Annotated in this window: 56 protein-coding genes and 1 riboswitch (2 of these 57 cut by a window edge); of the genes, 29 read left to right on the top strand and 27 right to left on the bottom strand. The window is 63.9% G+C overall.

Features of this window, described 5'->3' with window-relative positions:
- The 3 genes in view from cobS to AC3EMP_RS00580 are tightly spaced (at most 11 nt apart) and all read left to right on the top strand, a layout consistent with a single transcriptional unit that may run on beyond the window.
- On the top strand, positions 1-684 hold the 3' portion of the coding sequence (cobS, locus tag AC3EMP_RS00590; protein WP_023670677.1) for a cobaltochelatase subunit CobS. The gene continues 303 nt to the left of window position 1, outside the view; 684 of the gene's 987 nt are visible here — the last part of the coding sequence; the start codon falls outside the window, past its left edge; the stop codon is at positions 682-684.
- A gap of 11 nt (positions 685-695) precedes the next feature.
- Positions 696-2594 carry a cobaltochelatase subunit CobT gene (gene cobT, locus AC3EMP_RS00585; RefSeq protein WP_023706318.1) on the top strand — a complete coding sequence of 633 codons (1899 nt, stop codon included), beginning with the start codon at positions 696-698 and terminating at the stop codon, positions 2592-2594.
- On the top strand, positions 2591-3616 hold the full coding sequence (locus tag AC3EMP_RS00580) for an esterase-like activity of phytase family protein (RefSeq protein ID WP_352713613.1): 1026 nt from the start codon (positions 2591-2593) through the stop codon (positions 3614-3616). Before cobT ends, AC3EMP_RS00580 begins: the two co-directional genes overlap by 4 nt.
- Before the next feature lie 5 nt (positions 3617-3621).
- Here the strand turns inward: AC3EMP_RS00580 and AC3EMP_RS00575 are convergent, their stop codons facing one another.
- From AC3EMP_RS00575 to rpmB, 3 genes are all read right to left on the bottom strand, one after another.
- Positions 3622-4293 (bottom strand): polyamine aminopropyltransferase, encoded by a 672-nt coding sequence (locus AC3EMP_RS00575; protein WP_023686729.1) that lies wholly within the window; start codon positions 4291-4293, stop codon positions 3622-3624.
- A gap of 3 nt (positions 4294-4296) precedes the next feature.
- The gene (locus AC3EMP_RS00570) at positions 4297-4977 is read right to left on the bottom strand and encodes a queuosine precursor transporter (protein ID WP_352713616.1); all 681 of its coding nucleotides are present in this window, start codon (positions 4975-4977) and stop codon (positions 4297-4299) included.
- A gap of 162 nt (positions 4978-5139) precedes the next feature.
- On the bottom strand, positions 5140-5436 hold the full coding sequence (rpmB, locus tag AC3EMP_RS00565) for a 50S ribosomal protein L28 (RefSeq protein WP_023670682.1): 297 nt from the start codon (positions 5434-5436) through the stop codon (positions 5140-5142).
- Between the two features lie 259 nt (positions 5437-5695).
- Between rpmB and AC3EMP_RS00560 the strand changes: the two genes are divergently transcribed.
- The 3 genes from AC3EMP_RS00560 to AC3EMP_RS00550 are packed head-to-tail and all read left to right on the top strand — an operon-like array spanning position 5696 to position 8100.
- Positions 5696-6496 (top strand): DUF3108 domain-containing protein, encoded by an 801-nt coding sequence (locus AC3EMP_RS00560; RefSeq protein WP_023711708.1) that lies wholly within the window; start codon positions 5696-5698, stop codon positions 6494-6496.
- A 45-nt stretch (positions 6497-6541) separates the two neighbouring features.
- Complete coding sequence (yddG, locus tag AC3EMP_RS00555; RefSeq protein WP_023670684.1) at positions 6542-7429, top strand: aromatic amino acid exporter YddG; 888 nt, start codon at positions 6542-6544, stop codon at positions 7427-7429.
- Positions 7426-8100 carry a lysoplasmalogenase family protein gene (locus AC3EMP_RS00550; RefSeq protein WP_023711709.1) on the top strand — a complete coding sequence of 225 codons (675 nt, stop codon included), beginning with the start codon at positions 7426-7428 and terminating at the stop codon, positions 8098-8100. Before yddG ends, AC3EMP_RS00550 begins: the two co-directional genes overlap by 4 nt.
- Here the strand turns inward: AC3EMP_RS00550 and AC3EMP_RS00545 are convergent.
- A complete protein-coding gene (locus AC3EMP_RS00545; RefSeq protein WP_023706325.1) occupies positions 8097-8522 on the bottom strand; it encodes a cupin domain-containing protein in 426 nt (141 codons plus the stop codon). The genes AC3EMP_RS00550 and AC3EMP_RS00545 overlap by 4 nt on opposite strands.
- A 20-nt stretch (positions 8523-8542) precedes the next feature.
- Positions 8543-9310, bottom strand: a complete 768-nt coding sequence (gene gloB / locus AC3EMP_RS00540; protein ID WP_023706326.1) for a hydroxyacylglutathione hydrolase — start codon at positions 9308-9310, stop codon at positions 8543-8545.
- A 117-nt stretch (positions 9311-9427) separates the two neighbouring features.
- On the opposite strand from gloB, the gene AC3EMP_RS00535 reads away from it, so the two are divergent.
- From AC3EMP_RS00535 to AC3EMP_RS00525, 3 genes are all read left to right on the top strand, one after another.
- Positions 9428-10210 carry a class I SAM-dependent methyltransferase gene (locus AC3EMP_RS00535; protein ID WP_023670688.1) on the top strand — a complete coding sequence of 261 codons (783 nt, stop codon included), beginning with the start codon at positions 9428-9430 and terminating at the stop codon, positions 10208-10210.
- 137 nt (positions 10211-10347) lie between these two features.
- Positions 10348-12168: an ABC transporter ATP-binding protein/permease gene (locus AC3EMP_RS00530; protein ID WP_023832499.1), complete on the top strand. Its 1821-nt coding sequence runs from the start codon at positions 10348-10350 to the stop codon at positions 12166-12168.
- A gap of 63 nt (positions 12169-12231) precedes the next feature.
- Complete coding sequence (locus AC3EMP_RS00525) at positions 12232-13020, top strand: DUF1194 domain-containing protein (protein WP_023822501.1); 789 nt, start codon at positions 12232-12234, stop codon at positions 13018-13020.
- A 51-nt stretch (positions 13021-13071) separates the two neighbouring features.
- Here AC3EMP_RS00525 and AC3EMP_RS00520 read toward each other — a convergent pair whose 3' ends face one another.
- Complete coding sequence (locus AC3EMP_RS00520) at positions 13072-14007, bottom strand: glycosyltransferase family 2 protein (protein WP_023673297.1); 936 nt, start codon at positions 14005-14007, stop codon at positions 13072-13074.
- 248 nt (positions 14008-14255) lie between these two features.
- Between AC3EMP_RS00520 and AC3EMP_RS00515 the strand changes: the two genes are divergently transcribed.
- Entirely contained in the window at positions 14256-14576 is a 321-nt protein-coding gene (locus AC3EMP_RS00515) for a DUF1330 domain-containing protein (RefSeq protein WP_023694041.1), read from the top strand.
- Between the two features lie 7 nt (positions 14577-14583).
- On the opposite strand, the gene metW is transcribed toward AC3EMP_RS00515, so the two are convergent.
- Together metW and metX are read right to left on the bottom strand one after the other, a co-directional pair.
- Complete coding sequence (metW, locus tag AC3EMP_RS00510) at positions 14584-15198, bottom strand: methionine biosynthesis protein MetW (protein WP_023685353.1); 615 nt, start codon at positions 15196-15198, stop codon at positions 14584-14586.
- Positions 15195-16364: a homoserine O-acetyltransferase MetX gene (gene metX, locus AC3EMP_RS00505; protein WP_023685352.1), complete on the bottom strand. Its 1170-nt coding sequence runs from the start codon at positions 16362-16364 to the stop codon at positions 15195-15197. The genes metW and metX overlap by 4 nt, the downstream gene beginning before the upstream one ends.
- Positions 16365-16424: 60 nt before the next feature.
- Positions 16425-16502, bottom strand: a riboswitch (SAM riboswitch).
- Between the two features lie 126 nt (positions 16503-16628).
- Between metX and hisC the strand changes: the two genes are divergently transcribed.
- Positions 16629-17738 carry a histidinol-phosphate transaminase gene (gene hisC, locus AC3EMP_RS00500; RefSeq protein WP_352713350.1) on the top strand — a complete coding sequence of 370 codons (1110 nt, stop codon included), beginning with the start codon at positions 16629-16631 and terminating at the stop codon, positions 17736-17738.
- 4 nt (positions 17739-17742) lie between these two features.
- Positions 17743-18678 carry a prephenate/arogenate dehydrogenase family protein gene (locus tag AC3EMP_RS00495; protein ID WP_023731076.1) on the top strand — a complete coding sequence of 312 codons (936 nt, stop codon included), beginning with the start codon at positions 17743-17745 and terminating at the stop codon, positions 18676-18678.
- 7 nt (positions 18679-18685) lie between these two features.
- On the opposite strand, the gene AC3EMP_RS00490 is transcribed toward AC3EMP_RS00495, so the two are convergent.
- Complete coding sequence (locus AC3EMP_RS00490; protein ID WP_023731075.1) at positions 18686-19609, bottom strand: sugar kinase; 924 nt, start codon at positions 19607-19609, stop codon at positions 18686-18688.
- A gap of 124 nt (positions 19610-19733) precedes the next feature.
- A complete protein-coding gene (locus AC3EMP_RS00485) occupies positions 19734-20732 on the bottom strand; it encodes a DUF2125 domain-containing protein (protein WP_023832505.1) in 999 nt (332 codons plus the stop codon).
- 124 nt (positions 20733-20856) lie between these two features.
- Between AC3EMP_RS00485 and AC3EMP_RS00480 the strand changes: the two genes are divergently transcribed.
- From AC3EMP_RS00480 to AC3EMP_RS00470, 3 genes are all read left to right on the top strand, one after another.
- A complete protein-coding gene (locus AC3EMP_RS00480) occupies positions 20857-21390 on the top strand; it encodes a gamma-glutamylcyclotransferase (protein ID WP_023754180.1) in 534 nt (177 codons plus the stop codon).
- 164 nt (positions 21391-21554) lie between these two features.
- The gene (locus AC3EMP_RS00475) at positions 21555-22502 is read left to right on the top strand and encodes an aldo/keto reductase (protein WP_023731073.1); all 948 of its coding nucleotides are present in this window, start codon (positions 21555-21557) and stop codon (positions 22500-22502) included.
- 83 nt (positions 22503-22585) lie between these two features.
- A complete protein-coding gene (locus AC3EMP_RS00470) occupies positions 22586-23212 on the top strand; it encodes a LysE family translocator (RefSeq protein ID WP_023698717.1) in 627 nt (208 codons plus the stop codon).
- 69 nt (positions 23213-23281) lie between these two features.
- On the opposite strand, the gene AC3EMP_RS00465 is transcribed toward AC3EMP_RS00470, so the two are convergent.
- Together AC3EMP_RS00465 and AC3EMP_RS00460 are read right to left on the bottom strand one after the other, a co-directional pair.
- Entirely contained in the window at positions 23282-24091 is an 810-nt protein-coding gene (locus AC3EMP_RS00465) for a lysophospholipid acyltransferase family protein (RefSeq protein ID WP_352597621.1), read from the bottom strand.
- 115 nt (positions 24092-24206) lie between these two features.
- Complete coding sequence (locus AC3EMP_RS00460; RefSeq protein ID WP_352597620.1) at positions 24207-25112, bottom strand: LysR family transcriptional regulator; 906 nt, start codon at positions 25110-25112, stop codon at positions 24207-24209.
- Positions 25113-25226: 114 nt separating this feature from the next.
- Between AC3EMP_RS00460 and AC3EMP_RS00455 the strand changes: the two genes are divergently transcribed.
- Positions 25227-25859 carry a pyridoxamine 5'-phosphate oxidase family protein gene (locus AC3EMP_RS00455; RefSeq protein WP_352597619.1) on the top strand — a complete coding sequence of 211 codons (633 nt, stop codon included), beginning with the start codon at positions 25227-25229 and terminating at the stop codon, positions 25857-25859.
- A gap of 98 nt (positions 25860-25957) precedes the next feature.
- Here AC3EMP_RS00455 and AC3EMP_RS00450 read toward each other — a convergent pair whose 3' ends face one another.
- The 3 genes from AC3EMP_RS00450 to ftsE form a co-directional block, all read right to left on the bottom strand.
- Positions 25958-26677, bottom strand: coding sequence for a YdcF family protein (locus tag AC3EMP_RS00450; protein WP_023737444.1), 720 nt, complete (start codon positions 26675-26677; stop codon positions 25958-25960).
- Between the two features lie 130 nt (positions 26678-26807).
- A complete protein-coding gene (locus tag AC3EMP_RS00445) occupies positions 26808-27797 on the bottom strand; it encodes a cell division protein FtsX (RefSeq protein ID WP_023701396.1) in 990 nt (329 codons plus the stop codon).
- Complete coding sequence (ftsE, locus tag AC3EMP_RS00440; protein WP_023685344.1) at positions 27790-28449, bottom strand: cell division ATP-binding protein FtsE; 660 nt, start codon at positions 28447-28449, stop codon at positions 27790-27792. Before ftsE ends, AC3EMP_RS00445 begins: the two co-directional genes overlap by 8 nt.
- 174 nt (positions 28450-28623) lie before the next feature.
- Here ftsE and AC3EMP_RS00435 point away from each other — a divergent pair, with 174 nt between their 5' ends.
- From AC3EMP_RS00435 to AC3EMP_RS00425, 3 genes are all read left to right on the top strand, one after another.
- Complete coding sequence (locus AC3EMP_RS00435; protein ID WP_352597618.1) at positions 28624-29259, top strand: hypothetical protein; 636 nt, start codon at positions 28624-28626, stop codon at positions 29257-29259.
- 24 nt (positions 29260-29283) lie between these two features.
- Positions 29284-29826 carry a hypoxanthine phosphoribosyltransferase gene (gene hpt, locus AC3EMP_RS00430; RefSeq protein ID WP_023673315.1) on the top strand — a complete coding sequence of 181 codons (543 nt, stop codon included), beginning with the start codon at positions 29284-29286 and terminating at the stop codon, positions 29824-29826.
- 64 nt (positions 29827-29890) lie between these two features.
- Positions 29891-30262: a response regulator gene (locus AC3EMP_RS00425; protein ID WP_023698715.1), complete on the top strand. Its 372-nt coding sequence runs from the start codon at positions 29891-29893 to the stop codon at positions 30260-30262.
- Positions 30263-30268: 6 nt separating this feature from the next.
- On the opposite strand, the gene AC3EMP_RS00420 is transcribed toward AC3EMP_RS00425, so the two are convergent.
- Complete coding sequence (locus tag AC3EMP_RS00420; protein ID WP_023804532.1) at positions 30269-31219, bottom strand: DMT family transporter; 951 nt, start codon at positions 31217-31219, stop codon at positions 30269-30271.
- Positions 31220-31440: 221 nt separating this feature from the next.
- Here AC3EMP_RS00420 and AC3EMP_RS00415 point away from each other — a divergent pair, with 221 nt between their 5' ends.
- Complete coding sequence (locus AC3EMP_RS00415) at positions 31441-32304, top strand: LysR family transcriptional regulator (RefSeq protein WP_023701399.1); 864 nt, start codon at positions 31441-31443, stop codon at positions 32302-32304.
- On the opposite strand, the gene AC3EMP_RS00410 is transcribed toward AC3EMP_RS00415, so the two are convergent.
- The 3 genes from AC3EMP_RS00410 to AC3EMP_RS00400 all read right to left on the bottom strand — a co-directional run bounded on the left by AC3EMP_RS00410 (position 32301) and on the right by AC3EMP_RS00400 (position 36381).
- Positions 32301-32672 (bottom strand): glyoxalase superfamily protein, encoded by a 372-nt coding sequence (locus AC3EMP_RS00410; protein ID WP_023685340.1) that lies wholly within the window; start codon positions 32670-32672, stop codon positions 32301-32303. The genes AC3EMP_RS00415 and AC3EMP_RS00410 overlap by 4 nt on opposite strands.
- Before the next feature lie 41 nt (positions 32673-32713).
- Positions 32714-35302: a TIGR02302 family protein gene (locus AC3EMP_RS00405; RefSeq protein ID WP_352713344.1), complete on the bottom strand. Its 2589-nt coding sequence runs from the start codon at positions 35300-35302 to the stop codon at positions 32714-32716.
- 137 nt (positions 35303-35439) lie between these two features.
- Positions 35440-36381 carry a threonine/serine dehydratase gene (locus tag AC3EMP_RS00400; protein WP_352713342.1) on the bottom strand — a complete coding sequence of 314 codons (942 nt, stop codon included), beginning with the start codon at positions 36379-36381 and terminating at the stop codon, positions 35440-35442.
- A 50-nt stretch (positions 36382-36431) separates the two neighbouring features.
- Between AC3EMP_RS00400 and AC3EMP_RS00395 the strand changes: the two genes are divergently transcribed.
- Entirely contained in the window at positions 36432-36734 is a 303-nt protein-coding gene (locus AC3EMP_RS00395) for an ArsR/SmtB family transcription factor (RefSeq protein ID WP_023694025.1), read from the top strand.
- A gap of 20 nt (positions 36735-36754) precedes the next feature.
- Here the strand turns inward: AC3EMP_RS00395 and lysA are convergent, their stop codons facing one another.
- From lysA to argH, 3 genes are all read right to left on the bottom strand, one after another.
- On the bottom strand, positions 36755-38023 hold the full coding sequence (gene lysA / locus AC3EMP_RS00390; RefSeq protein ID WP_023750542.1) for a diaminopimelate decarboxylase: 1269 nt from the start codon (positions 38021-38023) through the stop codon (positions 36755-36757).
- Positions 38024-38103: 80 nt separating this feature from the next.
- Positions 38104-38310 (bottom strand): hypothetical protein, encoded by a 207-nt coding sequence (locus AC3EMP_RS00385; protein ID WP_023673325.1) that lies wholly within the window; start codon positions 38308-38310, stop codon positions 38104-38106.
- A gap of 68 nt (positions 38311-38378) precedes the next feature.
- Entirely contained in the window at positions 38379-39779 is a 1401-nt protein-coding gene (gene argH, locus AC3EMP_RS00380) for an argininosuccinate lyase (RefSeq protein ID WP_352713340.1), read from the bottom strand.
- Between the two features lie 34 nt (positions 39780-39813).
- Here argH and tlpA point away from each other — a divergent pair, with 34 nt between their 5' ends.
- Positions 39814-40506 (top strand): thiol:disulfide interchange protein TlpA, encoded by a 693-nt coding sequence (tlpA, locus tag AC3EMP_RS00375; RefSeq protein WP_023804537.1) that lies wholly within the window; start codon positions 39814-39816, stop codon positions 40504-40506.
- Positions 40507-40605: 99 nt separating this feature from the next.
- Here the strand turns inward: tlpA and AC3EMP_RS00370 are convergent, their stop codons facing one another.
- Positions 40606-43053: a bifunctional diguanylate cyclase/phosphodiesterase gene (locus AC3EMP_RS00370; RefSeq protein WP_352713338.1), complete on the bottom strand. Its 2448-nt coding sequence runs from the start codon at positions 43051-43053 to the stop codon at positions 40606-40608.
- A 474-nt stretch (positions 43054-43527) separates the two neighbouring features.
- Between AC3EMP_RS00370 and ugpB the strand changes: the two genes are divergently transcribed.
- From ugpB to AC3EMP_RS00350, 4 genes are all read left to right on the top strand, one after another.
- On the top strand, positions 43528-44838 hold the full coding sequence (ugpB, locus tag AC3EMP_RS00365; RefSeq protein WP_023711727.1) for a sn-glycerol-3-phosphate ABC transporter substrate-binding protein UgpB: 1311 nt from the start codon (positions 43528-43530) through the stop codon (positions 44836-44838).
- A gap of 71 nt (positions 44839-44909) precedes the next feature.
- Positions 44910-45794, top strand: a complete 885-nt coding sequence (ugpA, locus tag AC3EMP_RS00360; RefSeq protein WP_023694019.1) for a sn-glycerol-3-phosphate ABC transporter permease UgpA — start codon at positions 44910-44912, stop codon at positions 45792-45794.
- 9 nt (positions 45795-45803) lie between these two features.
- The gene (gene ugpE / locus AC3EMP_RS00355) at positions 45804-46652 is read left to right on the top strand and encodes a sn-glycerol-3-phosphate ABC transporter permease UgpE (RefSeq protein ID WP_023694018.1); all 849 of its coding nucleotides are present in this window, start codon (positions 45804-45806) and stop codon (positions 46650-46652) included.
- Positions 46653-46659: 7 nt separating this feature from the next.
- On the top strand, positions 46660-47721 hold the full coding sequence (locus AC3EMP_RS00350) for a sn-glycerol-3-phosphate import ATP-binding protein UgpC (RefSeq protein WP_023744000.1): 1062 nt from the start codon (positions 46660-46662) through the stop codon (positions 47719-47721).
- Between the two features lie 35 nt (positions 47722-47756).
- On the opposite strand, the gene AC3EMP_RS00345 is transcribed toward AC3EMP_RS00350, so the two are convergent.
- The 3 genes from AC3EMP_RS00345 to AC3EMP_RS00335 all read right to left on the bottom strand — a co-directional run bounded on the left by AC3EMP_RS00345 (position 47757) and on the right by AC3EMP_RS00335 (position 51569).
- Complete coding sequence (locus tag AC3EMP_RS00345; protein WP_023686694.1) at positions 47757-48839, bottom strand: ABC transporter ATP-binding protein; 1083 nt, start codon at positions 48837-48839, stop codon at positions 47757-47759.
- Complete coding sequence (locus AC3EMP_RS00340; RefSeq protein WP_023694015.1) at positions 48836-50407, bottom strand: ABC transporter permease; 1572 nt, start codon at positions 50405-50407, stop codon at positions 48836-48838. The genes AC3EMP_RS00345 and AC3EMP_RS00340 overlap by 4 nt, the downstream gene beginning before the upstream one ends.
- Positions 50408-50561: 154 nt before the next feature.
- Positions 50562-51569: an iron ABC transporter substrate-binding protein gene (locus AC3EMP_RS00335; protein ID WP_352713333.1), complete on the bottom strand. Its 1008-nt coding sequence runs from the start codon at positions 51567-51569 to the stop codon at positions 50562-50564.
- Positions 51570-51773: 204 nt separating this feature from the next.
- Between AC3EMP_RS00335 and AC3EMP_RS00330 the strand changes: the two genes are divergently transcribed.
- From AC3EMP_RS00330 to AC3EMP_RS00320, 3 genes are all read left to right on the top strand, one after another.
- The gene (locus AC3EMP_RS00330; RefSeq protein WP_023671665.1) at positions 51774-52325 is read left to right on the top strand and encodes a sigma-70 family RNA polymerase sigma factor; all 552 of its coding nucleotides are present in this window, start codon (positions 51774-51776) and stop codon (positions 52323-52325) included.
- Position 52326: 1 nt separating this feature from the next.
- Positions 52327-52965 (top strand): NrsF family protein, encoded by a 639-nt coding sequence (locus tag AC3EMP_RS00325; RefSeq protein ID WP_023671666.1) that lies wholly within the window; start codon positions 52327-52329, stop codon positions 52963-52965.
- Positions 52966-53167: 202 nt separating this feature from the next.
- Positions 53168-55102 (top strand): PAS domain S-box protein, encoded by a 1935-nt coding sequence (locus AC3EMP_RS00320; RefSeq protein ID WP_050587141.1) that lies wholly within the window; start codon positions 53168-53170, stop codon positions 55100-55102.
- 27 nt (positions 55103-55129) lie between these two features.
- Here the strand turns inward: AC3EMP_RS00320 and AC3EMP_RS00315 are convergent, their stop codons facing one another.
- A protein-coding gene (locus AC3EMP_RS00315) for a 3-hydroxybutyryl-CoA dehydrogenase (protein ID WP_023671668.1) crosses the window boundary here: on the bottom strand, positions 55130-55152 show its 3' portion. Its footprint extends 856 nt past the window's final position; the window shows 23 of its 879 coding nt (coding positions 857-879); its start codon lies beyond the right edge, outside the window — the gene reads right to left on this strand; it ends in the stop codon at positions 55130-55132.

Raw genomic sequence — 55152 nt, 5'->3', positions numbered from 1 at the left:
AGCCGTATCGACCTCGTCGGCAAGGACGCCATCGTCGTCAAGGATGGCCTGCAGATCACCGAATTCCGCGACGGCATCCTGCCCTGGGCCTACCAGCACAATGTCGCGCTCTGCTTCGACGAGTACGATGCAGGCCGTCCGGACGTGATGTTCGTCATCCAGCGCGTGCTGGAATCGTCGGGCCGCCTGACGCTGCTCGACCAGAGCCGGGTCATCCGCCCGCATCCGGCGTTCCGGCTGTTTTCGACCGCCAACACGGTCGGCCTCGGCGACACTACCGGCCTCTATCACGGCACGCAGCAGATCAACCAGGCGCAGATGGATCGCTGGTCGATCGTCACCACGCTGAACTACCTGCCGCACGACAATGAGGTGAACATAGTGCTGGCCAAGGCCAAGCACTATCGCGACGGCAAGGGCAAGGACATCGTCAACAAGATGGTGCGGGTCGCCGACATGACGCGCTCGGCCTTCATCAATGGCGATCTGTCGACCGTGATGAGCCCGCGTACCGTCATCACCTGGGCCGAAAATGCCGAGATCTTCGGCAATATCGGCATGGCGTTCCGGCTGACCTTCCTCAACAAGTGCGACGAGCTGGAGCGTTCGGTGGTGGCCGAGTTCTACCAGCGCGCCTTCGGCGAGGACCTGCCCGAGAGCGCCGCCAACGTGGTACTGGGCTGAGCAGAGCCTCGATGGCGGGTCCGGGCGACAACACGCGCAACAAGTCGAAGACGGGGTCTGAAGCCGACAGCTTCAAGCGTGCCGTCACCGTCTGCATGCGCGCCATCGCCGGCGACAAGGAGCTCGAAGTCGGTTTCGCCAAGGACCGCCCGGCGCTCGCCGGCAGCCGCGCCCGACTGCCCGAACTGCCGAAGAAAGCGTCCAAGACAGACATCGCGATTACTCGTGGCCTGGGTGATTCCATGGCGCTGAAGCGCGCCTGCCACGATCAGCGCATCCACACCAAACTGGCGCCGGAAGGCAAGCTGGCGCGCTCGATCTATGACGCCGTGGAACAGGCCCGCGTCGAGGCGATCGGCAGCCGCGCCATGCAAGGCGTCGCCGACAATATCGGCTCGATGCTGGAGGACAAATACGCCAAGGCCAACCTTGTAGACGTCAAGGACAAGGCCGACGCGCCGATCGAGGAGGCGCTGGCGCTGATGGTGCGCGAAAAGCTGACCGGACGGCCGATCCCGAAGAGCGGCGAACGGCTGGTCGACCTCTGGCGGCCCTGGGTCGAGGAAAAAGCCAAGGCCGATCTCGACGGACTGTCGGCCAAGCTTGGCGACCAGCAGGCCTTCGCCCGGGTCGTGCGTGAGATGCTTGCGTCCATGGAGATGGCCGAGGAACTCGGCGACGATCAGGAGACCGAAGACTCCGAGGACAATGACGACAACCAGCCGCAAGGCGAGGAGCAGAGCGAGGAGGGCGGTGAAGACGATTCCGGCTCCGAGCAGTCGCAGTCCGAGGATGCCGAGGCCTCGGCTGATGACGAACAGTCGTCCGAGACGGAGGCGTCCGACGCCACCGCCGACGATCTTTCCGACGATGACGATGCGGACGCCGAGACGCCGGGCGAAGCCCGCCGCAACGACAACCCCTTCGCCAATCTGCCGAAAGAGATCGACTACAAGGTTTTCACCACCGCCTTCGACGAAACGGTCGGTGCGGAAGAGCTGTGCGAGGAGGAAGAACTCGACCGGCTGCGCGCCTTCCTCGACAAGCAGTTGGCCAATCTCTCCGGCGTCGTCGGCCGGCTCGCCAACCGGCTGCAGCGCCGCCTGATGGCGCAGCAGAACCGTTCCTGGGATTTCGACCTCGAAGAGGGTTATCTCGATCCGGCACGCCTGGTTCGTGTCGTCATCGACCCGATGCAGCCGTTGTCGTTCAAGCAGGAGCGCGACACCAAATTCCGCGACACGGTGGTGACGCTGGTGCTCGACAATTCGGGCTCGATGCGCGGCCGGCCGATCACGGTTGCCGCCACCTGTGCCGACATTCTGGCGCGCACGCTGGAGCGCTGCGGCGTCTCGGTCGAGATCCTCGGCTTCACCACGCGGGCGTGGAAGGGCGGACAGGCGCGCGAGAAGTGGCTGAAGGACGGCAAGCCGCCGAACCCCGGCCGGCTCAACGATCTGCGCCACATCATCTACAAATCCGCCGATCATCCGTGGCGCCGCGCCCGGCGCAATCTCGGCCTGATGATGCGCGAGGGCCTGCTCAAGGAAAACATCGACGGCGAGGCGTTGTTATGGGCGCACAACCGGCTGATCGCCCGGCCCGAACAGCGCAAGATCCTGATGATGATCTCGGACGGCGCGCCGGTCGACGATTCGACGCTGTCGGTCAATCCTGGCAACTATCTCGAGCGGCACCTGCGCGCCGTCATCGAGCTGATCGAGACGCGCTCGCCGGTCGAGCTTCTGGCCATCGGCATCGGCCACGACGTCACCCGCTATTACAGGCGCGCCGTCACCATCGTCGATGCCGAGGAACTGGCCGGCGCCATGACCGAGCAGCTGGCCTCGCTGTTCGCCGAGGAAAACGTGCGCGATACACGCCGCGGCGGCTACCGGCGCGCCGGATGATTTTTTTGCGCGGCGGGTTTCGGCAGATGCTCTTCGCGGTCACTGCCTTGTTCGGCATGGCGTTTGCGCCGGCCATCGCCGCCGGCCCAAGCGCGGTCGAGCCGGTCGAAGTCTCGGCGCGGCCGATCACCACCTTCCATATCGGCAGCGCCGACAAGCAGTTTGGGCCGCTGGAATTCGTCGGCGGTCTTGAGATGAACTCGACGACGCGCGATTTCGGCGCGCTGTCGGCATTTCGGTTCGTCAAACCCGGCAGCGATTTCATCGGCGTCGCCGATACGGGCTTCTGGTTCTTCGGCTCTATCACCCATGATGCCGACAAGCGGCCGTCCGGCATCCAGAATTTCCGCATGCAGCAGATGGTCGATGAGAAGGGCCGGCCGATCGACAAGAAATGGGAAGTCGATGCCGAGGGCCTTGCAGTCAAGGACGGCATCGCCACCGTCGGCTTCGAGCGCGATCACCGCGTCGCCCAGTTCAAGATCGACCCCAGCAACATGACGGCGCCGTTCAAGCAACTGAACTTTCTGGTTCCAGCCCGCGAACTGCGACAGAACCGCGGTTTCGAGACCGTCACCCACGCCAATCCCAACGGCCAGCACGAGGGCGGCCTCGTCGTGGTCTCGGAAAAGAGCTTGGACAAGGCTGGCAACATCTATGCCGCCATCATCGGAGGGCCGCACAAGGGCGTCTTCACGGTCAAGCGCAACGGTGATTTCGACATCACTGACGGCGCCTTCCTGCCGGATGGCGACCTGCTGCTTTTGGAGCGCAGTTTCTCGATGGCCGGCGGTGTCAGGATGCGGCTAAGGCGCATCTATGGCGAAAGCGTCGAGAAGGGCGCGGTTGCCGACGGGCCGGTGCTGATGGAAGCCGACATGGGCTACCAGATCGACAATATGGAAGGACTCGACGTCTGGACCCGCGATGACAGAGCGCTGATGGTGTCGCTGATCTCGGACGACAACCATTCGATCCTGCAGCGCAACCTCTATCTGGAATTCATCCTGCACCAGGATTGAGAGCCCTAAGGCTTGGTGGCGATCCAGATGACGTGGCGCGCACCGCGCTTGCCATTGGCGCGCGTCTTCACCTCGTCCACGACAAAGCCCGCCTGCTTGAGCCTAAGTGTGAAGCCGGCATCGGGGCCTTGCGACCAAACAGCCAGCACGCCCCCGGGCCTGAGCGCTGCACGCGCCGCGCCGAGGCCGGCAGCGCCATAGAGGGCGTCGTTGCCCTTGTAGACGATGCCTTCGGGGCCATTGTCGACATCGAGCAGGATGGCGTCCCAGGCTGCCTTGTCGGATCTTATGATGTGCCCGGCGTCGGCTTCGCGAACCGTCACACGGGGATCGTCGAGACAGCCGGCGAAGACCGCCTCCATGGGGCCGCGCGCCCAGGCGATGACGGCGGGGACAAGCTCGGCAACGGTGATGCCTGCGTCGGCGCCCATTTGGGCAAGCGCAGCGCGCAGCGTAAAACCCATGCCGAGGCCGCCGATCAGGATTTTCGGTTGGGCGCGGCCGCCGATCTTTTCACAGGAGAGCTTGGCCAGCGCTTCCTCGGAGCCGCTGAGGCGGCTGTTCATCAGCTCATTGGTGCCGAGCATGATCGAGAATTCGCTGCCGCGCTGCTTGAGGCGCAGTTCCTGTCCGCCGTCAGGCGTTTTGGCCGAGCCGAGCTGGACCCAGGGAATCACGGCCTAGACAGCCACGGCCGGCTGGCTCCAGTGGGCGGCGAGCAGCCGGTAGGGGATCACGGCCACAACAGCGATGATCAGCTTCACCGACAGGTCGCCCAGCGCCCAGGAGACCCAGCGCATGGTCTCGACCGGCAGCACGCCCATCAGCGGCGCCGTCTCCAGCGCAAAACTGTCGTTCGGGCCGGCAAAAGCGAAGGCGGCCGAAAAGGCGATGCTGAAGAACACCAGGGTGTCGAACACCGAGCCGACCAGCGTGCCGACGATCGGCGCGCGCCACCAGCTCTGCCGGCGCAACCGGTTGAACACGGTGACGTCGAGCAATTGCGCGCAAAGGAAGGCCGCGCCGGAAGCTGCGGCGATGCGCACCAGCCGGTCGGCTGATGTCTCGAACTCGATCAGGCCGTGGCGAAACAGGAAGGGCGGGACGAGAATCGAGCAGACCACCGCGGTCATGAAGCCGACAAAGACGATGCGGCGCGCCACCGTCGGGCCGTAGCGGCGGTTGGCAAGGTCGGTGACCAGGAAGGAGAAGGGATAGGTGAAGGCGCCCCAGGTCAGGATGTCGGCCAGCGACAGACCGCCGGCCTGACCCTGCATCGGGAACTGCACGAGGATGTTCGATACCACGACGACAAGCGCCATGGCGGCCACAAAGGGCAGATATCGCGAGAAGGAAGTCATTTTTTTATCCTGGGTAATGGAACCAGCCAGGCGCTAGCCGAAATCCGGATCGCGCTGCCTTGCAAGTTTTGAGCATCGGATTGCTCCGATGCTGCTGCCTTAGAAGTTTTGAGCATCGGATTGCTCCGATGCTCAGGGCGGTCGTCCCCCGCCTTGATATCGTTAAGCGGCGGGCTGGTCGGCCAGCTTCTTGGCGATCTGCTTCTTCAGCAGCCGCGCGCGCTGCGACAATTCCTTGGCGTCGGCCTTGGCCAGGAAGGCGTCGAGGCCGCCGCGATGCTCGACCGAACGCAGCGCGTTGGCCGAAATGCGCAGGCGCACATTCTGGTTCAGCGCTTCCGAAATCAGCGTCACATTGACGAGGTTCGGCAGGAAGCGGCGCTTGGTCTTGTTGTTGGCGTGGCTCACATTGTTGCCGGTCTGGACTGCCTTGGCAGTGAGTTCGCAGGTGCGGGACATGGTTCTAACCTTCAGTTCTGTCTAGCCTGCCAAACCTTGTTCGCCCGCGCCGGGTGGCGCGCGGTTTCAGTCAGGCGGCCTTATGGAAAAGTTGGCGTTCCATAGTTGCATTTCGCCAATGCGTCAAGCTCCGGCTTGCCCACGACTGTGACGAGCGTTTCACATAAAGGCCGGAATTCAGCCTATAAGCGGTCGGACAGGGACATCTCAAGCCGGAGTCGCCCGCCTCCGGTTAAAAAAATCAAGGACCGAGCCCGCCATGCTTCGCCCGTCACATGCCGTTGTCGCCATACTTGTCGCCGCCTTGCCAACATCAACCCTTGCCGCCGCGCCCGCAGCCACCGCACAGTCCTTCAAGGGCGAATACACGGTGTCGTTCCTCGGCCTTTCCGTGGCCAAGGCGACATTTTCCAGCCACTACGAAGGCGATAGCTATTCCATAGACGGCACCGTCTCCAGCGCGGGTCTCGCCACCTTGTTCGACGACACGAGCGGCACGATCTCGTCAAAGGGCAAGATTCTGGGCAAGCAGATGCAGCCGCAGGTATTTCGCGCCGATTATAAGTCCGGTAAGAAGGCTTCCATGGTCGATATCCGCTTTGCCAATGGCGCGGTGACCGCCACCCAGGTCATTCCCGAACCGAAAAAGCGCAATCCCAAAAACTGGATACCGCTGGGCAGCAACGATCTGGCATCTGTGCTCGATCCCATGGCGGCTACCGTTATCCATGCCGACAGCCTCGACCAGGTCTGCGGGCGCAAGGTGAAATTCTATGACGGCGAGATGCGCGCCGACCTGACGCTGACCTACGCCTCGAAAGGATCGATCTCGGTCAAGGGCTACAAGGGCGACACCGTTACCTGCAAGATGAGCTTCGAGCCGGTGGCAGGCTACCGCAAGGGCCGCAAGGCGCTGAATTACCTGAAGAAGAAGAGCCAGATGATGGTGACGTTTGCACCGCTCGGCCAAACCGGCATATATGCGCCGATCCACGCCACGGTCGGGACGCAGATCGGCACCTTGACTGTCAGCGCGGGGCGGTTCGAAGCTACTGAATAGACGCGCCCACCCGAATAGAAATGGGGCGAGTCGCCGGAGACGGGCATGGGGCGCGCAACACTGATCGGTTTCTCGGCGGTCGCCATGTGGGCGCTGCTGGCGTTGCTCACCGATGCGTCGGGCGCCGTGCCGCCATTCTTGCTCTCGGCCATCACCTTCACCATCGGCACCGCGGTCGGGCTGGTTGCCCGGCTGTTCATGCCGGCGACCGATAAAAGCCTGAAGATCCCACGCCAGGTCTGGGTGATCGGCATTGCCGGACTGTTCGGCTACCATTTCTTCTATTTCACCGCGCTGCGCAACGCGCCGGCGGTGGAGGCAAGCCTGATCGCCTATCTGTGGCCGCTGCTGATCGTGCTGGGATCAGCGCTGATGCCGGGCGAGAAGCTGGCCTGGAACCATGTCGTCGGCGCGCTGCTCGGGCTCGCCGGGACCGTGCTGATCGTCACCAAGGGTGGCGGCCTCGCCTTCGATGCTCGCTACACCTTCGGCTATGCGATGGCGGCCGTCTGTGCGCTGCTGTGGTCGTCCTATTCGCTGCTGTCGCGGCGCTTTCCGGCGGTGCCGACCTCAATCGTCACCTGGTTCTGCGCCGCCACGGCAGCCCTGTCCCTCATCTGCCATCTTCTGCTGGAAAAGACGGTGCTGCCCGATGGCCCCGGCCAGTGGCTGGCGGTGGTTGGTTTGGGGTTGATGCCGGTGGGTGCCGCCTTCTACGCCTGGGATATCGGCGTCAAACGAGGCAACATCCAGGTGCTCGGCGCGGCAAGCTATGCGGCGCCACTGCTGTCGACATTGGTGCTGATCGCGGCGGGCGTTGCCGAGCCGTCGCTGCGTATCCTGGCGGCCTGCGTACTGATCACCGGCGGCGCGGCGCTGGCGGCGAAATCGTTGTTCCTGCGCAAGGCGGCAACTGGCGGGGCAAGCGCATGACGATGCCGTTTGCCGGCGGCATCGACGCCAACGCAAATGCAACATTGATTTTTTCGCTGGTGGCGGCGGTGATCTACGCCTTCACCCTGGACATGCGGCCGACGCTGGCCCACTCGGCGGCAAAGACGCTGGCCGTGGCCATGCTTGCGGCGCTGGCCTTCATGCAAGGTGGGCCGCTGTTGCTCGTCTCTGCGCTGGCGCTCAGCGCCGTCGGCGATGCCTTCCTGTCGCGTGACGGCGAAAAGGCCTTCCTCGGCGGGCTGGCCAGCTTCCTTGCGGCGCATGTCCTCTATGTGCCGCTCTTCCTGCTCGGCGGCGGCGGGCTGGATGTGCTCAGCACCGAGACATGGCGCGGCGCCATCGCGCTTGCCATGGCGGCCTTCGCAGTCGTCATGCTGGCGGCGCTCTGGCGCCGTGTCAGTCCCGGCCTGCGGGTGCCGATCGCCATCTATATCGCGGCCATTCTGGCGATGGGCATCTCGGCGTTGACGCTCGCCAATCCGTGGGTCATCGGCGGCGCTGTTATGTTCATGGCATCGGACGGGCTGCTTGCCACGGAGAAATTCCTGGTTCCGGCAATAGCACCCTATCGCGCCGGCATCCGTTATGCGGTCTGGGTGCTCTACTATGCCGCCCAGCTCTGCATAACTCTTGGTTTTCTTCTGGCCTAAGGCTGCCAGCCCGGCTCGGCCATTTCAAACGCGGCGAAGTCGAAGCCCGGCGCCACGGTGCAGCCGACCAACGTCCATTCGCCGAGGCTGCGCGCCGATTGCCACCAGCCGGCCGGCACGACGATCTGCGGCCGCTCGCCCGCCGCAAGCTCAATGCCGAGCACCTGCTCGATCACCTGGTTAAGCATTGGACTACCTTCCTCGCACATCGACAGCGCCAGCGGCGCTCCGGCATGGAAGTGCCAGACCTCGGCCGCGTCCTTGACCCGGTGCCAGGCCGAAATCTGGTCCTGTTCAAGGAGGAAATAGATCGCCGTCGAATGGCCGCGCCCGGCGCCGTCGCGAAAGGTCTCGGCATACCAGCCGCCTTCCGGATGTGGCTTGAGGCCGAGCGTGGCGATGATTTCAGCGGCGCTGGTCATGGCTGATCCCGGAATGATGCTCAGAAATTGTCCTTGCGCTTGCGGATTTCCGCGAACACTTCGGCGTCGGAGGCCGCCTCCATACCGAGATGCTTGCGGATCGCCGGGTCGTGCCAGCGCAGGAACGGATTGGTCGACAATTCCTCGCCGATCGTGGTCGGCAGCGTCGCCTTGTTGTCGGCGCGCAGGGTCTCGATCTTGGCGGCGCGTTCTTTCAGCGCCGAATTGGTCGGGTCGACGGTCAACGCAAAGCGGGCGTTCGAAAGCGTATACTCATGGCCGCAATAGATGACCGTGTCGGCCGGGAGTGCGGCGAGCTTCTTCAGCGACTCATACATCACCGGCGGCTTGCATTCGAACAGCCGGCCGCAGCCGAGCGCGAACAAAGTGTCGGCGGTGAACGCCACTTTCGAGGCCGGAAAATGATAGGAAACATGGCCCGCAGTGTGGCCGGGCGTGGCGATGACATCGATCCGCTCACCGCCGAGATGGACGACCGAGCCTTGCCCGACGGTCTCGTCGATGCCGGGGATCTTTTCCTTTTCCGCCTCCGGTCCGACGATGCGCAGCTTGAAGCGCTCCTTCAGCGCCAGATTGGCCTCGACATGGTCGACATGGTGGTGGGTGGTCAGGATCATTGTCGGCTTCCAGCCGGTACGCTCGATAGCGGCAATGATCGGCGCTTCTTCGGGTGCGTCGATAATGGCGGTCTCGCCGCTTTTCGGGTCATGCACCAGCACGCCGAAATTGTCGCTGCGGCACATGAACTGTTCGATTTCGACGGGCATTGGCATCTCTCCATCTGTTGGCGCAGACATAGGGCGCTTGGCCGCTGATGTCATCTAGCTTTGCAGAACGTGCCGGCTTTGTTGAACTTGGGCGGCATCGCAGCTACCGTCCCGCGCATGCATTCCGATATCGTCGATCTCCGCTCCTTCTATTCGACCACGCTCGGCCGCCTGGCTGAACGCTCGATCACCATGGCGCTGTCCTCAATATGGGCAACAGTGCCCAATGAGCGGCTGGTCGGGCTCGGCTATACCTTGCCGTGGCTGGAGCGGTTCGGCACCGATGCCGAGCGGGTGTTTGCCTTCATGCCTGCTACGCAAGGCGCCGTCGTCTGGCCGGCGAACGGGCCGACGGCTACGGCGCTGGTCTTCGACGAGGAATTGCCGCTGGTCGATTCCTGCATCGACCGCATGCTGCTCGTGCATTCGCTCGAACATGTCGAAAACCCGCGCGAGACGCTGAACGAGATCTGGCGGGTGCTGTCGCCGGCAGGGCGCGTCGTCATCGTCGTGCCCAACCGGCGCGGTGTCTGGGCGCGGTTCGAGCACACGCCGTTCGGCAATGGCCGGCCGTTCTCGCGCGGCCAGCTGACAGAATTGCTGCGCGAGGCGAATTTCACGCCGGCTTCCTGGTCCGACGCGCTGTTCTTCCCGCCATCGCCGCGGCGCTTCATGATGCGGTTCCACAATGTGCTGGAGCGCGCCGGCCGGCGGTTCTGGCCGATCTTTTCCGGCGTCATCGTGGTCGAGGCGCAGAAGCGGCTCTATCAGGGCGTGCCGGTCGCGCAGCGCGCTTCGCGCCGTGTCTTCGTGCCGGTACTGTCACCGCACGGTGCGACGCGGCTTGGCCGCCGGGCGGAAGGGGTGACATCGACGACGCGTCAGGTGACACCTTCGTGATCATCATGAAAACTGGTGTTGCGTGGGTTTTTCCCACCTATCTGTCGCAGATGCATTCGCGGTCCGTTTGAGCGGCGGATGCCTTCAAGTCTCTCCATCTGGTTTCAGCAACGCTTCTGAACGCAAGGACCTCGTGCATGGCTGATCAACCGGACAAGTCCGCCGCCGCTCAGCCGGTAACCGTCGATGCCAGCAGCCTGCGCGATCAGGTGGCGACGATCAAACGGGCGCTGATAGGCTCACCGGTGCGCAAGTGGCTGGTCTGGACGTCGGTCGGCATTATGGCGGTCATCGTCGCGACGTCGATCGGCCAGGTTCTGCTCAACCGCTGGAACCAGCCTTTCTACGATGCGCTGGCGCGTCGCGACATGGCGGCCTTCCTGCATCAGCTGATGATCTTTGCCGTGATTGCCGGCACGCTGCTGCTGCTCAACATCGCTCAGACCTGGCTCAACCAGATGATCCGGCTGAAGCTGCGCGAGGCGCTGACGCTCGACCTGATCGACCAATGGATGCGGCCGGCGCGGGCCTTCCGGCTCGCCAATGCCGGCGCCATCGGCGTCAATCCCGACCAGCGCATGCAGCAGGATGCCGCGCATCTGTCCGATCTGTCGACGGACCTCGGCGTCGGCCTGCTGCAATCCTTCATCCTGCTGGTGTCGTTCGTCGGCGTGCTTTGGCAACTCTCGTCGGGCTTCGTCTTCCACATCAACGGCTGGTCGCTGGCGATACCGGGCTACATGGTCTGGGCCGCGTTCCTCTATGCCGGCATCGCCTCCTGGCTGAGCTGGCTGGTCGGGCGGCCGCTGATCCGCCTCAACAGCGACCGCTACACCCGCGAGGCCGAGCTGCGTTCCGGGATGGTGCGCGTCAACGAGAATGTCGACGCCATCGCGCTCTATCACGGCGAAGCCGATGCCAAGAGACGGCTCGAAATCGACCTTGGCACGGTGCTGGGCGCGATGCGAAACATCTACAAAGCGCAGATCAACCTTTCCTGGGTGACCGATACCTATGGCTGGATCACCGTGGTGGCGCCGATCCTGGTGGCATCGCCGGTCTATTTTTCAGGCGATATCAGCTTTGGCGGGTTGATGATGGCGGTCGGCGCTTTCAACCAGGTGCACTCGTCGCTGCGCTGGTTCATCAACAATATCGGCGGCATCGCAGACTGGCGCGCCACGCTGATGCGCGTTGCCGACTTCCGCATTGCGCTCGATGATACCGATGTGCTGCACGACAAGGAAAAGCGCATCGAATTCGGCGATAACGCCAATGGCAGCCTGACCTTCGAGAAGCTCCAAGTGGCCTCGCCGGAGGGCTGCACCAAACTTTCAGACAGCCATGTCGAGATCCATCCCGGTGAGCGCGTCATGATCACCGGCGATCCAGGCGCCGGCAAGACATTGTTCTTCCGCGCCATTGCCGGCCTTTGGCCCTGGGGCAGCGGGCGGATCGGCTTGCCGGCCGGAGAAACGCCGATTTTCGTGCCGCGTGTTCCGTATTTTCCTGCCGGCACGTTACGCGAAGTGCTGCATCCGAATGGCTCGGCGCCGGCTGGCGATGCTGATTTTGGGGCGGTGCTGGCCGAGGTCGGGCTCGAGCGGCTGTCATCCTCGCTCGACCGTTCCGCACGGTGGGAGCGTGAACTCAACGATGACGAACAACGCTCGCTGGCCTTCGCCAGGCTCGCCTTGCGGCAGCCGAAATGGGTGATCATCGACGAAGCGATGGACGCGTTCGATGGTCCTTCGCTACGAAGGGTGCTGTCCATGTTGGAGAAACGCCTGCCGGAAACCGCGATCCTCAACATCGGGCGCGGACTGCACAATGATCATTTCTTTCCACGCGCATTGAACATCGTGAAGGATACGGGTGCTGCGCCACTGAAACCCGCCCGAGTCAGGACCGGCGCCATCGACCCGCCGCCGAAAGCGGCCGTGCGGCGAAAGAAGTAGAAGGGGCTTTATTTCGCCGCGATCGCGGCGAAGATCACGGATCGAAATATCGGTGGTGCGGCCATGCTCGACGCGTTCAGTCTGTTAGCTTGCCTTGCCTGCACCACGCCCGTGGCTGCCCCGGCCGTTGCCGTGGATGTCGAACTGGTGCTGGCCGTCGACATCTCACAGTCGATGGACGAGAGGGAGTTCGCGCTGCAGCGCGCTGGCTATGTCGAGGCCCTCAGGCATCCCGATTTCATCAAGGCCGTGCGCTCGGGAACCACCGGGCGCATCGCGCTTGCCTATTTCGAATGGGCGGGCGTCGTGCGCGAGGATGGCGTCATCGCCTGGCAGGTGATCGACAGCGCAGAGAGCGCCAACGCCTTCGCCGACAGAATAGAAGCGCGGCCGTTCCGCAGCTTTCGCGGCACCTCGATTTCCGGTGCGCTTGCCTTCGGCGCCGGGCTGTTCGAGGGCACGGGGTTCGATGCGCCACGCAGCGTCATCGACATTTCCGGCGACGGTCCCAACAACACCGGGCTGCCCGTCGCCACGACACGCGATGCGGCGGTGGCCAAGGGCATCGTCATCAACGGCCTGCCGATCCTGATCAGCCCGTCGCCGACCTTCAGCCATCTCGACCAGTATTATGACGACTGCGTCACCGGTGGGCCCGGCTCCTTCGTTTTGCCGATCTATGTGGCCTCGGAATTCGCCACCGCCATACGCCGCAAGTTGATCCTGGAGGTGAGCGGCATCGCCGATGCGACCGTGGTCCCGATCGATGCCGCCGCACCCATGGACTGCCTGCAGGGCGAACGCGACCGGCGGCTATATTCCGACCCATATCTGCCGGAACTCGACAAATGAGGTTTGAGGCAGTTCGGAGGGGAAAGCCGCTGCTCGGCTTGTCGGCAAACTTCAGGCCGGCCGTGCACCGTATTTGTCGCGAAATTCGGCATAGAGATCGCGGCGCCAGCGCCGGCCGCCGACATAGCCACGCAACAGCTGCGGCAGCGAATAGCCAAGCGCCTTCGACGACCGGTTGGCCATATAGCCGGAGAACGCCTGCGAAACCCTGCCCTTGAGTGCATCGGCGATGAGCTGCCGGGCGATCATGTAAGGCGGAATGTAGGGGTAGCGGTCGGCGATATAGGGGTGCTTGTCGATCAAGCTCGCATAGGCTTCGACATAGCCGTCCCGGCGACCGGAGATCGAATTCTCCGAGTTGTACTTTTTCCAGTCGATCACTTCGGACAGCTGCGCGCCGCTGCGACGGGCAAAGCGCAGCAACAATTCGCGATCCTGCATGCGCGTGACGTCACTGTCGTAGCCGCCGATGGCCAGCAGCGACTCGCGCCGGGCGGTGATTGCCGACCCGGCAATGAAGATGGTCTGCGCGACAAGGGCCCGCTCCAGCGAGTCGCGGCTCAGCAGCGCCTCGCGGTTGACGCAGTTGGTGCGGCGATTGCCCTTCAGCGACACGAAGGAACTGATCAGCACTTCGAGCGAGGGATTGTTGTCGAACTGCTCCAGCGTCCGCGCCAGGCGATCCGGCAAATAGACGTCGTCGGAATCGAGGAATGTCACCACCGGCGCCTGCGCCCGCTCGATGCCGGCATTGCGGGCGGCATTGGCGCCGCGCCATTTCGAGCCAACATAGATCAGCCGTGGATCGCGGATTTCGGCAAGTGCGGCTGCCGTACCGTCGGTCGAGCCGTCATCGACGACAATGTGTTCGAACCGGGGAAAATTCTGCGCCAGCACGCTCTCCACGGCGCGCACCACCTTGCTGCGGCGATTGTGCGTCGGTGTGATCACCGAGATCAGCGGAGCGAGGTCGGTTGCCTTGGACATGTTGCTTCGATTGTGCCCCGAAATGCCTGGAGGCCGGAGGTTTTGATGGTCGCCGTCCAAGCCTTACCCCGGGATGGCATTCGATTCGACGCTACAAAAAACCAGCGGCAATGTCATCACAAACTGTTGAGCCAGGACGCCGGTAAGCCGGCCGATTACCCCAGACGTAATCGACCGATGGCCATCATGTCTGCAGATTGCGCCAACGAAGCCGGTCGTCGGGCTTCGATCTCACAGGGAGTTCAGCCATGGCCGCCTACGCCGTCGCCCATATGCGTCAAGTCACAATGGGCCCGCAGATTGTCGAGTATCTGCAGAGGATCGACGCCACATTGGAGCCGTTCGGCGGCCGCTTCCTTGTCCACGGCGGCGACATGGACGTGGTCGAAAACGAATGGCCCGGGCATCTGATCGTCATCGAGTTTCCGGACAGGGCGCATGCGTGGGGCTGGTACGATTCATCAGCCTATCGGGAGATTCTGGCCTTGCGCACCGACAACTCCCACGCCGATGTGATCATCGCCGATGGCGTTCAGCACCCGCACAAGGCGACGGACGTGCTGGAATAGGGGCAAACTACCGCTTCAGCAAGAACACCGCTTGCTGGCCGAAGAAATTCCAGAACCACCATGGCATCGACAGGCCGATCTTCTGGCCGTTGCCGTCGAGCGCGGTGGCTTTCTCGACCGAAGCGCCGAGTTCCTCGACCAGATTGACGAAGTCGCGGATGGTGCAGAAATGGATGTTGGGCGTGTCGTACCAGGAATAGGGCAGGTCCGCGGTCACCGGCATCCGGCCCTTGACGAACAGCGACAGCCGCACCCGCCAGTGGCCGAAATTGGGGAAGGAGACGATGGCGCGGTTGCCGATTCGCAGCAGCTCGTCGAGCACCAGCTTCGGGTTGCGGGTCGCCTGCAGCGTCTGTGACAGGACGACGAAGTCAAAACCCTTGTCCGGATAGAATTCGAGGTCGGTGTCGGCATCGCCCTGGATGACCGAGAGGCCGCGCGCAACGCATTCATTGACGCCTCGCTGTGACAGCTCCAGCCCGCGGCCGTCGACCTGCTTGGTCTCCTGCAGGAGTTCGAGCAGCAGGCCGTCGCCGGAGCCGACATCGAGCACCCGCGACTGCGGCGGTATCAGGTTGGCCACGACTTCGAGGTCGACGCGCTGGCTGCCATTGACGCTCATGAGGCGAGCCCCCTTGCGCGGGCCGCCGAGCCGATGAAGCCCTTGATGGCGGCAAACAGTTCGGGTTCATCGAGCAGGAAGGCATCATGGCCGCGGTCGGTGTCGATCTCGACGAAGGAGACGGAGGCGCCGGCGGCGTTGAGCGCATGCACGATCGAGCGGCTCTCCTCGGTCGGGAACAGCCAGTCCGAGGTGAAGGACACCAGGCAGAAGCGGGTCTTGGTCCCGGCAAAGGCATCTGCCAACCGGCCGCCATGGTCGGCGGCGAGGTCGAAATAATCCATCGAACGGGTCATGTAGAGGTAGGAGTTGGCGTCGAAGCGGTCGACGAATGTCATGCCCTGGTGGCGCAGATAGCTTTCGATCTGGAAATCTGCGTCGAAACCGAAGGTCAGCGCTTCGCGGTCCTGCAGATTGCGGCCGAATTTCCGATGCAGGGCGGCTTCCGACAGATAGGTGATGTGGGCGGCCATGCGCGCCACGGCGAGCCCCTTTTCCGGGCGCTTGCCGTGCTCGAAATATTTGCCGCCATGCCAGTCCGGATCAGCCATGACAGCCTGGCGGCCGACCTCGTGGAAGGCGATGTTCTGCGAGGAATGGCGTGCGCCTGTGGCGATCGGCAGGGCCGAGAAGACGCGCTCGGAATAGCATGACGCCCATTCCAGCACCTGCATGCCGCCCATCGAGCCGCCGAGCACGCAAAACAGCTTTTCGATGCCGAAATGGTCGACCAGCATCAGTTGCGCCCGCACCATGTCGCGGATGGTGATGATTGGCAGGTCGAGGCCGTAGGGCTTGCCGGTGGCGGGATTGGTCGAGGCCGGACCGGTGGAGCCGAGGCAGCCGCCGATGACGTTGGAGCAAATGACGAAGAAGCGGTTGGTGTCGATGATCTTGCCGGGACCGATCAGCACTTCCCACCAGCCGGGCTTGCCGGTCACCGGATTGGTGCTGGCGACATGCTGGTCGCCGGTCAGCGCGTGGCAGACCAGGATGGCGTTGGTGCGGGCATCGTTGAGGGCGCCATATGTCTGGTAGGCGATCTGGAACGGCGACAAAAGCGTGCCGGCGTCGAGCTTCAGCGGCTTGTCAGGGCCAAAACGCAACACAGGGCTCGACGGGTTGTCGGCCTCGTTGTTGGTTTTTGTAGCGCGGAGCGCGGCCATGTGACTCTCCTTGCCCGCCGTCAGGCAATAAAAAACCGGCAATGCGATCGCAAAGCCGGTTACGTCACGCAAACGGCCCTTTAGCGAGTTGTTTAACGTGGCTGCAAGCCGACCGGCCAAATCACCACGGAACTGTTGCGTTCTTCTAGAACTCGTGCGGCCCGGCGTCAACGGCCAGCTATTGCCCGCCTCTCGACATTCGCGGCTACGGCTTGTATTTCCGCTGCGGCCTCCGGACGGAGGCATTCTCGATGGATTTGCGACATGGACAAGACAGCGGACAAGGCACGACCGACGCCCCGCGCGGGCATCATGGACATCGACGCCTATGTACCAGGCAAGAGCACGGCACCTGCCGGCGTCGCCAAGATCCATAAATTGTCGTCGAACGAGAACCCGCTCGGCCCGTCGCCGAAGGCGATCGAGGCCGCGCGCGAAGTGGCCAGCAAGCTTGATGTCTATCCCGACGGCACCGCCCGCCGGCTGCGCGAGGCGATCGCCGAGGTGCACGGCCTCAACCCGGCAAACATCATCTGCTCCAACGGTTCCGACGAGATACTTGGCCTGCTGGCGCAGACCTATCTTGCGCCAGGCGATGAGGCGATTTTTACCGAACATGCCTTCATGGTCTACAAGATCTACATTCAGTCGGCGGGGGCCAAGCCGGTTGCTGTGAAGGAAACCGAGGAGCGCGCCGACGTCGACGCGATCCTGGCCGCGGTGACGCCGCGGACCAAAATCATCTTCCTCGCCAATCCCAACAACCCGACCGGCACCTATCTGCCGTTCCAGGAGGTCCGCCGCCTGCATTCCGCGCTCCCGGGCAACGTGCTTCTGGTGCTGGACGCGGCCTATGCCGAGTACGTCAGGCGCAATGACTATGAGGCAGGTATCGAGCTGGCGGGCAGCGCGCAGAATGTGGTCATGACCCGCACCTTCTCCAAGCTCGGCCTTGGCGGCGCGCGCATCGGCTGGATGTATGGCCCACTGCACATCGTCGATGCCATCAACCGTGTTCGCGGCCCTTTCAACGTTAACGCAACAGCGATCGAGGCCGGCATTGCCGCCATCCGCGACCGCGCCCATGTCGAGCGCAGTTCGTTGCACAACGAGACCTGGCTTACCTGGTTGAATGAAGAACTGACGAAGCTTGGGCTGCGCGTGACGCCCAGCGTCGGCAATTTCGTCCTCATCCACTTTCCCGACGACAAGAAGCATTCGGCTGAGGCGGCGGACGACTACCTCACCCAGCGCGGCTATATATTGCGGCGCGTTACCGGCTATGGCTTTCCCAATGCGCTGCGCATGAGCGTCGGCACCGAAGAAGCCAATCGCGGCGTCATCGATGCCCTCACGACATTCCTGAAAAGCTGAAACAATGACTTCACCGATGTTTGAAAAGATCGCGCTGGTCGGCATCGGCCTGATTGGCTCGTCGCTGGCCCGCATCATCCGCCGCGAGGGCCTGGCCCGCCATGTCGCCATCGCGACGCGCAGCCCGACCACGCTGGCACGGGCGAAGGAGCTCGGTCTTGGCGAGAGCTACACCACCGACGCCAGGGAAGCGGTCCGCAATGCCGACCTGATCATCGTCTCGGTGCCAGTGGGATCGTCGGGCGAGGTGGCGCAAGAGATCGCGCCGGCGCTGAAAAAGGGCGCCATCCTCACCGATGTCGGTTCGACCAAGGCCTCGGTCATTGCGCAAATGCAGCCCTATGTACCGGACGGCGTGCACTTTATTCCGGGGCACCCGCTGGCAGGTACGGAGAAATCGGGCCCGGATGCGGGTTTCGCCGAGCTGTTCGAAAACCGCTGGTGCATCTTCACGCCGCTGCCGGGAACCGATCCGGCCGCGCTGGAAAAGCTGTCGGAATTCTGGCGGCGCTGCGGCTCCAACATCGACACGATGGACCCGCAGCATCATGACATGACGCTGGCCATCGTTTCGCATCTTCCGCACATCATTGCCTACAACATCGTCGGCACGGCCGACGATCTGGAATCGGTGACCAAGTCGGAAGTGATCAAATATTCGGCTTCCGGTTTCCGCGACTTCACCCGTCTGGCCGCCTCCGACCCGACCATGTGGCGCGACGTGTGCCTGCACAACAAGGATGCCATCCTGGAAATGCTGGCGCGCTTTTCGGAGGACCTCGCCTCGCTGCAGCGGGCGATCCGCTGGGGCGACGGCGACAAGCTGTTCGACCTGTTCACCCGCACCCGGGCCGTTCGCCGTTCGATCATCGAGGCCGGCCAGGATATCGACGTGCCGGATTTCGGCCGGCAGGCGGTCGAGCACCCGGTGAAAAGTTAAATCTGTTTCAGACGGGCCAGGTCGCCGCGACCATGGCCATTGCCTCGTCCCTGTTTGGCGCCCCCAGCCGGCCGCCGAAGCGCTGGCATTTGAGCGCGGCCGCCGCGCTGGCAAAGCGCAACGCCTGCTCGATCGGCATGGTTTCCGCCAACGCGACAGCAAAGGCGCCGTGGAAAACGTCGCCGGCGGCCAGCGTGTCGACCGCCTTGATCTTCGGCGCCGCGATGTGGCGCACGCATCCGGCGGACCGGTCATGCCACCAGCTTCCCGCGGCGCCGCCGGTCACCGCGACAAAGGCGTCTGTGCGGCTGGCGAGGTCGGCGCAGGCGGTTTCGGGATCCAGCGCGTGGTCGCAGATAATGCGTGCAGCCGTCTCCGAAGCGACGATGTGCGAAGCCAGCGGCAACAGACGCTCCAGCACCTCCAGCGGCGCCGTGTCGGCGTCGAGGATTGCCGGGCAACCGGCGTCGCGCGCGGCGGTCAAGGCAAGAGCGGCGGCGCCCGGCCAGCGCACATCGACCAGCACGGCATCGAAGCCGGAAAGATCGGCGACAGGCACCGCCTCGGGGTCGGCCTGCGCCTTTGGGTCGTAGAAGGGCACGATGATGCGCTCGCCATGAGCGTCAACCAGGATCGCGGCCAGCGCCGAGCGGGCGCCTTCGACGCGGCGGACAAAGCGGCAATCGACGCCCTCGGCCTCGATGCCGGCCAGCAATTGGTCGCCGACGGCATCGTCACCTGCACTTGCCCACAGGAACACCTCGGCGCCGAGACGGCGGGCGGCGCAGGCAGCACTTGTCGCCATGCCCGAGGCGATCTGGATGCCGTCCGAGGCGATGAACTTGCCCTGATGCGTGGGCAGGGTTTCGACGCGCAGGATGGTATCCAGCGTCAGCGCGCCAACGCTCAGCAGTTTCACCGGTCGGTTCATGCGTCGGCTTGCTCGAGCATGATCTCTCCCCAAAAGCCGTTCCCGCTCTTTGCGATCATGCTCTATCTCTTTGTGTTAACGCAATTCCGGACGGAAAACCGCTCACACTTTTCCTGGAATTGCTCTAATCGAGCGGCTTGATCTTGCCCAGCGGAATGAAGCCGAGCGAGACCTTGCCCTTCACCACCTTGAGCGGCATCGACGGTTCGTTGCCGAGCAGCGCCAGACCGGCAAAGCCTTGCTCGATCTGGCTCTTCTGCTCGGGGATTGCGGTGGCGAGAATTGCCGCCACGGCTTTGGGATCCTGCAGCTTGATCGTCAGGTCGGCATTGACCTGGCCGTTGGCGTCGACCGACACCGGGCCGGAGACGGTGATGCGCGCGGTTCGCGACGACAGATCGAGCTTGTGGATGTCGACCGCCTGGCCGCGCAGGCTCCTGGCCTGCGTCTTCATCAGCGCGACGCCGTTCTTCAGCGTCGCGTCGCCGCTGCCGTCGAGCGGCGGCAGCACGCGCCCGCCGATCGCGTCGGCGTCGATCTCAAGATCGGTGAAGCTGCCGACGTAGCCGATGTCCTGGCCGTCGGGTCGCAACTCGCCCGCCGCGGTTCCGGCGCTGAACAGTGAAACCGGATCAGTGTCGTCGGCCGGATCCGTCTGGCCGGACAAGCTCTCCGCCTGCAGCGAAATGCTCCGGGGCAGGGGCCAGGAGAGCTTGGCATTGGCCTGCAGATTGTCCCAGTCGATCCATAGCGGCGCCATCCCCGGCACCGAGGTGCGCAGCGGCCCACGCAACTCGGCGGCAGGCGACAAAGGCCGGATGAGCTCTGCAACGAAGTTGAAGCTGCCTGCCGAGGCGGCAACGTTCCTGGCGTCGTCCTCGTAAGCCAGATTGTCACAGGAGATGGCAAAACTCAGGGGGTAGCCGCTGACGGTGAGGTTGGCGCAGCCGGCCTCGATGCCTTTGTCCTTGAGCGAGGCCACCGCCTTGTCGGCTTCGCTGCTGACGCGACCGGCGACATAGAACCAGACCGCGCTGTAGACGCCGAACAGCATAACGACCAAGGCAGCGAGCCACATCAGCCGGCGGCGAAACTTCGACGGACGCTCGTCACTTGACGTCATGCTGCGGCTTTCATTAACGCGGGCGTGTTGCGGGTGGACTGTGGCTTACGCAACAAGCAAAAAGAACAGAAGAGCACCGATTCCGATGCGGCGGCGTCACTCTCGTGCAATCAGGCTTGGCGATATGGGCGATTTTTGGGTTTTTGGCTACGGCTCGCTGATCTGGCGACCGGGATTCGCGCATGTCGAGACCCGCCGCGCGCGGCTTTACGGCTACCGCCGGTCGCTCTGCGTCTATTCCTTCGTGCATCGCGGCACGCGTCAGCGGCCGGGCCTGGTGCTCGGCCTCGACCGTGGCGGCTCCTGCATCGGGCTGGCGTTTCGCGTGCCCGGCGAGCTGCGCGATGAGGTGCTGACCTATCTGCGCGAGCGCGAATTGGTGACCAGCGTCTACCTCGAGCGTGTGCTCGATATCAGTCTCGACGTGAATGGTGCGGCCGCGGGAGAGAGAGTGAAAGCGGTCGCCTATATCGTCGACCGCCAGCATGAGCAGTATGCCGGCGGGCTCGATGCCGCGCATGCGGCAGGTGTTATCCGTGGCGCCGTCGGCCAGTCCGGAAACAACGAGGACTATGTGCTCAACACGCTGCAGCATCTCGCGGCGCTGGGTATCAGCGACCACTGGCTGGAAGAGGTGGCGAAGCGGATCGCCTCGTGAGCCGGTAGACCACGGCGAGCCTGCAGGCGAAGCGCTCGCGCCTTTGTGAAGCGCTGGCCCGCTGGAAAAATTGGCTGAGGCCTTTGACCTCGGCGCGGCGAGACCTAGCTTAGCTGCGGCCCGAAGCATTCGGGTCGCCCGCCGCCAGCCCACGGAGCCCCGTCTTGCAAAAACGCCGTCTCGGTCAAACCGACCTTTCCATCGCGCCGCTGGTCCTGGGCGGCAATGTCTTCGGCTGGACCGCGGACGAGAAGACCTCCTTCGACCTGCTCGACCGGTTCGGCGACGCCGGCCTCAACGCTATCGATACGGCCGATGCCTATTCGCGCTGGGTGCCGGGCCACGCGGGCGGCGAGTCCGAGACCATCATCGGCAAATGGATGAAAAGCCGCGGCAACCGTGACAAGATCATCGTCATCACCAAAGTCGGCTCGGATATGGGACAAGGCAAGAAGGATCTGTCCGCTGCCCATATCGAAAGGGCGGTCGAGGCGTCGCTTGAGCGGCTGCAGACCGATGTGATCGACCTGTATTTGTCGCACTGGCCGGACCCGACCACGCCTTACGAAGAGACGCTCGGCGCCTACCAGAAGCTGCTCGCTGCCGGCAAGGTCCGCCATATCGGCGCCTCGAATCTTGACGCCGGCCAGCTGCGCGCCGCGCTCGATGTTGCCAGCCTGCGCGGGCTGCCGCGCTACAGCGTGCTGCAGCCGGAATACAATCTCTACGACCGCTCATCCTTCGACGGGCCGCTGCATGATCTGTGCGTGGCCGAGGATATCGGCGTCATCACCTATTTCAGCCTCGCCAAGGGGTTTTTGAGCGGCAAATACCGTAGCGAGGCCGATCTCGGCAAAAGTGAACGCGGCGGCGGCGTGAAGGCTTATCTCAATGCGCGCGGCATGCGCATTCTGGCCGCACTCGACACTGTGGCGGCGCGCCATTCGGCCAAGCAGGCGGAAGTAGCACTCGCCTGGGTGATGGCGCAGCCCGGCATCACCGCGCCGATCGCCAGCGCCACGACGCTGGACCAGGTCGACAGCCTGGTGCGCGCCGCATCGCTGAAGCTCAGCGCGGAGGATCTCGTGGCGCTGGACAAGGCCAGCGCCTAGCCGCGCAGGTTCGGCACGATCGTTCAAGACGACGGCTGTCCGCCTTGCCACACTGTTCTCCATTATTGTGGAGAAGAGGCAGCATGGCCGCAGACATTCTTTCGCAGGCGCAGCCCTGGCAGCAATTGCTGGCGCTGGTGCTGGCGGCAACCGTCGTCATGGGCAGTCCTGGCCCGGCGACGATCAGCGTCACGGCGATAGGGGCCGCCTTCGGCCTGCGCAATTCGCTTCACTACACATCGGGGATCATTTTAGGCACGGTCGCGGTGCTGCTGGTCGTGGCCACCGGCATCAAGGCTATCCTCACCTCGATGCCGGGCGTAGCGCCAGTGCTGGCGGTCGCTTCCGCCGCCTATATTCTCTACCTCGCCTACAGAATAGCGACGGCGCCGCCGCTGGCCGCGCGTGACAGCAGCGCGGTTCTGCCGACCTTCCTCGGCGGCTTCCTGCTCGCCGTTGCCAACCCGAAAGCCTATGTGGCGATTGCTGCGGTCCTTGCTGGCTCCGCGACCGCAGCCGGCGCCGATGCTCTCGGCATCCCGGCCAGGCTGGCGGTTCTCACCCTGATGATCGTCGCCATTCATGTGCTGTGGCTGCTGGCCGGCGCGGCCTTCGCCCGCACCCTGCGCCAGCCGCTGGCGTCGCGGATCATCAATCTGGCCTTCGCGGCGACGCTGGTGCTGACCACGGCGCTGGCGGCGTGGCCTTGAGCCGGCTCGCAGAAGAGATCAAGCTTTGGTCTTTTTTGTTTTGACGCAATTCGGCACGGAAAAAACCGCTCACACTTTTCCTGGAATTGCTTTGGCGGCCGCGGCGAGTTCGGCCAGCCGTTTGACCGCCGTCGGCGGCATTTGCGGCGGGTTAGGAGCCTGCGATGCCTCGATCAGCAGCTGGTCGCAGGCGGCTTCCGTATCGCCGATCAGCCGGTCCATGAATTCGTCCTTGCCGAGCCCGGGCGGAATCGGCGGCAGGAAGCGGGCATTGATGGTGCCGGGAAAGCGCAAGAATTTACGGCGAGGCCAATAGAGGCCGGCGACATGGGCGACCGGTACCACCGGGATGCCAAGCTGCGTATAGAGCTCGACAATGCCGTATTTGTAAGCCGGCTCGTCGCCTGGCGCTCGGCGCGTGCCTTCGGGGTAGATAATCAGCTGGCGCGGATTGCGCCCCATCTCCTGCTTTGTCGATGCAACGACCTGCTTCAACGCCTTGGAGCGGCTGCCGCGGTGAACCGGGATCATCCGCATCTTCAGGATGTACCAGCCGAAGAAGGGGATCCAGGTCAGCTCGCGCTTCAGGATATAAAGCGGATCGTGGAGGAAGGGAAAGAAAGCGATCGCGTCCCAAAACGACTGGTGTTTCGGCGCCAGGATGAAAGAGCCCTCCGGCAGGTTCTCGACGCCGGTGATGTCGCTCCTGGTTCCGGCGATCTTGTCGTAGAGCCACAGGCTGGTGCGCGACCAGAATTTCGGCACGAACCAGGCGCGATGGCGTGGCGAGAGGAAGTAGTAAGGGGTCCAGAGGACCATCTGGACGATCAGATTGACATAGAAGACGAAGTTGAACGCCAGCGAGCGGATATAGAGCATGCGGGGAAGGGCCCGTTGAGGAGGTGTGCGTTGGTTACACCAAGCGCGGGCAAAAAGGAAACGCCGCAATGGCCTGACATAGGCCGGCTCGCCACTGACTCAAGCCAGCCTCAACTCACCACGTCGCCTGCAACAGCCGCTGCTTCAGCCGCGGAGCGGCGAAATCGAGGAACGCCCTGAGTTTCACCGCCAGCAGGCCTTGGCCGGCATGGACGAGGCTCACCGGCCACGGCTGCGGCTCGAAGGGTCGCAAGACCGGGACGAGCACGCCGGAACGTACTGCGTCCGCGATCTGGTAGGAGAGCACCCGCGTCATCCCGGCGCCTGCAATCGCGGCATCGATTGCAGCTTCCGCCGTGTTGACGCGCAGCCGTGAGTGGATCGGCACGATCAGTTCGCCCTTGTCGCCGGCAAAGCTCCAGCTGGCGAGCGCTGCAGGCCCTTCGAAACTGATGCATTCATGCGCGGCCAGATCGTCCGGCGTCCGCGGCATGCCATGCGCGGCGATATAGGCGGGGCTGGCGCACACGACGCGACGGATCGCGCCGACGCGGATGGCAATGAGGCTCGAAGGCGCAAGCTCGCCGATGCGGATGGCAAGGTCGAGATGTTCCTCCGCCAGTTGGGTTATCCGGTCAGCCAGCGTCAGGCGAATGTTGACTTGAGGATAAGCCGCCAGGAATTCGGTGACGACAGGCAGCACGTGCAGGCGACCAAAGACGACTGGCGCGGTGATGAACAGATCGCCGGTCGGCGTGCTGTATTCGCCGGCGGCGGTGCGTTCGGCTTCGCCGACCTCGCCGAGGATGCGGCGGCAGGCGGCGAGATAAGCCTGGCCGGCATCGGTCAACGTGAGCTGCCGGGTCGAACGGTTCAGCAGGCGCGCCTGAAGGTGCTTCTCGAGGTCGGAAACCTTGCGGCTGACTGTTGCTAGTGGAATGCCGAAATGGCGGCCGGCAGCGGAAAGGCTGCCCGCTTCTACCGCGACGACGAACAGCGACATGGCTTCGAGCCGATCCATAGCTTCTTCCGGAAATTGGAAGGATAGCTTACAATTATGCCATCTACATCCAAAACATGAAAGGACTTACATCTCCGCGTACAATGGCCGTGTTTCGGCCTCGCGGAGGCTTCCATGAATGCTCATACTTTCACCAGCGATGTCGCCTTCACGCCGACGGTCAAGGCGATCCAGACCCGCAAAGGTTCACGCAAGGGCTATGCCAGCGCCGAGGAGCGCGGCGGATGGCGCGCCCATATGACGCCCGACCTCGCCGACCTCATCGCGGCGCAGACCAGCGTCTTCCTGTCGACGGCAAATGGCGAGGGTCAGCCCTATATCCAGCATCGCGGCGGGCCAGCCGGCTTCCTCAAGGTGCTGGACGAGAAGACCATCGGCTTTGCCGATTTCTCCGGGAACAGGCAGTTCATCACGCAGGGGAATCTCGCCGACAACAACCAGGCATTCCTGTTCCTGATCGACTATGCGCATCGCCAGCGCGTCAAGATCTGGGGCACGGCGCGCGTCGTCGAGGACGATGCCGAGCTTCTGGCAAGGCTGATGCCGCAGGACTACAAGGCGCGCCCCGAGCAGGTCATCTTGTTCACCGTCTCGGCCTGGGATGCCAATTGCCCGCAACACATTCCGCAGCGATTCGAGGCCGCCGATGTCGCGGCCGCACTCGCCGAACGCGACAAGCGGATTGAAAGCCTCGAACAGGAGATTGCGCGGCTGCGTGGCGCGGAAGACGGCACGGCCAAGGGGTAATCGAGCGCCGTCAGAGTCGTCTGTCTGGACGCAATTCCCAAGGGAAAGCGTACGTGCTTTTCCCGGGAAAACCGCTACACACTTTTCCTGGAATTGCTTTAGTCCTTGGCGGTCGAAACCTCGGCCAGTGCGACGCTGTCGGCAGTCTGGCGGACCGGGACGACGCCGCGCGCAAGCGCCAGCAGGTATTTGCTGTATTCGGTCAGAAGCACGCGTAGTGCTTCCGGCTTGGTCAGCCAGTCGCCATTGTCCAGATTGGTGTTGACCACCGGATAGGGTTCAAGCCTGGCGCCATGCAGCAGGCGGCCCATCTCGAGCAGGCTGCGCGGCATGTGGTAATTGTTGGTGACGAGGATGACGCTGCCATAGGCGTGGCTCTCCACCCATTTAGCGCTTTCCTCGGCATTGCCGATCGTGTCGAGCGCGGCGCGGTCGATGTCGACACAGCAGGAAAACAGCGCCTTGTCGCCGCCGGTAGCAGCCTGCAATTGGCGGCGGCTGGCAGAGGGATGCACGCCTGAGATCAGCAGCCGCTCGCCCTTGCCGGAGGCAAGCAGATCGAGTGCTGCGTCGAGGCGGGCCTGACCGCCGGTCAAGACGATGATCGCATCGGCCTTGGCCGGGTTGGTCGGGGTCGTCATGTGGCTGACCTTGCTGGCGAACCAGCCGAAGCCACCGGCAAACAGGGCCACAAGCAGCAGTAGACAGAGGGAGGCGAGACGCAGGGCGGTGCGCAAACGGCCCAGCCCGGTGCGCACACGCGAACGCACCACTGGCATCTGTCCAGCCGTTCCGGTCGACTCCCGCGCGTTCATCATCCTATGGTTAATCCTGAAATGCCTTTTTGGTAAGGAAAAAAGCGCACATTGCGTTACGTCGGTTTTCGATCCGTGATCCCTTCCATTCCTGTCCTTGCCCCCGAACTGTTTTCGCTTCTGCCCTCACGGGTCACCCCGCATCCGGCTGGCGGACATCGATGTCGCTGAGATAGGCGACGACGGTGGCGTGCGAGGTCGCCGCCGTCAGTCCGCCGATCACCAGCACCATCAGGCCGACGCCGAGATAGCCTGCCGATCCGATGGCGAAATTGCCGAACAAAGCGGTGGCCTGGTCGGCCTGCGGCGTTGCCATGTTGCGCGATGACCACCAAGAAAAGACGATGAAAACCAGGATCGCGGCTGCGCCGCCGGCGGCCGCGCCCTTCATGCCGGTGACCAGGAAATGCCAGCGGAATTCGCGCGCGATGAAGCGCGCCTCGGCGCCGACGAAATGCAGCACTTCGATGATATGGCCGTTACCGGCCATGGCGCCGCGCGTCGCAAACACTACGGTCAGCACCGTCGCCGACAGCATCAGGACCAGCACGGCGATGCCGATGGTGACCGTGGTGCGGGCCATGGCGACCAGCCGGTCGACCCATGTACGGTGATCGTCGAGCGAAGCACTCGGCAGCTTGGGCGTGAGCGCCGCACGGATGGCGCTAAAGTCGGGCGGACTGGTCTCGTCGATGGTGACGATGATCAGGCGCGGCACCGGCAATTCGTCGATATTCAGGCCCGAGCCCAGCCATGGCTCCAACAGACGCGCGGTGGCGTCGCGATCGATGATCCGGGTTTCCTTCACGCCGGGGAATTCGCCGACGATCTGCGAGGCCTGGGCAAGGGCTGCCTCCATGTCGAGGCCGTCGACCGGTTTGATCTGAATCGTCGCCTCGCGCGAGATCTGGTTTTCCCAGACCGAGGCAGTGTCGCGCACCAGCGTGACGGCGCCGAAAGTCAGGCAGGACAGGAAGGTCATGATGGCGATCACCAGCACCAAGGCGCGGCCGGCAATATTCTGCGCCGGCACGATCGGCGCCATGCGGCGCTGGACACGCTGCGTCGTCGTCGCCGGTTCGGCGGCGTCTTCATGCAGCTGTTCGGCCGATACTTCAGTCATAAATATCCAGCCTTCCGCCGGCCAGGATCATGCGGCGCGCGTCGACCTGTTCCATCAGGCCGAGATCGTGAGTGGCGATCACCACCGCGGTGCCGAGCCGGTTGAGCTCGATGAACAGCCTGAGCAGCCGGCGTGCCAGTGGCGGGTCGACATTGCCGGTCGGCTCGTCGGCAAGCAGGATTTCGGGCTGTTCGATCAAGGCCCGGGCGATTGCCGCGCGCTGCTTTTCGCCACCCGAAAGGACCGGCGGCAGCACATGCATGCGCTCGCCCAGGCCAACCCATTTCAAAAGTTCGGTGACGTCGGTGCGGTAGCTCGCTTCCTCGCGGCCGCGCACGCGCAGCGGCAGAGCGACATTCTCATAGGTGGTCATGTGGTCGAGCAGGCGGAAATCCTGGAACACCACGCCGATGCGGCGCCTGAGATGCGGCAGTTCAGCGCGCGAGATGCGCGAGCGGTCCTTGCCGAAGATGGTGATCAGCCCGCGTGTCGGCTTCAGCGACATGAACAGAAGGCGCAGCAGCGTCGTCTTGCCGGCGCCGGAGGGCCCGCTCAGGAACTGGAAGGAGCTCTCCGGAATGTGCAGGGAGATGTCGCGGAGGATTTCCGGACCCATGCCATAGCGGAGGCCGACATTTTCGAAGCGGATCACGTGCGACGACCTGAGGGCGGCGGCGTGCCAGCCCTTTCTGTCCAACGACCATCGGCCGCCATGGTTAACCGTCGGTTAATTTTCGCTGTTTTTGAGTGCGTCACAAGGGTTCCGGTGGGGAAGCGTTAACCATTTCCATTTACGCAAAAGAAACGAAGAGGCAACAGCGGGGCCATGATGGCTGAGCAACGAACCGCGCGCCCGGTTTCCGGCGAAATCATGACCGGGACAAGTGTCGCACCGGAATCGCGTCCTGTGGCGACCGACATCGTCGATGCCGATTATGAGGTGCTGCCGCAGCTGATCCCACTGATAGAAGCCATGCCGACGCCGGCGCGCGACATCGCGACGCCGTCGATCGAAGGCATGGAGATGCTGCGCAAATCAGATGCGTCAGCCGGGCGGCCGGCATCGCGTGGCGGGCCGATCTTCTGGATTGCCGGCATCGGTGCGGCCCTTGCCACCTTCTGGGTCTCGGGTGGCCACGCGCTGGTGCGCCAGACGCCGTTCTGGACAGTCGAACAGCCGGCGGGCGCCGTACTCAGCATTGCCGGCGTCACCTCGCGTGTCGACGCCTCGGGATCCACCCCGGTGCTGTTCGTCGATGGCGAGGCCGTCAATGACGGTTTAAAGGCGGGACAATTGCCGCCGCTGGAGATACGTGTCACCGGCAATGACAGCCGCATCACCCGCTATACTCTGGGGACATCCAACCGTTCTCTGGCGCCCGGCGAAAGATTCGGCTTTTCCAGCCGCCTCGATGTGCCTAGAAACGGCGTCAAGGCCGTGGCGGTCACCTTCGCCGGCTAGTCGGTTTCTCTGGAAAGGTTGTTGATGCCAGTTGTGCGCGGCAAGGACATCGAGGTCCTGTTTTCGGCGTCCGCGATCGCGCGGCGCAATCTCGAACTCGCCAAGGAGATCGCCGAGCACGACTATCACGACCTGCTGGTGATTTCGGTGCTGAAGGGCTCGTTCATCTTCGCCGCCGATTTGATCCGCGCCATGCACGATGTCGGGCTGTCGCCCGAGGTCGAGTTCATCTTCATTTCCAGCTATGGCGCCGGCACCACCAGCGGCGAGGTGAGGGTGCTGCGCGACATCGACAATGAGGTCGCCGGCCGCGACGTGCTGCTGATCGACGATATCCTGGAGTCGGGCAAGACGCTCTCCTTCACCCGCAACCTGATGCTGTCGCGCGGCGCCAAAAGCTGCGCCATCGCGGTGCTGTTGGACAAGCGCATGCGCCGCCAGACCGAGCTGAACGCCGACTATGTCGGCTTCGACTGTCCCGATTACTTCGTCGTCGGCTACGGCATGGACGTCGCTCACGCTTTTCGCGAACTGCCGTTTGTCGGTGTCGTCAAAGGCGATGCCTGAGAAAAGGCCCCCGACGCTTCAAATTTTCAGAAAAAGTCAACTTTTGCCCGCCAAATTCCGGCCCATGGCAAAGCTTCTGATCGTCGAGGACGATGAGTCCGTCCGCACCCTCGCCGCCCGCGCGCTCGAACGCGCCGGGCACTCGATCGATATCGCCGCCGACGGCGCGCAGGGGCTGGCGATGGTCAGTGCTGCAGGCGGCGGTTACGACCTCGTCGTCTCCGATATCCGCATGCCGGAAATGGACGGCATCGAGATGGCGATCGCCGCAGCCAAGCTTTTCCCTGACATGAAGATCCTGCTGATGACCGGCTATGCCGACCAGCGCGAGCGCGCCGAGGAATTGAACGGCGTCATTATCGACGTCGTGCAAAAGCCTTTCACGCTGGCTGAAATCCGCTCGCGGGTCGACCAGGCGCTCGCCTGCTTCGCCTGACACGCTTCAGGCGACATCCTGAGACGCGGCGAGGACAGGCGCAGCGCTCCGGCGCCGTTCGGTGTTGAGCGCCAGCAGACCGGCGCCGATGATCAGCGCCGCACCGATGGCAGTGGTCGAGCGCGGCACCTCGTCGAAGAACAGGAAGCCCCACAACGGCGACCAGATGATGCCGGTGTATTCGAAGGTGGCGACGCGGTTGGCGGGCGCCAGCCTGTAGGCCTGCGACAGCAGAATCATGCCGGCCGAAGCGACGAAGCCGCAGGCCGCCATCTTGAGGAAATCCGGGGTCGTCGGCCAGACCCACGGCCGCACCAAGAATTCGAGGCTGGGGTGGACAGCATGGGTTATGCCGGCAAGCCAGAATGTGCCGGCAACCGCAGCGGCGCCGACCAGATAGGCGCCGTTCTGGTAGAAGGCCATGACGGTGGAGGATTCGGTGTCGCCGATCTTGCGCGCCATCAGCTGTGAAAAGCCGTAGAGCAAAGCCGAGCCCAACGAAAGCAGCGCCGCCCAGTCGAACAGGCCGGCGCCCGGGCGCAGCATCACGACCACGCCCAGCATGCCGGTCAGCACGGTGGCGAGAGCCTGCCAGGAGACGCGCTCGCCGAGATAGGGCCCGGCCATCGCCATGATGAACAGCGGCGCCATGAAATAGAGCGCCACCGCGTCGGCGAGCGGCAAGGCAGCGATGGCCAGATAGTAAACCGTATAGGAGGAGAACTGGATGAAGGCGCGTATCGTCAGCAGGCCGAACCGCTTCGAGGCGATGGCCCGCAGGCCGACGTCGGCGCGAACGAGAAAGATCAGGATCGGCAAAGCGACGATCGAGCGGATCCACATCACCTCGGTCACGGGATAGCCGGCCGACACCGCCTTGACCAGCGGGTCCTGGAGCGAGAACACCAGCACGCCAAGGCACAGGCTGATGATGCCGAGAACGATCCGGTTGCGCATGTCGTCCCGTCGGCCCCTTGCCTGTCCGCAGCCGCCCGGCTGCGGGTAAAAAGAACCCGCCACCGTTTCGGGCAGCGGGTATGAGTGAGGACTCTTTGATTGGTCCGCAGCCGGTTTCGCGGCGGCATATCCAATGGGCGAGCGGACTATGCTGCGGCGTTTGACATGTTGCAAACGAATTGGAATGATACCAGAGATCAAATTTGCTTATGACGGATTCGATGCGGCCAACCCTCGACAGCGATCTCCTGCGCACCTTCGTCGCCATTGCCGAAGCGGGCAATTTCACCCGGGCGGCGGAGCAGGCCGGGCGCACCCAGTCGGCGGTGTCGATGCAGATGAAGAAGCTCGAGGAGCTGGTCGGCGACAGCCTGTTCGAACGCGGCTCGCGCGGCGTGGCGCTGACGCGCCGTGGCGGCGAGCTGATCGTCAATGCCCGCCGCATCGTCTCTCTGCTCGACGAGACGGCGGCATCGATGGCGGCGGCACCGCTTGGCGGGCCTGTGCGCATCGGCATTCCCGAGGAATATGGTCACGCCATCCTGTCGCGCGCGCTCGGCGCCTTCTCGAAGCGTCACACCAAGGTCGAGGTCACCGTGCGCTATGCACATTCGGGCGCCCAGCTGGCAGCGTTGGCGGCCGGTGAACTCGACCTCGCCGTGGTGTTCGAATGGCAGGATCCTTCCGGCGGCGAGGTGCTGATGCACGATCCGACCGTGTGGGTGACATCGAGCCTGCATCACATGCATGAGGAGCGGCCGGTGCCGATCGCGCTCTACAACCGGGCCGGCTGGTGCAAGGACTTTGCCATCAAATCGCTTGAGCAGCGTGGGCTGGCCTACCGTGTCGCCTATACCAGCGACACCACCGGCGGCCTGAAGCTCGCCGTCACCTCTGGCCTGGCGATCGCGCCGATCTCGCACAGCAATATTCCGGATGGCTGTCGTGAACTCACCGCCGCTGACGGGTTCGGCCATATCGATTCCTCGAATGTGGTGATGCACCGCAGCCCAAATGCCTCAGGCGAAGCTATCGACGGCATGCAGGAGGCGATCCGCGAGGCGTTCGTCAACCGGCCGGCTTAGTCTGTTGCATCCTCGTAGAAATGCAGGCGATTGCCGAAGGGGTCGCCGACCGACACTTCACGGGTCTGCCACGACGTGGTTTCGAGGCCCGGCCGGGCGTAGCGGTATCTCTTGCCGATCAGTTCGCGGTGCAATGCCGCGATGTCCTCGACCTTGATGCGCATGGCTATACCCGGCGCGCCGTCGCCATGATGTTCGCTCAGATGCAGGACACAGCCGTCGCGGATTACACCCATGTAGAGCGGCGCATTGTCGTCGAAGCGATGCTCGAACTCGACCTTGAAGCCGAGAAAGTCGACATAGAATTCGCGTGCCTTGGCGATGTCGAAGATGCGCAGGATGGGCGTGACGGCACCGAGTTTCGGCATGGCGCTGATACCATTCAGTTCGACGGATGTTGCCTTGGAGGCTACTTCAGCTCCAGCAGCCGCTCGAGGTAGCTGCGCTCGATGTCGGGGCTGAGCGCGTTGCCGAGCCGCTTGCGAATCGCCTCGAGAATCTGGCGGGCGCGCTGCACGTCGATCTCGTCGGGCACCTTCACCGAATCGCCGAAATCGGGTCCGCGGCTGGCGCGTGGTCGGCCCAGCGGATCGCGGCCGGCGTCCTGTTGGCGGCCGCCTTCCTGGCTGCCGCCCTGGTCGCCCTGCATCGCCTGCAGCTGCTTCATCATCTCCTTGGCGCCCTTGCGCAGCGCTTCCAGCGCGCGACCCTGGTGGCCGACTGCCTGGTCGCCTTCGCCTTCGCCAAGCGACTTTTCGGCATTGCCCATGGATTTGCCAGCGTCGCCAAACCCCTCATTGGGTTGCATGCCCATGCCTTCCAGGCCCTTCTTCAGCTTGTCGAGTTCGCTCTGCAACTGGCCCTGGCCTTCCTGCAGCTGCTTCATCGCATCGGCGAATTCCTGCGGTGTCATCGACTTCGGCCGGGCGAGAGGATCGCGATCCTTGCCGACGCCCGGCTGGTCCGGGTCGTCGCCATTGCCTTCGCCGGGCTGCTGATTATCTCCGCGCTGCATCTGGTCCATGCGGTAGGTGTCGTTCATCATCTCCTGCTGGCGGCGCATGATCTCGCCCAGCTTGTCCATCTGCTGGCGCATCTCGCTGTCCTGCTCGCCGCCCTGCTGCTGACGGCCGGCCTGCAGGTTGTTCATCATGTTTTCCAGCTGCGACAGCAGCTCCTGCGCCTTGTCGCGGTCGCCCGACTTCGCCAGGTTCTCGATCTGGTCCATCATGCGGTCGATATCACTCTGACGCAGCTCGCGACCATTCTGTTGCATCTGCGGCGCGTTCGGGTTCTGCTTGGCGCGCTCGGCGAATTCCTGCAGGAATTCGTTCATCGCCTCGCGCAGTTCCTTCATCGCCTTTTCGATCTCTTCGTCGCTGGCGCCGCGCTTGATGGCGTCCTGCAGCGCCTGCTGGGCTTGGCGGAGCCGCTTTTCGGCGGACGAGAGATTGCCTTCCTCGATGCCGAGCGCGATTTCCCAGAGATAGGCAACCTCGTTGCGCAACTGATCGTCGCTGTCCGACATCTTCAGCCGGCTGCGGGCGCTCATGATGGCGAGGTAATGCGACATGTTGTCGAACGTGTCCTCGGGCCGCAGCGTGATGACGTCCATCAGGTCGAGCACGCGCGGCTTGGCATTGGCGTCGAGCGCCAGTAGGCGGCGCTGCTCGACCACGGCCCGCGCCAGCGGGTTGGCGAAGGGCCGCTCCGGCATCACAATAGTCTTGGTTTCGCTGGTCGCGGTGTGTCCGGCATCGTCGGTGGCGACAAGCGACAGCTTGATGCTGGCGCCGGCCCAGACGTGCTCGGTGAGGTCCTTGGTGGTCTTGGCGGCGTTCGCCTTGCCGCCGCGGCGCGGCAGCGCCAGCGGCAGGTCAGGCGGGCCGTAGAGCGGATGCGCATCGGGCGCCGCCGGATCGGCCAGCGCGAAAACCGCCTTGGCGGTGGCCGCGCCATAGTCGTCGTCGATCTGGTAGTTGAGCTCGAAGGCGCCGTTGACGGCGCGCTTGGGCTCGCCGACGAAGCGGATCGTCGGCGGCTTGTCGGGGATCACCGCGAAGGCCCAGCGACCGAGATCGGCTTCGCCCGACTTCAGCGTCAGCGTGCCGTCGGCGGTCAGCTTGCCGGTGAACTGGCGCAGCTTGGGGGTCGCGGGGTTGACCGCCGCTGCCTTGACGGCCGCCACCTGTGGTCCCGACGGGTCGATGGCGCGAGCATTGCCGCCCTTGTCGGCAAAGCTTAGCGTTTCCTCGCCGGAGCCGCCGGTCACGCGCAGCGAGACGTCGCTGCCTTGCGGCACGGTGAAGGTGGCAACCGCCTGCTTGGCGTTGCCATCGATGACTGGCGCGGTCAAGAAGATGGGCGGCTTGCCGGTATAGGCCGGCGGGGTCACCCAGGCATCGACGCGCGGCGGTACGATGTCGCGCGCCGCATGGGCACTGAAACCATCGGACAGCCTGCCGCCGGACGGTCCGAAGGAGAAGGCAAAAGCGGTGACCAACAGCAGCGCCGCCACGGCACGCAATGCCCACGGATCGCGCTCCGGCACGCGGGTACGCGGCAGGTCGGCGCCAAGGCTGCCGAGCTTGTCGGCCATGCGCTTTTGGTGCTCGCGCCACAACGCCTGGGAAAAGATGCTTTCCTTGCCGCTGGGACGGTCGGTCTGCACCAGCACCGGGCTGTGCTGCAACTGGTTGGCGGCCTCGATACGGCGGTCGATTTCAGCGGCGGATGGAAGCTTGAAGAAACGCAGCGGATAGAGCGCCGCCAGCGTGGAAATACCGAACGCCGTGACCAGGATAATGCGCGCAATGTCAGGCAGCCGGGGGAAAAGGCCGAGCCAGGAGAGGCTGAGAAACAGGCTGGCGACGATGAGCAGCGGCAGAAGCAGCGGCCAGCCGCGCTCGACCGTGATCGAGATCCGTGTCGCCAGCCGGCTCAGGGCAAGCCGCCCGGCCAGGCTGCGATCGCCACTGGAAATGGGGCGTTCCGTCATCGGCCCTTCCTGCCCGGGCAGGATAGCCCGGACTCAACAAGCAGAAGTTTACCAGCAAACACGGCAAAGGCGAGGCGGTTCCGGAAAACTTGAAAAGCTTTGGCGGGTTTGCGTCTGCACTTCAGTCGAAGCAAGGTTTAGAATTTCGCCGGATCGGTATTCGAGCCGCAGACAAGGACGGCGATCCGCTCGCCCGGCGCCGGCGTGTAGCGGCCGGACAGCAGCGCTGCGAAGGCCGCTGCGCCGCCCGGCTCGGCGATGATCCGCACCCGCTCCCACAGCGCCTTTTGCGCGGCGATGATGGCGTCGTCGGTGACCAGGATGGAGCGTTCGACGAAGGCCTCGGCGATCGGGAACATCATCTCGCCGACGCGTTTGGGCGCCAGCGAATCGGCGGCGACGCCTTCGGCCGGCGCATCGACGGGGTGGCCGGCTTCGAAGGCGCGATGCAGCGTCGGCGCGCCTTCGGGCTCGATGGCGATGATCCTGATGCGGCCGGCAAACCAGGCGGCGATGCCGCCGATCAGGCCGCCGCCGCCGACAGCGACCAGCAGCGTGTCGATGTCGGGCAGATCGTTTTCGATTTCGAGGCCGAGCGTGCCTTGGCCGACCAATGTTTCCTCCTGGTTGAAGGCATGGATCTGCAGCGCGCCGGTCTTTTCGGCAAAAGCCTCGCTGGCGGCCAGCGCCTCGGCATAGCGGGCGCCGCCGACGATCAGTTCGGCGCCGTAGCCGCGGATGCGCTGCAGCTTGGCCGCCGGGCTGACTTCGGGAACGAAGATCGTCGCCTTGTGGCCAAGCCGCATGGCGGCATAGGCGACCGCGGCGCCATGATTGCCGCCCGAAGCCGCAACCACGCCGGCCGCAGGCACCGGCCGTTCGAGCAGATTGGTGAAGGCGCCGCGCGCTTTGAACGAACCGGAATGCTGCAGGCATTCGAGCTTGAGGTCGACCGCCAGCGGCGGCCGGTCGAAATCGGCCATGTCGACGCGCAGCACCGGCGTGTGCCTGATATAGCGGCGGATGCGCGGTTCCATCGCGGCAATGCGTTCGCGCGTGACGGTGTTGCCGTTCGTCATGACCATCTCCTTGGGATTGACAGCAATTAGTAACTTGGCAAAATGGCTAAATGCAAGAGGTTGATGTCTTCAAGGCGATCGCCAACGAACGCAGGCTGCAGATCCTCGACTGGCTGAAGGATCCGCAGGCGCATTTCCCGGCCCAGGCAGACGGCGATCTGGTCGAGGACGGCGTTTGCGCGCTGCTGATCGCGGAGAAGCTCGGCATTACGCAGGCGACGCTCTCCGAACATATGCGCGTGCTTACCCAGGCCGGCCTGCTGCGCCCCAAGCGCATCAAGCAATGGACGTTCTACCGCCGCGACGAGGACAGGATCGCCGACACAAGGATGCTCATCCAGAACCGGCTGTAGCGCAGCCGGCGCTGCGGCTTCTATTTCAGCCAGTCGGGCACCGAATCCAGGCCGATCAGCTCGTCATAGGTCTGGCGCCGGCGCACGACGTGGAAACGGTCGCCGTCGACCAGAACCTCAGGCACAAGTAGGCGGGTGTTGTAGGTGCCGGATTGCACCGCGCCATAGGCGCCGGCGGTGGTGACGGCAATTAGGTCGCCAGACTTGAGCCGGGGCAGGTCACGGTCGAGGCCGAGATAGTCGCCTGTCTCGCAGACCGGGCCGACGACATCGACCGCCATGCGCGGCGTATCGGCCGGCGGCTGCACCACCGGCTTGATGTCGTGGAAGGCATCGTAGAGCGTCGGCCGGATCAGATCATTCATGGCGGCATCGACGACGAGGAAGTTCTTGGCGTCGCCTTCCTTCACGAATATCACTTCCGAGACCAGGATGCCGGCATTGCCGACGATCAGCCTGCCCGGCTCGAACATCACCTTCACCCCAAGCTTTGTCAGATGCTTCCTGACGATATCGGCATAGGCATCGGGCAGAGGCGGCGGGCTGTTGTCGGTGCGGTAGGGGATGCCGAGGCCGCCGCCGAGATCGACATGCTCGACGGCGTGGCCATCGGCGCGCAGCGCGCCGACCAGTTCCGCCAGAAGCGCGAAAGCATCGTCAAAGGGCTGCAACTCGGTGATCTGGCTGCCGATATGGGTATCGATGCCGATGGGCTTGGTGCCCGGCAGCCCGGCCGCGCGGGCATAGACCTGGCGCGCCCGTTGCCATGGAATGCCGAACTTGTTCTCGGCCTTGCCGGTGGAGATCTTCCTGTGCGTCCTGGCGTCGACATCCGGGTTGATGCGCAGCGAGACCGGCGCCACCTTGCCGAGCGCGGTGGCGCGGGCCGACAGCAACTCCAGCTCCGGCTCGGATTCGACATTGAAGCAGAGAATGCCGGCCTCGAGCGCAAAATCCATTTCGCGCGCGGTCTTGCCGACGCCCGAGAATACGATCTTGCTGGCCGGGATTCCGGCGGCGAGCGCGCGGCGCATTTCGCCTTCCGAGACGGTATCGGCGCCGGCGCCGAGCTTTGCCAGCGTCCGCAGCACCGCCTGGTTGGAATTCGCCTTCAAGGCGTAACAGACCAGCGTGTCGAGACCGGCAAAAGCCCCGGCGAACACCCGGTAGTGCCTCGTCAAGGTTGCCGTCGAATAACAATAGAACGGCGTGCCGACGCTTGCGGCGATGTCTGGTATCGCCACGTCCTCGGCATGGAGCACGCCGTCGCGGTAGTCGAAATGGTTCACGAGAGTGTTTCCGGAAGTTGGAGCACGAGACCTGGTTAGCACGAGACCTGGCCAGAAAGACCAAGCCGGTCTCATCGGCTCTAGATCAGCGGGTCCAGGATGAACTTCTTGTCCACGACCGGTTTTTCCGGCTCCGGCGGCACCGGCTGTTTGGCGCGCTCGGCGTCCTTGCGGGCCTGGACGGCCGCTTCATAGGGCGTGTCGAGACCGGCCTTACGGCCGCAAGCGGTCACGGCAGCCATCGCCGTCAGCAGCGTCAGCGTCACCAAAATCCTGCTTGCGGTCATCGATCCATCCGTCCGAAACTTTATGTGCTGCGCTTTTAACCGAGTTTTAGGCGCATTGCACCCCGGCATCATGCCTTGGCGATGCGCTTTTTCCAGCTGCGGATCTGCTTCCTGACCTCCGACGGCGCCGTGCCGCCGAAACTGGTGCGGCTCTTCACCGAATTCTGCACCGCCAGAACCGAGAAGATGTCTGCCGTGATGCCGGGGTTGATCGACTGCAGATCTTCCAGCGACAGCTTTTCAAGGCTCGCCTTCTTCTCTTCGGCCACCGCCACCGCGCGACCGGTGACATGGTGTGCCTCACGGAAGGGCAGGCCCAGCGTGCGCACCAGCCAGTCGGCGAGGTCGGTCGCGGTCGCGTGGCCCGAGCCGGCGGCCTTTTTCATGGCGGCGGCATTGACCGTCATGTCGCGCACCATGCCGGTCATCGCCGCCAGCATCAGATCGAGCGTCTCGGCGGCGTCGAAGACCGATTCCTTGTCTTCCTGCATGTCCTTGCCGTAGGTCAGCGGCATGCCCTTCATCACCGTCAAAAGGCCGACCAGATGGCCGGTGACGCGGCCGGTCTTGCCGCGCACCAGTTCGGCGGCGTCCGGGTTCTTCTTCTGCGGCATGATCGAGGAGCCGGTGGAGAAACTGTCCGACAGCCTGACGAAGCCGAATTGCGGCGTCGACCAGATGATGATTTCTTCGGCGAGCCGCGACAGATGCGTGGCGGAGATCGCCGCCAGGCTCAAAAACTCCAGCGCGAAATCGCGGTCGGAGACGCTGTCCAGGGAATTGCGCATCGGCTCGCGGAAGCCGAGCGCCTTCGCGGTCTTGTGGCGATCGATCGGAAAACTGGTGCCGGCAAGCGCTGCCGCGCCGAGCGGGCTTTCATCCATCCGCTCGATGGCGTCGCGGACGCGCGACAGGTCGCGCGAAAACATCTCGACATAGGCCATGCAATGATGGCCGAAGGTCACCGGCTGCGCCGCCTGCATGTGGGTGAAGCCGGGCATCACGGTCGCCGCATGCTCCTCGGCGCGGTCGAGCAAGGCTGAGATCAGCCCCTTCAGCGCCTCGGCGACGCGAAAGCACTCGTCCTTGACCCAGAGCCGGAGATCCACCGCCACCTGGTCGTTGCGCGAGCGGGCGGTGTGCAGGCGGCCGGCGGCCGGGCCGACCAGATCGGCAAGGCGGGCCTCGATATTCATGTGGATGTCTTCCAGCCGGGTCGAGAACTCGAATGTGCCGGCCTCGATCTCTTTCAGGATCGTGTTCAGCCCGTGAGCGATCTTTTCTTGATCGGCCGCCGAAATAATGCCCGTTTCAGCCAGCATCTCGCTGTGGGCGATCGAACCTCTTATGTCTTGCGCATAGAGTTTGCGGTCGAACGAAATCGACGCGTTGATCGCTTCCATGATCGCGGCCGGACCCGAGGCAAAACGTCCGCCCCACATCTGGTTGCTGGCCTTCTTGTCGCTCATCGCTATAACCCGTGCTCCGGAGCAGTCTTAGAAAATGGCAGACGGTAGCAGATACTTCCCGGCCCCGCGCCTGATCCTCGCCGCTTTGCTGGCGGGCGTGCTGGCCGGCGTGGTCGCGGTATATGTCAGCGAGAGCGGGTCTGGCAACAACGCAGCCACCGGCAGCGCACCTGCGGCCGGCGCGGGCAACAGCAAGGACGACGTCGCCTGCGCCGCCAAGAGCGACCGCGCCAAAAAGGTTGCCGCCGCGGCCACCGGCCAGGTGGCGGCATTGCTGCCCGCCGATCCGCCGCAATCGCTGAAAAGTCTCGCCTTCAACGGTCCCGACGGCAAGCCGATGACGATCGCCGATCATGCCGGCAAGACCGTGCTGCTCAATTTGTGGGCGACGTGGTGCGCGCCCTGCCGCGCCGAAATGCCGGCTCTCGACGCCTTGCAGAAGGAAAAGGGCAGCGATGCCTTCGAAGTGGTCGCGGTCAATGTCGATGCCGGCGACGATGTGAAGCCGAAGAAGTTCCTCGCCGATATCGGCATCGGGTCGCTCGGGTACTACCGCGATTCGACGCTGGCGCTGTTCAACGACGTCAAGACGCGTGGCTTGGCGCTAGGCCTCCCCGTCACCATGCTGATCGACGGCGAAGGCTGCCTGATCGCGCATATGAACGGACCGGCAGAATGGTCGGGACCGGATGCCAAGCGCCTGGTCGAGGCCGCACTCGCCCCTTAGAGCGGTTCACCGTTTCGTCGAAACGGCTACCCGCGCTAACTTTTTTGTTTCGACGCAATTTCGGACGGAAAACCGTTTCACACTTTTCCTGAAATTGCTCTAGGCTGAGCGCAGGGCCGCCGCCGGCGGCAGCATCAAGATGCTGCCGCCGCGTTGTTTGACGCTGGCGTCCTCTTGTGCCACCGGCGCCGCGACGCCGGTCAGTTCGCTGAACGCCTCGATCGGGCTCGGCCGGCCTAGATAGTAGCCCTGGCCGATCTCGCAGGCCTCGGCGTCGAGGAATTTCAGCTCGCCCAGCGTCTCGACGCCCTCGGCCAGAACCGGCAGGCCGAGACCGCGGCCAAGCCCCAGAACGGCGCGCACGATGGCTGCCACCTGGCCGTTGCTGTCGACTGATTTGATGAATGAGCCGTCGATCTTGATCTTGTCGAAGGGGAAGGCGCGGAGATTGGACAGCGAGGAGTAGCCGGTGCCGAAATCGTCCATCGCCACACGCACGCCAAGCGCCTTCACCTGGCGCAAGGTCGCCAGCGCGCGCGGCATGTCCTTGACCAGCGCCGTTTCGGTGATCTCGAGTTCGAGCCTGCCGGGCGTCAGGCCGGAGCCGAGCAGGACTTCATGCACCTTGCGGCTGAAATTCGGATTGTGGAGCTGCACCGCCGAGACATTGACCGCGACGGTGAGAGGGTTCTTCCAGCGCGCTGCCTCGGCGCAGGCCGTCGCCAGCACCCATTCGCCGATCTGGATGATGACGCCGCTGTCTTCGGCCACCGGGATGAAGGTCGCCGGCGACACGTCGCCGCGCTGCGGATGGCGCCAGCGGATCAGCGCTTCGAACCCAACCATCCGCCCGCTGCTGATCTCCTTTTGTGGCTGGTAGACGAGGCGAAACTCATCGCGCGCCATGGCCTGGCGCAGTTCGTGCTCCATCACGCGCCGGTCTCGCGCCTCGGCGCCCATCGAGGCCTCGAAGTAACGGTAAGTGTCCTTGCCCTCGGCCTTGGCGCGGTAGAGCGCGGTGTCGGCGTGGCTGACCAGGAGTGTCGGCTCATCGGCGTCGAGCGGATAAAGTGCAATGCCGATGCTGGCCGACACCAGCCCGCCACCGACCGACAGCCGGTTTTCCTCGCGCATGGCCGCCAGCACCGCCTCGGCGATGCGGCCGGCCGCCTGCGGATCGGGAAGGTTTGGAGCGATGATGGCGAACTCGTCGCCGCCGAGACGCGCCAGCATCTGTCCGTGGCGGAGCACGGCGGAGGCGCATAGCGCCACCTTCTGCAGCATGGCATCGCCGGCGCCATGCCCGAACAGGTCGTTCACTTCCTTGAAGCGGTCGAGGTCGAGCAGCAGCAGCGCAAGATGCCCGCCCTTGCCGCCGCGGTCCATTGCGGCAATTTCGGCCTCGAGCCGGCCGGAGAAACTGCGGCGGTTGGGGAGCCCGGTCAGCGGGTCGAAATGGGCGAGGCGCAGTATCTCCTGCTCGGCCTTCCTGCGTTCGCGGATGTCGCGCACGGCGACCACGCTGTGCCGCTTGCCGCAATAGTCGATGCTCCTGGCGATAAGTTCGACGGGGATGGTGGCGCCGTCATGGGCTCTGAGCTCCGCTTCCTGTGCCTGTCCGCTGCAGTCGGACATGCCGGCCGCGGTGCGTTCGCCGAAGAGGTCGCCAAGCAGCATCGCGTTCAGCACTTCCGGCGCAATGCCGGTTAGCGCGGCGATGCTGTCATTGGCGCTGACGATGCGGGCGCCGTCGCATACGATCAGGCCCTCGACGGCGGCGTTGGCGAGGCCGTGCATGCGCTCGGCCTCGATCTTGTGACGACGGAAGCGCAGGTCGATCCACAATGCTGCGGCTGAAAGCACCAGGATAGCCAGGCTGACAGCAGCGGCGGCGAAGGCCTGCGACATCGGTTCGACCGTGAACTGCGATATCTCGATGGAGGAGTCCGGGAAGATCGACACCGCGCCCATCGCGATGAAGTGCAGGCTGCAGATCGCCAGCGTCAACAGGATGGCGGCGGCGATTGTGGCCTGCATGGACGGCCGTCGCAACACGACCAGCAGCGCCAGCGCGGCGAGGGTGACGCCTGTCAGCACCGAGACGCCGACCAGCAGCGGGTTCCAGACGATGCGCCCTTCGACCTCGAAGGCGGCCATGCCGATATAGTGCATGGCGGCGATACCGGCGCCGAGGACGGCGCCGCCGACCAGAGGGTAGTCGATGCCCCGGCGCAAGGTGGCGATCCACATGCCCGCGGCGGTCAGGGCGACGGAACCGGCGAGCGAAAGCGCCGACATTTCCGCATTGTAGGCGTTGGGGATTCCGGGAGAAAAGGCAAGCATTGCGATGAAATGCGTCGCCCAGATACCGAAGCCGGTGGAAGTGGCTGCTATCATCAGCCAGGTATAGCGGTTGCGCTCGCTCGAGCGGTCGACATGGCGAAGCAGGTTGACCGCCGAGAAGGAAGAAATACCGCAAATGAGCGCTGCCAGTGCGACCAGTCTCAGATCGTGCTCATGCACGATACAATTATAGACCGTCAGCATCTCGCCCCACCTGCTCTCCCACAGCAATCAAGCCGTCCACTTGATTAGTATGTCGCGCTTGACGAAGAATCGGTTATGCGAACTACAACTACAGCGGGTTTTTCGGGTTGTACCTTGCGGCGATCCTGTCTCATTCCAGACAGGGTCACAGCAGCGCTTGGCGCGATGCCGCTCTACCGATCTCGATCTGGCCGAGCGCCGGTATGGCGGCCGCATGGTACAGGTGCGTGGCGCTGTCACGGGGGCCCTTCATGCATCGCCGGCGGTCGGCGATCGTCGCAGGCCCACCGCGCCCATGTATCGCTGAGCCGGCTTGGCATTTCTCTCTGTCCTCGTTGCAGAGCGAGGGGGCGCGAAGTTAGCCGGGTATGAAATTCACGAAACAGCAACAAATCCGTTGTCCGATTGTCATCAGCGACACATATTGCCTTTGCGGGAGTGCCCCTTTCGCCAATGACAAACGGGAGATGAAACATGAAGTTGTTCGGCTTTGCGGCCGGTGTTGCCGCCACCTTGACCCTGCTTTCCACCACCTCCGCCTTCGCCGCCACCCAGATCAGTTGGTGGCATGCAATGACCGGCGCCAATGCCGAGGTGGTCGACAAGATCGCCAACGATTTCAATGCCAGCCAGAGCGACTATGAAATTCTCCCTGTTTTCAAGGGCACCTATCCCGAAACGCTGAATGCCGGCATCGCTGCCTTTCGTGCGGGGCAAGCGCCCGATATCATCCAGGTGTTCGACGTGGGTACCGGCGTCATGATGGCCGCCGAAGGTGCGATCAAGCCGGTGGCCGATGTGCTGACCAGCGCCGGCGTGACCTTCGACAAGAGCCAGTATTTGCCCGGCATCGTCGGCTACTATTCGAAGCCGGACGGGACCATGCTGTCCTTCCCCTATAATTCCTCGTCGCCCATCCTCTACTACAACAAGGATATCTTCCAGAAGGCCGGGCTTGATGTGAACAATCCGCCAAAGACCTGGAACGAGGTGTGGGAAGCCGCCAAGAAGATCAAGGCGAGCGGCGCCGCTTCCTGCGGCTATACCTCGACCTGGTTGACCTGGATCCACCTTGAGGCCTTCGCTGCCTGGAACGACGTTTCCTATGGCACCAACCAGAACGGACTTGCCGGAACCGACGTCGAGCTCAAGATCAATGCGCCGATCTTCGTCAATCATTTCCAGGCCCTCGCCGACCTGGCCAAGGACGGCACCTTCAAATATGGCGGCCGTACATCCGAAGCCAAGCAGATCTTCCTTGCCGGAGAATGCGGCATCTTCACCGAATCGTCGGGGGGTCTCGGTGACATCGTCAAGTCGGGCATGAACTACGGCATCGGCCAGCTTCCCTATGATAGTGACGCCAAGGGCGCGCCCCAGAACACCACGCCGGGCGGCGCCAGCCTGTGGGTGTTCGGCAACAAATCGGACGAGGAATACAAGGGCGTCGCGGCGTTCTTCTCCTACCTGTCCAAGACCGAAGTGCAGGAGTATCTGCACCAGAAGTCGGGTTATCTGCCGGTGACGCTCGCTGCCTATGAGGCGACCAAGAAGTCCGGCTTCTATGACAAGAATCCGGGCCGTGAGACGCCGATCCTGCAGATGCTGGGCAAGGCGCCGACCGAGAACTCGAAGGGCGTGCGCCTCGTCAACCTGCCGCAGGTGCGCGACATCGAGAACGAGGAGTTCGAGAAGATGCTGGCCGGCCAGCAGACTGCGCAGCAGGCGCTCGACAACGCGGTCGCACGCGGCAACAAGGCGATTCAGGAAGCGATCGGAAATTGAAGCGATTTGTCAGTTGAACCTCGTCCACGCGGACCCGCGTGGACGACTTCCTGAACAGCGAGGGAACCACACTGTCTCCACGCGTCGTCTTTCCCAACAAGACCCTGCCTTACCTGCTGGTGGCGCCGCAACTCGCCATTACGCTGATCTTTTTCTACTGGCCGACGGGGCAGGCGCTCTACCAGTCGATGCTTAGGGAAGACCCGTTCGGGCTGAAGAGCAAGTTCGTCGGGCTCGCCAATTTTCGCAAGGTGCTGGCCGACCCGGCCTACCTCAACTCGATCAAAGTTACGCTGGTGTTCTCTCTGGCGACCGCGATGGTCGCCATGGGTGTGGCCCTGTTGCTTGCCGTCATGGCCGAGAGGGTGGTGCGCGGCAAAGGCCTTTATCGCACGCTGCTGATCTGGCCGTATGCGGTGGCGCCGGCGATTGCCGGCATGTTGTGGCTGTTTCTGTTCAACCCCTCGATCGGTTCGCTGGCCTACGCCTTGAGAGGTCTCGGCATCGCCTGGGATCCCTTGCTTAACGGAAACCAAGCCATGATCCTGCTGGTGTCTGCGGCTGCCTGGAAGCAGATCAGCTACAATTTCCTGTTCTTCGTCGCCGGGCTGCAGGCGGTGCCGAAGACGTTGATAGAGGCGGCGGCCATGGACGGCGCCGGGGAGACGAAGCGCTTCTGGACCATCGTCTTCCCGCTGCTCGCACCGACGACCTTCTTCCTGCTGGTCGTCAACACTGTCTATGCGCTGTTCGACACTTTCGGTATCGTTCATGCCGTCACCGGCGGCGGGCCAGGCAAGGCCACCGAGACGCTGGTCTACAAGGTCTACAATGACGGTTTCGTCAATTTGATCCTCGGCGATTCGGCCGCGCAGTCGGTCATCCTGATGGTCATCGTCATCTCACTCACGGCCATCCAGTTCCGCTATGTGGAACGCAAAGTCCACTACGGTTGAGCGCGAGCGATGATTGGTCAGTCCCCGCTTCGCGCCCTCATCGCCCACGCCGTGCTCATCCTGGGCATCCTGATCGTCGCTTTCCCGATCTACTACACCTTCGTTGCCTCCACGCAGACGCTGCAGACCATCCTCAAGCCGCCATTGCCTCTTTTGCCCGGCGACCAGGTCTGGAACAATTACAGCGAGGCGCTGTTCGGCGGTGTCGGCCGCATCGGCGGCGTCAGTGTCGGCCGATTGCTGCTCAACACCACGATCATGGCGCTCGGCATCGCGGTGGGGAAGATTTTCATCTCGATCCTTTCGGCCTATGCGATCGTGTTCTTCCGTTTTCCGCTTCGGATGGTCTTCTTCTGGCTGATCTTCATCACGCTGATGCTTCCCGTCGAGGTGCGCATCCTGCCGACCTACAAGGTGATGGTCGATCTCGGCATGATCGACACCTATGCCGGCCTGATCATTCCGCTGATCGCCTCGGCCACCGCCACGCTTCTGTTTCGCCAGTTCTTCATGACCATCCCAGGTGAGTTGGTGGAAGCGGCGCGTGTCGACGGCGCCGGACCATGGCGCTTCTTTTTCGACATCCTGCTGCCGCTGTCGCGCACCAACATCGCGGCGCTGTTCGTCATCCTCTTCATTTATGGCTGGACGCAGTACCTGTGGCCGCTGCTCGTCACCAACAGCAATGACATGAACACCATCGTCATCGCACTTAGAAAGATGGTCTCCTTCGCCGATGCCGATACCCAATGGCATCTGGTCATGGTCACCGCGATGCTGGCCATCCTGCCGCCGATCCTGATCGTGGTGCTGATGCAACGCTGGTTCGTGCGCGGACTGGTCGATACCGAAAAGTGAGAAGCTGATGGCGACCGTCGATCTGAAGGATGTGAAGAAAGTCTATCCCGGCGGCGTCGAGGCGGTGAGGGGTGTCTCGATCGCCATTCCCGACAAGGAGCTTTGCGTTCTGGTTGGGCCGTCCGGCTGCGGCAAGTCCACGCTGCTGCGGATGATCGCCGGGCTTGAGACCATTTCTTCCGGCATCGTCGCCATCGACGGCAAGATCGTCAACACGATCGGTCCGACCGAGCGCGACATCGCCATGGTGTTCCAGAACTATGCGCTCTATCCACATATGAAGGTCTACGACAACATGGCCTACGGGTTGCGCAACCGGGGTACTCCCAAGGACGAGATCGACAGCAGGGTTCGCTCGACCGCCAAGGTGCTGGAGCTCACGGCGCTGCTCGACCGGCGCCCGCGCGAGCTTTCCGGCGGCCAGCGCCAGCGCGTGGCCATGGGTCGCGCAATCGTGCGCAATCCAAAAGTCTTCCTGTTCGACGAACCGCTTTCCAACCTCGACGCCAAACTGCGCGGCCAGATGCGGGTCGAAATCAAGAATTTGCAGCGCTCGCTCGGTGTCACCTCGGTCTACGTCACCCACGACCAGCTTGAGGCGATGACGCTGGCCGATATTCTCGTCGTCATGAATGGCGGGTTGGTCGAGCAGACGGGCGCGCCGCTCGACATCTACGAGAAGCCGGCATCGACCTTCGTCGCCTCCTTCATCGGAGCGCCGCCGATGAACCTTCTGCCTCTTTCGCAAGGACCGGCTGGTCCGGCGCTGACCGACGGCAAGACGGTTGACTTCGCGCCTACGAACGCCGCCACGCTTGGCTTCCGCCCTGAGGATGCCGACGTCACCTTCAGTGCCGAGGCATCATCCGGCGCGCTTATTCTGCCTGCGGCGGTCGAGGCGGTCGAACCTGTGGGAGCCGAAAGCTTTCTTCACTGTGCCGCCGGCGGCAACCGCATCGTCGTGCGTGTGGCCGGCCGCGCCACGGCCAAACCCGGCGATCAACTGCGCGTCGTGGCGAGGGCCGAGAAGCTGCATTGGTTCGACAATGCTGGGAAACGAGTCGATTGACGCAGCCGCTCGCGCCAAACCGACGCATCGGCAGTTCAGGCGAAGACATGCGCCTTGCCGGAAACTGTCAGACGCACGATCTCGCCGACGGCAGGTGCGTCGATTCCCGGCTTGCGTAAGGTCAGCGGTGTGCTGCCGATCGCCGCGGCGTCCGGCGGATCGGGGTTGTTCAACAGCCGCACGGCAATGGTGCACATCGAGCCTGCGAATTCCGAGTCCGTCACCTCGGCGAATATCGTGCCCGCAGGACCCGACATGCCTTCGCGCGACGTGCGCTTTACCTGCACCTGCTCCGGTCGCAGCATGATGCGGGCGATGTCGCGCCGCTCCTTCGAGTCGACGGCTATGCGACCAAGCGAGGAGGTGGCGAAGCCGCCTGAAATCTTTGCCGGCAAGATGATGGCGTCGCCAAGAAACTCGGCAACCATGCGGTCTTTCGGCTGCAGATAGAGTTCTCGCGGTGTGCCGATCTGAGAGAACTTTCCGTCGCGCATGACCGCCACCTGGCTGGCGAAGGACAGCGCCTCGGCCTGGTCGTGGGTGACCAGGATGGTGGTGATGCCGGCGGCTTCGAGTAGTTCGGCGACCGCCTTGCGCATCGAGGCGCGCAGACCGGTGTCGAGCGCCGAGAACGGTTCGTCGAGAAGCATCAGCCTGGGCTTCATCGCCATGGCGCGGGCCAGCGCCACGCGCTGCTGCTGGCCGCCGGAGAGCTGGTGCGGGCGGCGCTTGAGGATCGCCTTGTCCAGCCCGACGGTATAGGCGAGCTCGGCGATGCGCTCGGCGCGCTGGTCCTCGCCGCGGGCCATGCCAAAGCCGATATTGTCGCCGATGCTGAGATGCGGGAACAGGGCGCCGTCCTGCGCCACCAGGCCGATGCCGCGGCGGTGCGCCGGCACCGCATGGCCGCCATTGGCCAGCACCTCGCCGTCGAGCACGACGCGGCCCTGGTCGGGCGCCTCGAAGCCGGCGATCAGCCGCAGCAACGTCGTCTTGCCGCAGCCGGACGGGCCGACGATCGCGGTGCGACTGCCGCTTGCGGCGCTGAGCTCGATGCCGGCAAGGGCTGCGACCGGGCCGTAGTGCTTGGTGAGGCCACTGATTTCGAGAAAGCTCATCGCCCGGCCATCCGTTTCGACTGGACATAGAGCAGCCAGGTCAGCGGCAGCGACATCGCCACCATGATGAAGGCGTAAGGGGCGGCGGAGGCATAGTCGATCTCGCCGCTATAGGACCAGAACGCCATGGCCAGCGTGCGCGTGCCGTTGGGCGCCAGCATCTGGGTGGCGGTCAGCTCGTTCATGATGCCGAGCGCGACCAGCGCCATGCCGGCCGCAGCCCCCGGCGCCGACAGGCGAATCGTTGTCGACCAAAGCGCCTTCAGCGGCGGCCGGCCAAGGCTGGCGGCGGCGCGTTCGAGCTCGACCGGCGCCTGTGCGATCGAGGCTCTGAGGCTGATCAAGGCGCGCGGCAGGAACATCAGCGCATAGGCGACCAGGATTGTGAACAGCGTCTGGTAGAGCGGCATGGCGATGCGCACGGTGATGGTGACCAGCGCCAACGCGATGACGACGCCGGGCAGCGAACCGACGATGTAGTTGCAGCCCTCGAGCAGCCGCTGCAGCGGCCCGGGCGCGCGGATCGAGATCCAGGCCATCGGCATGGCGGCGATTGTCGCAAGCAAGGCGCCGGCGAGCGCCAGGAAGAGCGTCTGGCCAAGCGCCAGGCCGATCTCGTCGAAACGCCAGACATCGGCGCCGCCAGCGACCAGCCAGCGGCCGATGGTGACGAAGGGCACGCCGATGGCGAGCAGCGTGGTGATGGCAGGCAGAGCCAGGCAAGGCAGCGTGGCGCGCCCGAGCCTGGTGCGCTGCTGGCGGCGCGCGGCACCCGAGCCTACGCGGGCATAGCGTTCCTCGCCGCGCACCAGCACCTCCAGCGCGAGCAGCACGAAGCAGCAAGTCACCAGGACGCCGGCTAGCATGTTGGCGGCGGGACCGTTGAAGGTCGACTGGAACTGGTCGACGATCGCCGTGGTGAAAGTGTCGAAGCGGATGAAGACGTAGAGGCCGTATTCGGCCAGCAGATGCAGGCCGACCAGCAGCGCGCCGCCGCAAATGGCCAGTCTCAGCTGTGGCAGCACGACACGCCAAAACACCCGCCATGGTCCAAGGCCGAGTGCTGCGGCTGCGTCCTCCAAAGCAGGATCGAGCCGGCGCAGAGCCGCCGCCAGCGGCAGATAGAGGAACGGGAAATAGGCGAGAACCGAGACCAGCACGCCGGCCCACAGGCCGTGCAAGGTCGGCACCATGGTGATCCAGGCGTAGGAATGCACGAAGGCGGGGATGGCGAGCGGCGCCACCGACAGCCAAGCCCACAGGCGGGCGCCGGGCAGGTCGCTGCGCTCGGTCAGCCATGCCAGCGTCACCGACAGCACGGTGGCGATCGGCACGGTGAGCGCCACCAGAAGCACGGTGTTGACCAGAAGTTCGCCGACGCGCGGCCGGAAGACCAGGGCCGAAGCAGTGTCCCAGCCGATCTGCACACCGATCCAGATGATGAACGCCAGCGGCAGCAGCGACAGCAGCGAGACAATTATGGCGGCAAGCGCGATCCAGGACATGGGCTTCCGGCGGGACCGCCCGACTGTCTGGCCTGAACGTGCGAGATCGACCGCAGTTTGCATCAGCTCGACCGCGCCACTGCCGCCGGGGCGGGGGCGCCGCAGGCGCGGCCGGAAACGCAATGTGTTGTCATGGACAATGCCATCTCGAAAACAGAGCGCTCCTGCGGAAAGTCCGGCAGGAGCGCAATCGTTGCCCTTTTAGGACGAACCCAGCCTAAAGCAAGCCGGCTGCCGTCATCAGGTCCGTCACCTTTTGGGAGTTCAGTGTCGCCGGATCGACCTTCGGCGCCTGCAGGTCGGCCAGCGGCACCAGCTTGGGATTGGACTGCGCGTCCTTGCCGATAGCGTATTCGAAGGACGTGCCGGTCTTCAGCACGTCCTGGCCGCCTTTCCCGGTCACCCATTTGAGGAACGCCTGGGCTTCCTTCGGGTGTTTGCTCGAGGCGAGCACGCCGCCGCCGGAGATCGAGACGAAAGCGCCGGGATCCTGGTTCTTGAAATAATGCAGTTCGACGTTCTTGCTGTTTTCGCCGGTCTTTGCCTGATCGCCGAAATAGTAATAGTGGTAGATGATTCCGCCTTCGATCTCGCCGGCATTGACCGCCTTCATCACCGTGCCGTTGCCCTTGTAGGCGGTGAAATTCTCCTTCATGGCCTTCAGCCAGTCGGCGGTTGCGGCTTCGCCCTTGAGCTCGAGCAGCGCGCTGACGATGGCCTGAAAATCGGCGCCGGAAGGCGAGGCTGCCCAGCGGCCTTTCCAGGCGGGATCGGCGAGATCGAGCATCGATTTGGGCAGCTTTTCGGCCGTGAGCTTGGTCTTGTTGTAGGCAAAGACGGTGCTGCGCGCCGCGACACCCACCCATTTGCCGCTGCTCGGCTGGAATTCGGCCGGGACTTGCGCCAGCGTGTCGGCGTCGACCGGCGCGAAAAGGCCCGCCGCTTCGACCAGGGTCATCGCCGGCGAGTTTTCGGTCAGGAACACGTCGGCCGGCGAAGAAGCGCCCTCGGCGACGATCTGGTTGGAGAAATCGCTGTCGCCGCCATTGCGCAGCGTGACCTTGATGCCGGTTTCCTTGGTGAAACCTTCGACCCATTCCTTGGCCAGGCTCTCATGCTGGGCGTTGTAGACGATGATGCCTGCATCCGCGGCCATCGCCGGCCCGGCGATCATGCTCACGGCCAGCGCTGTGGCCCCCGCTAGGGTGGAGAGCGTGTATCTCATGGCGTCATCCTCAATCTCGGTGGTTCTGGTTTCGCAGGCTGCACCTATCGATACCTGACAGCAGTAGTCAACATTGCTCGGCTGCTTCAATCGGTCGCCGCTCCCGCAAACTTTCGTGATTTTGCGGCACTTTGGCTTGGACATTATTTCGCCGGACACGTAACAAATCGGTGCCGAGGCGCGAAGATCGGGGAGTGAACTCTTGTGAGCGGCAAGGATGAGGCCGAGCTTTCCCGGCTGATGCGGGCCGCGATCGCGGGAGATGAAAGGGCCTACGCCGACTTTTTGCACCGGATCGCCGCGCTGGTTCGCGGCTTTGCGAGGCGCAAGATCGTACAGGGCGGGGTCGATCCCGAGGATGTCGTGCAGGAAACCTTGCTGGCCATTCATGTGAAACGGCATACCTGGCGCCAGGACGCGCCGGTGTTGCCATGGATCTATGCGATAGCCCGCTTCAAGCTGATCGATGCTTTCCGGCGGCGCGGACGGCGCATCGAAATCGAGATCGACGAGATCGCCGAGACCTTTGCCGAGCCGGAAACCGAGACCGTCAGCGAACGCGACATCAACCGGGCGCTGGACGGACTGCCGGCTGCGCAGCGCTCCGTCGTTTCTTCGATCTCGGTCGACGGCCGCTCCATCGGCGAGACGGCGGCCAGGCTCGGCGTCAGCGAGACGGCGGTGCGGGTGTCGCTGCATCGCGGGCTTGCCGCGATCGCCAAGCGATTTGGGCAGGGGCGCTTCGGGCGGCAGTGACATGAGGACGGAGGATCTCATCAAGGCACTCGACGCCGACACAAGCAGCAAGGCGATGCCGCTGCGCTCGGCCTGGTTGATGGCGGCGGCAGCCGCGGCGGTGATCGCGGCTCTGGTCTTCTTTCTCACCATCGGCCCGCGTCCCGACATCATGACCGCCATGCACACGATGCGGTTCCTGGCGAAGTTCGTGTTCACCATCGTGCTAGCCGTCACCGCCTTTGGCCTGGTCCGGGCGTTGTCGACGCCGGGCGCTTCGACGGCAAGAGCCGCGGCCTGGATGCTGGCGGCGCCGCTGCTGGTGGCCGTGGCGGTGGCTCTCGAACTGTTCATGGTGCCGGAGCCGATGTGGAGCACGCGCATGGTCGGCTCCAACATGATGATCTGCATGGGCTTCATCCCGCTGATCGGAATCGGCCCGCTTGCCGTCTTCCTGTGGATGCTGCGCTATGGCGCGCCGACGCGGCCGGTGTTGGCCGGGGCGGTCGCGGGACTGCTCGCCGGCGGCCTGGCGGCAACCTTCTACGCCGCGCACTGCTTCGACGATTCGCCGCTTTTCGTCGCCACCTGGTACACGCTCGCCATCGCCGTCCTCGCCGGTCTGGGCGCGCTCGGGGGACGGTTCTTCGTGCGCTGGTGACCGGGCGGTTCAAGATCGCCCAATAATCACCGATCCTTAATCATGCCGGCAATTGTTTGCGGGTTCACCGTGTTGCCGGTGGCTCCGGCGCAACCTTTCCTTAAAATCGATCATCCAGTGTTTTTTGCAGAAATGTGTTGCGCATGGGGTGGCATGCACAGTGATGCGACGAGAGCGAAAAAGCCTGCGGGCTGACAGTCACGTGGCTTTGGTGCTTGCGGCCGGAGGGCTTTGCGCTGCCGTGGTCGCGCTCCTGCTGTCGCGGCTCGATGTCAGCGCCGAAGTGCTGAAACTCTGCCTGCAGATATCGGTGCCGGTCGCCGCCGTTGCGCTGATTCTCGCCGCCCTGTTCATTTACCGGATACTGGACGACCGCCGGCAGATCGCCGAAAGCGAGCAGCGTTTCCGCCGCGCCATGGAGGATTCGGCGATCGGCATCGCCATTGTCGGCCTCGACGGCCGCATCCATGAAACCAACCCGGCCTTCGCCGCCATGCTCGGCTATAGCAAGCAGGAGATCGAGGCGCTGACCTTCTTTCAGATCACCCATCCCGACGATGTGCAGATCGGCCGTGAGACGATGGACGGCATGCGGGCGGGCACCGTCAACGCCTTCCACTTCGAAAAGCGCTACCTCAGGAAGGACGGCACGCCGGTATGGGCCCATCTTGCCGGTTCCGTCATTCGCGACGAGAAGAGCGGGAGCCCGCTCTACCTGGTCTCCCAGATCGAGGATATCGATGCGCGCAAGCAATCCGAGGCGCGCATAGCCGAAGCCGAAACGCGCTGGAATTTTGCCCTGGCCAGCGCCGGACAAGGCGTCTGGGATCTTGATATGCGGAAGGGCGGCACCACCTACTCCGCCACCTGGGTGAAGATGCTGGGCTATGCCGATGGCGAACTGGACGGCGACCCCGACCGCTGGCTGGCGATGATCCACCCCGACGATCGCGAAAACGTCGCCGAAGCCGATCGTGCCCATTTGGAGGGCAGGACACCGTTCTTCGAAGCCGAGTTCCGGATGCGCCACAAGGATGGCCACTGGGTCTGGATCCTCGACCGCGGCAAGACGCTCGAACGCGACAAGGACGGACGGCTGGTCAGGGCCATCGGCAGCCTGACCGATATCACCCAGCGCAAGCAAACCGAGGAAAGCCTCATCGTATCGGCGGCAATGCTGGCCGACGAGAAGGAGCGGCTGAGGGTGACGCTGCAGTCGATCGGCGACGCCGTCATCTGCACCGATGCCGCCAACCGCATCACCTTCATGAACCCGGTCGCCGAAAAGCTCACCGGCGTTGTTGGCGCGGAGGCGCTCGGCAAGACGCTTGGCCATGTCTACTGGGCGGTGGACGAAGAAACCGGGCAAAGGATCGGCATGACGCGGCCGGCGCTCGGCAGCGCCAGCCCTGCCGACCAGAACAGTCGCGCCGTCCTCATCCGTCGCGACGACACACGCTGCAGCATCCGCCAGGTGGTGTCGCCGATCATGAACGACCGCCAGGAGTTCTGCGGTCTTGTCATCGTCTTCCAGGACTTCACCGATGCGCGCGCCTTGCAGCGCCAGCTCGCCTATGCCGCCGCGCATGATGCGCTGACCGGCCTTGCCAACCGTTCGAGCTTTATCCGCACCATGGAGGAACTGGTCGACCGGAGCCGCAAGGCCGGCACAGCCAGGTCGGCGGGCGAACATCATTTCATGTTCATCGATCTGGACCATTTCAAGCTGGTCAACGACACTGGCGGGCACGCCGCCGGCGACGCCTTGCTGAAGCGGGTTGCCGAGGCCATTCGCGGTGCGCTTGGGCCGGAGGATATCGTGGCCCGCCTCGGCGGCGACGAATTCGCGGTCATCCTGAAAGCCGGGCCGAGCGCCGGCGCCAGGATTGCCGCACGCTCTGTCATCGACGCCATCCGCGGCCTGCAGTTCAGCTGGGACGGCCGGCCGCATGCGATCGATGCCAGCATCGGGCTGGCGCCAATCCACAGCAACAGCGGTGAAGTCGACGAGATCATCGCCCGGGCCGATGCTGCCTGCTATGCGGCCAAGGCCGCCGGCCGCGGCTGTGTTTCCGTGGCGCCTGACGATACCGGGTCAAGAGGCCAAGCAGAGCCGCCGCTTGCAGCGGCGTCCTGAGGTAGCACGGAACTTTCGGTCTGGTGGTTAGCGCGTCGGAACCGGATGCT

This window comes from Mesorhizobium sp. P160219 (assembly GCF_057786095.1).
The sequence above is the reverse complement of the archived record's forward strand: the minus strand, read 5'-3'. Positions and strand labels throughout refer to the sequence as shown.

Coding starts and splice junctions, on each gene's coding strand:
- cobT (WP_023706318.1), top strand. CDS start 696: ATGGCGGGTCCGGGCGACAACACGCGCAACAAGTCGAAGACGGGGTCT.
- AC3EMP_RS00580 (WP_352713613.1), top strand. CDS start 2,591: ATGATTTTTTTGCGCGGCGGGTTTCGGCAGATGCTCTTCGCGGTCACT.
- AC3EMP_RS00570 (WP_352713616.1), bottom strand. CDS start 4,977: ATGACTTCCTTCTCGCGATATCTGCCCTTTGTGGCCGCCATGGCGCTT.
- rpmB (WP_023670682.1), bottom strand. CDS start 5,436: ATGTCCCGCACCTGCGAACTCACTGCCAAGGCAGTCCAGACCGGCAAC.
- AC3EMP_RS00560 (WP_023711708.1), top strand. CDS start 5,696: ATGCTTCGCCCGTCACATGCCGTTGTCGCCATACTTGTCGCCGCCTTG.
- yddG (WP_023670684.1), top strand. CDS start 6,542: ATGGGGCGCGCAACACTGATCGGTTTCTCGGCGGTCGCCATGTGGGCG.
- AC3EMP_RS00550 (WP_023711709.1), top strand. CDS start 7,426: ATGACGATGCCGTTTGCCGGCGGCATCGACGCCAACGCAAATGCAACA.
- AC3EMP_RS00545 (WP_023706325.1), bottom strand. CDS start 8,522: ATGACCAGCGCCGCTGAAATCATCGCCACGCTCGGCCTCAAGCCACAT.
- gloB (WP_023706326.1), bottom strand. CDS start 9,310: ATGCCCGTCGAAATCGAACAGTTCATGTGCCGCAGCGACAATTTCGGC.
- AC3EMP_RS00535 (WP_023670688.1), top strand. CDS start 9,428: ATGCATTCCGATATCGTCGATCTCCGCTCCTTCTATTCGACCACGCTC.
- AC3EMP_RS00530 (WP_023832499.1), top strand. CDS start 10,348: ATGGCTGATCAACCGGACAAGTCCGCCGCCGCTCAGCCGGTAACCGTC.
- AC3EMP_RS00525 (WP_023822501.1), top strand. CDS start 12,232: ATGCTCGACGCGTTCAGTCTGTTAGCTTGCCTTGCCTGCACCACGCCC.
- AC3EMP_RS00520 (WP_023673297.1), bottom strand. CDS start 14,007: ATGTCCAAGGCAACCGACCTCGCTCCGCTGATCTCGGTGATCACACCG.
- AC3EMP_RS00515 (WP_023694041.1), top strand. CDS start 14,256: ATGGCCGCCTACGCCGTCGCCCATATGCGTCAAGTCACAATGGGCCCG.
- metW (WP_023685353.1), bottom strand. CDS start 15,198: ATGAGCGTCAATGGCAGCCAGCGCGTCGACCTCGAAGTCGTGGCCAAC.
- metX (WP_023685352.1), bottom strand. CDS start 16,364: ATGGCCGCGCTCCGCGCTACAAAAACCAACAACGAGGCCGACAACCCG.
- hisC (WP_352713350.1), top strand. CDS start 16,629: ATGGACAAGACAGCGGACAAGGCACGACCGACGCCCCGCGCGGGCATC.
- AC3EMP_RS00495 (WP_023731076.1), top strand. CDS start 17,743: ATGACTTCACCGATGTTTGAAAAGATCGCGCTGGTCGGCATCGGCCTG.
- AC3EMP_RS00490 (WP_023731075.1), bottom strand. CDS start 19,609: ATGAACCGACCGGTGAAACTGCTGAGCGTTGGCGCGCTGACGCTGGAT.
- AC3EMP_RS00485 (WP_023832505.1), bottom strand. CDS start 20,732: ATGACGTCAAGTGACGAGCGTCCGTCGAAGTTTCGCCGCCGGCTGATG.
- AC3EMP_RS00480 (WP_023754180.1), top strand. CDS start 20,857: ATGGGCGATTTTTGGGTTTTTGGCTACGGCTCGCTGATCTGGCGACCG.
- AC3EMP_RS00470 (WP_023698717.1), top strand. CDS start 22,586: ATGGCCGCAGACATTCTTTCGCAGGCGCAGCCCTGGCAGCAATTGCTG.
- AC3EMP_RS00465 (WP_352597621.1), bottom strand. CDS start 24,091: ATGCTCTATATCCGCTCGCTGGCGTTCAACTTCGTCTTCTATGTCAAT.
- AC3EMP_RS00460 (WP_352597620.1), bottom strand. CDS start 25,112: ATGGATCGGCTCGAAGCCATGTCGCTGTTCGTCGTCGCGGTAGAAGCG.
- AC3EMP_RS00455 (WP_352597619.1), top strand. CDS start 25,227: ATGAATGCTCATACTTTCACCAGCGATGTCGCCTTCACGCCGACGGTC.
- AC3EMP_RS00450 (WP_023737444.1), bottom strand. CDS start 26,677: ATGATGAACGCGCGGGAGTCGACCGGAACGGCTGGACAGATGCCAGTG.
- AC3EMP_RS00445 (WP_023701396.1), bottom strand. CDS start 27,797: ATGACTGAAGTATCGGCCGAACAGCTGCATGAAGACGCCGCCGAACCG.
- AC3EMP_RS00435 (WP_352597618.1), top strand. CDS start 28,624: ATGATGGCTGAGCAACGAACCGCGCGCCCGGTTTCCGGCGAAATCATG.
- hpt (WP_023673315.1), top strand. CDS start 29,284: ATGCCAGTTGTGCGCGGCAAGGACATCGAGGTCCTGTTTTCGGCGTCC.
- AC3EMP_RS00425 (WP_023698715.1), top strand. CDS start 29,891: ATGGCAAAGCTTCTGATCGTCGAGGACGATGAGTCCGTCCGCACCCTC.
- AC3EMP_RS00420 (WP_023804532.1), bottom strand. CDS start 31,219: ATGCGCAACCGGATCGTTCTCGGCATCATCAGCCTGTGCCTTGGCGTG.
- AC3EMP_RS00415 (WP_023701399.1), top strand. CDS start 31,441: ATGCGGCCAACCCTCGACAGCGATCTCCTGCGCACCTTCGTCGCCATT.
- AC3EMP_RS00410 (WP_023685340.1), bottom strand. CDS start 32,672: ATGCCGAAACTCGGTGCCGTCACGCCCATCCTGCGCATCTTCGACATC.
- AC3EMP_RS00405 (WP_352713344.1), bottom strand. CDS start 35,302: ATGACGGAACGCCCCATTTCCAGTGGCGATCGCAGCCTGGCCGGGCGG.
- AC3EMP_RS00400 (WP_352713342.1), bottom strand. CDS start 36,381: ATGACGAACGGCAACACCGTCACGCGCGAACGCATTGCCGCGATGGAA.
- AC3EMP_RS00395 (WP_023694025.1), top strand. CDS start 36,432: ATGCAAGAGGTTGATGTCTTCAAGGCGATCGCCAACGAACGCAGGCTG.
- AC3EMP_RS00385 (WP_023673325.1), bottom strand. CDS start 38,310: ATGACCGCAAGCAGGATTTTGGTGACGCTGACGCTGCTGACGGCGATG.
- argH (WP_352713340.1), bottom strand. CDS start 39,779: ATGAGCGACAAGAAGGCCAGCAACCAGATGTGGGGCGGACGTTTTGCC.
- tlpA (WP_023804537.1), top strand. CDS start 39,814: ATGGCAGACGGTAGCAGATACTTCCCGGCCCCGCGCCTGATCCTCGCC.
- AC3EMP_RS00370 (WP_352713338.1), bottom strand. CDS start 43,053: ATGCTGACGGTCTATAATTGTATCGTGCATGAGCACGATCTGAGACTG.
- ugpB (WP_023711727.1), top strand. CDS start 43,528: ATGAAGTTGTTCGGCTTTGCGGCCGGTGTTGCCGCCACCTTGACCCTG.
- ugpE (WP_023694018.1), top strand. CDS start 45,804: ATGATTGGTCAGTCCCCGCTTCGCGCCCTCATCGCCCACGCCGTGCTC.
- AC3EMP_RS00350 (WP_023744000.1), top strand. CDS start 46,660: ATGGCGACCGTCGATCTGAAGGATGTGAAGAAAGTCTATCCCGGCGGC.
- AC3EMP_RS00345 (WP_023686694.1), bottom strand. CDS start 48,839: ATGAGCTTTCTCGAAATCAGTGGCCTCACCAAGCACTACGGCCCGGTC.
- AC3EMP_RS00340 (WP_023694015.1), bottom strand. CDS start 50,407: ATGCAAACTGCGGTCGATCTCGCACGTTCAGGCCAGACAGTCGGGCGG.
- AC3EMP_RS00335 (WP_352713333.1), bottom strand. CDS start 51,569: ATGAGATACACGCTCTCCACCCTAGCGGGGGCCACAGCGCTGGCCGTG.
- AC3EMP_RS00325 (WP_023671666.1), top strand. CDS start 52,327: ATGAGGACGGAGGATCTCATCAAGGCACTCGACGCCGACACAAGCAGC.